This window comes from Kitasatospora sp. NPDC058162 (assembly GCF_042884005.1).
Taxonomy (GTDB): Bacteria; Actinomycetota; Actinomycetes; order Streptomycetales; family Streptomycetaceae; genus Kitasatospora.
Map to the genome: position 1 here is coordinate 1 of NZ_JBHVUS010000023.1, position 57671 is coordinate 57671.

The following is a 57671-nucleotide window of genomic DNA, read 5'->3' on the forward strand; positions in this document are numbered from 1 at the left end:
AGCTGAACCAACTCGGCTACCAAGTCACTCTCCAATCCGTCGAGGTCGCCTGATCTTCAAGAAGGGCCAGGGGAGGGGGATTTTCGTATCAGAGGTGGGCGAGGTGGGTCAGGTGCGCGGTGAGGGTGGGGTGGCGGGGTTTGAGGTAGGTGTGTTGGGGGCGGGGGGTGCAGCCGCGGGAGAGTTTTACGCGGTCGGAGCCGGTGGAGTAGTGGATGTGGGTGAGGCCCTCGGCGAGGGCGAGGCGGAGGAGTTCGTAGTAGACGAGGCCGAAGTAGACCGGGAGGCGGCCCTTGGCGTCGTAGTCGAAGCCGGCCTGGCGGGCGTACAGTTCGCCGCCGTGGGTGAAGGTGAGGGCGAAGCCGATGAGGGTTTCGTCGAGGTGGGCGGTGGTCACCCGGGCCGTGTGGCCGGTGTTGGCGGCGATGCTGTCGAAGACCGCGCGGAAGGCGGTCGGGTTGGCCGTGGTGCCGTGGCGGGCGTAGAGGGCCATCTCCAGCGGGGCGATCTGGTCGATGAGTTCCTCGGTCAGCGGCCGGGTGCGGTACGTGACCCCGGCTTCGGCGAGGGCGCGTAGTTCCCGCTTGAGTTTGACGCGGTGGCGCTGGTCGAACCGGGCCAGGTAGCTGTCGAAGGAGCCGTCCTCCGGGACGGTCAGGGAGTAGGCGGTCTGCCCGGGGAGGGAGATGTACTGGGCGTCGGCCAGGACGCCGCGCAGCAGGTCGTCGTCCTCGTCGACGTAGAGGAACGAGACGGATTGCAGCCCGGCTGCCCAGGCCTGCCGTTCCGCCTCCGCCACCATGGCCGCCAGCACTTCGCGCCGGCGCCGGGGGTCGAGCCCGGGGGCGACGCCCGCCTTGGTGTGGGACGGGTTGCGGCCGCCGCAGGCCAGGGCGGGCATCAGTTCCGCGGCCCAGGGGGCGGGCTCCCCGGTGGCCTGCCGGTGCAGGGTGTCGACGACCCGGCCGGGGCTGCAGAAGACGTAGGGGGTGTCCTGCTCCAGGGGGTAGGCGGGCAGGGCGCCGATCCACTCGGCGCCGTCGGTCACCGTGAAGTAGTACGGCGCGGTGGCGGCGGTGGCCTGGGCGTGGCCGAGCCAGGGGCTCGCGGCGTAGAAGCCGCGCGGCCCGAACAGCGTGTCCCAGTGCGCCGTTCCGGGGTGCGGGAGGTCGGCGAGGTCCCGGTGCACGGTGACCGTGGTGTTCACCGCTGCTCCGTCCCGGCCCCGGTGTCGATCCGCGGGGTGAGCTGGCCCAGGGCCGCTTCGGCCCGGCGCACGGCGTCTCCGGTGGTGTCGCCGGTCGCGACGACGTACCCCAGCAGGTCGAGGTTGCTCTCGGCGGGGCGGACCCGGTCCCCCGGGTGGGCCTCCAGGTCGACCTCGACGACGCCGGGGACCCGGCGGGCGAGGTCCGCCCCGTCGACGGCGGACAGGGTGCCGGCCTGGCGGGCCGCCAGGTAGCGGGAGGCGGCCGCGCGGTCGCGGCTGGGGGTGAGGTCGGCGGGCAGGCCGGCGTGCAGCTTGACCACCTCGCGCTGGAGGTACACCCCGGTCGCCTCGCGGATCAGCTGGGTGATCTCCGCGCCGGGCATCCGGCCGTTGACCTCCACGATCCGGGGCCCGTCCGCGGTCATCTTCACCTCGACGTGGGCGGCGCCGAAGTCGTGCCCGACGGCTTCCAGGGCGCGGCGGGCCAGCTCGGTGCACTCGGCCCGGACCGGCGCCGAGAGCATCGACGGGAAGGTGTCGCCCATCTCCACGAAGTACGGGTGGGGGCCGAGCGCCTTGTCCGTGACGCCCAGGAACCGCCGCTCGCCGTCCACCAGGACGGACTCGACGCTCACTTCGAAGCCCAGCAGGTACTCCTCCACGAGCGCGCCGGGGCGGCGGGGCTGGCCCCGGAAGTCGGTGCTGGAGGAGGTGATGTCCCGGTAGGCCGCGAGGACTTCGTCGGGGGTGCGGCACAGGGTGACGCCGATGCTCGCGGACTCGGTCATCGGCTTGACCACGCACGGGTAGCCGAAGCGGTCCGCCGCGGCGAGCGCGTCCTCCTCACCGATCGCCTGGTGGAAGCCGGGGACGGCGACTCCGGCCGCCTGGCAGGCCTGGCGCATCAGGAGCTTGTCGCGGCAGTTCCGCGCGGCCGCCGGGGACAGCCCCGGCAGGCCGAAGCGGGCGGCGACCTCGGCGACGAGGGGGATGTTGTAGTCGGTCACGGTCATCACACCGCTGAGCCGACCGGCCGCGTGGAACGGCTCCAGCGCGGCGACCACCGCGTCGACGGAGTTGGTGTCCGCCTGGATGATCTCGTCGATGTGCTTGGCGTAGACCTCCTCGGCGAGGCTGACGACCCGGTAGCGGTCGGGGTCGTTGCTCATCAGGACGGTGTGGAAGCCGAGTTCGTGGGCGGCCCGCAGGGGCGTCAGGCCGAAGTTCGACAGCTGGCTCTCGACGACGGCCAGGACGCCGGGTGATGTGGTCATGGGTGTTGCTCTCCGAGGTCGGGGGTGGAGTGGCGGGCGGGGGACGGGTTCGAGGGGGTCAACTCCGGGGCGGCGGTCGGCTCGGGGGCGAGGGCCGCCGCGATCGGCCCCCGGGCGGCGAGCGACACCAGGAGCGCGAGTGCCGTGAACACGGCCGGCAGGGACAGGGCGGCGGCCGGACCGAGATTGTCCGCGACCAGGCCGGCCAGTGCCGAGCCCGCCGCCGCGCCGATCGCGATGAAGCTGCCGACCCCGGCGAAGGCCTGGGTCATCTTCCGTTGGGCCGTCATCTCTCCGATGAGCTGGAACTCCTCGGCCCCGGCGGGGGCGATCGGCAGACCGCTGAGCAGCAGCAGGGCGCCCAGCAGGACCAGCGTCCAGGAGGCGGGCAGGCCCGCCCGGTGGGCCAGGTGGACCGTCGGCAGGACGGCCAGGGCGAGGGCCAGCACGACCAGCAGCCGGACGTACCGGCGGTAGGTGCTGCCCTTGGGGCTGCGGGCGCCGTAGACCAGCCCGCCGACCACGCTGCCCGCGGACTGCAGCGCGACCAGCGTCCCGGCCAGTTCCGCCGCCGAGCCCTGGTCGCGCAGCGCGGCCGTGACCGCGACGGCCAGGGCGCTGGACAGGGCGGCCGTCAGGGCGATGGCGGCGAGGACGGAGAGGGTGGCGGCGCCCGGACCGGAGCGGCGGGCAGCAGGCCTGCGGGCACCGGAGCCGTCGGGCGCCGACAACCGCGGCTGCGGCCGCCGGCGGCGCACGACCGCGGCCTGGCCGTAGCCGACCGCGCCGGCGCCCAGCAGGACCGCGGTGACCAGCAGGGCGTCCCGGGCGCCGACGAGCGAGCCCAGCACGGTGACGACCGTCGGCCCGAGGATGAAGAGCAGTTCGCTCAGCGTCGCCTCGAAGGAGTACGCCCGCTGCCGCAGCGCCGCGTCCTCGGTCAGGCCGCCCCACATGGCCCGGACGGAGGCCCCGACCGGCGCGGTGGCCAGTCCGGCGGCGGCCGCGGCCGCGAGGAGGACGGCCGTCGGCAGCCGGTCCGCCGCGAGGGCGGCGGCGGCCAGGACGAGTCCGGCCACCGGGCCGGTGATCCGCAGCACCGGGGCCGGGCCGAGCCGGTCCATGAGCCGCCCGATCGCCGGGCCCGCGACCGCGCCGCCCAGGGCGTAGGCCGCGCCCGCGCCGCCGCCCGCGGCGATGGAGTGCCCCGACTGCACCGAGGTCAGCAGCAGGGCGAGCGGCACCATCGTCCCGGCCAGGCGCGCGAGCGCGGCGGGCACCGCCGCCGCGCTCGCGCCCGGGAGCCGCAGCAGCTCCGCGTAGCTCCTGATCACTCTGCCGGTCCCGGGTTCCCGCCCGGCGGCAGGGGGTCAGGGTCCGGGTCGGCCAGGCGGAAGACGTCCTGACCGGTCTCGGCGCGCCAGACCAGCTGCTCCTGTTCCCCGTCGACGGCGACGACGGCGGCCCTGGTCCGGATGAAGTTGTTGCTCCGGCCCAGGGAGTAGGCGCCGGTGTCGTGCAGGCACACCAGGTCGCCGGTCCGCACGTCCTCGGGCAGGTCGACGGCCTGGCCGTGGATGTCGTTCTCGTAGCAGAGCGGCCCGGCCACCGACCAGGTGGACCGGTCCGGCGCGAAGGCGCGGCCGATCGGCACCAGCCGGTGCACCTCGCCGCTACCGGTCCACGGGGCCACGTTGTTGCCCGCGTCCACGATCAGCCAGCGGGCCTCCGGCAGTTCCTTGCTCGACATCACCCGGGTCACGATCGCCATGGCGTCGGAGACCAGCCAGCGGCCCGGCTCGCAGGCGAGGGCGACCCCGTCCAGGCCCAGGTCCTGCATCCGCTTGTCGACGTCCGCCAGCAGCTGCGCGGTGTCCAGGGACGGTTCCTCGTCGGCCGCCGGCGCGCTGCCGTGCAGGCCCCACAGCGCGGACAGCGGCCCGGTGCGGGGGCGCCGGATGCCCGGCACGCCGAACCCGCCGCCGATGTTGACCTCGCGCAGCCCGAACCGCCGGTGCAGCTCCGCGGCCTCGCCCAGCACCGGCTCCAGTGCGCGGAGCATCAGCTCCTGGTGCACGATCTGGCTGCTGAGGTGGGCGTGCACCGCGGTGAGCCTCAGGTGCGGGGACTCGGCGATGCCCCGGACCAGTCGGGCGAGCTGCGGCGAGCCGGCCGGCCAGCCGAACCGGTTGCGGCGGGCGGCGAGTTCGGCCTGGAGCCGGTACGAGGGGTCGGTGGAGGTGGAGACCGGCACTCCGGGGGAGATCCGGATCCCCACCTCCACGGTGCCCTGCCCGGCCTCGGCCGCGAGCCGGTCCAGGACCTCGATCTCGTGCTCGCCGTCGATGTTGACCCGCACTCCGTGCCGGAGCGCGAGGGCCAGCTCCTCCTCGGTCTTCACCGGGCCGTTGAAGACGATCCGCTCCGGCTCGAAGCCGGCCGCGAGCGCCGCCTCCAGCTCGTACCCCGACACCACGTCGGCGCCCATGCCGTGCCGCGCGAGCCGACGGGTCAGGTGGGGCAGGTAGTTGGTCTTCACCGAGTAGTAGGCCGTGGCGGGCCTGCTCAGTTCGCCCAGCGCTCCGAGCACGTCCCGTGCCGCCCGGTCGAGCCGGGCGGTGTCCAGGACGTGGAACGGGGTGGCGTGACGGCCCGCCAGCTCGGCCAGCCGGTCGTAGTCCCAGCCGGGTTCGGCGGCCGGGTCGGGCAGTGCGCCGCTCATCCGGCCGCCCCCTCCCCCGCCGTGGTCCGCCGGTCTCCGGTCGCGTACGGCGAGGTGCCGGTGATCAACCGGAAGCCGGCGTCGATGCGGTCGCGGGTGACGAGGTCGGCGTACCGGCGGTGCCAGGCGCCCGAGGCCAGGTCGGCGCGCAGCCGCTCGACCCCGCGCTCGACGGCCGCCTGGTCGGTCAGGGCGAAGGCCGAGCAGGCGCGCCGCATCATCGGGTCCAGGTAGGCCTCCGGCCGGCGCCAGAACGCGGTCATGAAGCCGTCGGTGAAGTCGTGCCAGACGGGCAGTTCGGTGACCTCGCAGGGGCCGAGCAGTTCGGTGATCCGGTGCAGCGAGGGGACCCGGGAGCGTTCGGCCTCGGCGATCTCCGGCACGTAGTCCCGGGTGAACCAGAAGCCGGCCTGGACGTCCATGTCGTAGGTGACGACGGCGAACCGGGAGGCGACCCGCAGGAGTTCGGCGACCCCGCCCTCCAGGTCCGTCCAGTGGTGGACGGTGAGGACGGCCTGGACGGCGTCGAAGGCCTGGTCGTCGAACGGCAGGCTCTCCGCCCGGCCGACGACGCAGGGGGCGGCGTCCGCCGGGCGCTGGGCGCGCATCTCGAGCGAGGGCTCGACGGCGACGACCCGCAGGTCGGTCGGCTCGTAAGCGCCGGAGCCGGCGCCGACGTTGAGGACGGAACGGGCGTCGCCCAGGGCGGCCCGGACGGCCTGGGCCCAGCGGGGGTCGGGGCGGCGCACGGCGGAGTAGCCGACGCCGATGCGGTCGTAGACCGGCGCGCTGCCGGGAGCCGACGCGGCGGGGGCGGTGGGGGCGGTGAGCGTGGTCTCGGTCATGGCGGTCACAGTCGTCGCAGTGGTCATGGCGGTCACGACGCGTTGCTCGCGAGGACCTCGGCCTCGTACTCCTCGCCGTACCGGCGGTGTTCCCAGGGGTTGACCGCCACCAGCCACACGTCCCGGTGGCCGCCCTCCTCCGTGAGGTGGTGGATGTCGGTCACGTGGTGGAACATCACCCGGTCGTCGAAGGCGATGGCCTGGCCGTCCTGGAGGGTGGTGGTGAAGAACGGCTCGCCGCCGTCGAGGGGCATCAAGTGGGTCTCGCCGCCGGAGATGTTGTGCCGGCGGGTGACGGCGACTATGCCGAAGTGGTGGCCGTCGCGGTGCGGGCCCTCGGGCGCGGCGACGCCCTTCACGTCCGGGGTGGACACCACCCGGCACTGGTGGATGTTGAGCTGCCACACGGTGCCCTCGTCCAGACCGAGGGCCTCGGCCCCGGCGGCGATGAGCGGCGTGGGGTCCGTGGTCAGCGGCTCGAGGGTGCGCAGCTGTCCGCCGACCAGGTCGTTGTACTGGCGGGGCTGGGCGAAGTGACGGTGCGGCAGGAGTTCGAGCTTCCACTGCCCGTCGTGGACGAGGCGGAACTGGGAGAAGCGGCGGTAGCGCTGGCTGGAGCCGGTGTACGGGTCCAGCGGCAGGTTCTCGAACTGCGAGAGGGTGTGTTCGTCGAGCGGCGGCGTATCGATGATCGTGAAGCCTTGTGCGTTCAACCCCATGGCGTCCTCCGGCGTTCGGGCACAGGGGTCCCCCTGGACCCTGGTGAACAGCTGATGTCGGCAAGGCTATGAACTGGCGAACCAGAAGATCAAGATCCGGCTTCCGGAATAGCTGCCAATATTTTCGACGGACTGTCAGCTGGCGTACGGCGGTGGGCATGTGATATGGCATGGCCACGTCGATCTGACTTCACGGGGCGAGGAACGAACACCGATGAACACCCACGACCACGACACCCACGACCACGACACCACCGGCGACGCGCTCGCCGCCGAACTGCGCCGCACCGGGGTCGAGGTGGACGTCTCCGCGCGCCGTCGCGCCGAGTACTCCACCGACGCGTCGCTGTACCGGGTGGTCCCGGCCGCCGTCGTGTTCCCCCGGGCCGTCGACGAGGTGCTGTCGACGGTCGAGGTCTGCCGGTCGCTCGGCGTCCCGCTGACCTCCCGGGGCGCCGGCACCTCGATCGCCGGCAACGCGGTCGGCCCCGGTGTCGTGCTGGACTTCTCCCGGCACCTGAACCGGGTGCACCGGATCGACCCGTCCGCCCGCACCGCCGTGGTCGACCCCGGGGTGGTCCTCGACGACCTGCAGCGGGCCGCCGCGCCGCACGGCCTGCGCTTCGGCCCCGACCCGTCGACCCACAGCCGCTGCACGATCGGCGGCATGATCGGGAACAACGCCTGCGGCTCCCGCGCGCTCGGCTACGGGCGGACCGCGGACAACGTCGTCGAACTGGACTTCCTGACCGGCACCGGAGAACGGATCACCGCGCGCAAGGGCGCCGATCCCGCGTCCTCGCCGACCCTGTCGGCCCTGCACGAGGTGGTGGCGCGACGGCTCGCGGTGATCCGCACCGAACTCGGGCGCTTCGGCCGGCAGGTGTCCGGCTACTCGCTGGAACACCTGCTGCCCGAGCGGGGGTTCGACCTCCCCGCTGCTCTGGTCGGCACCGAGGGGAGCCTGGGCGTCGTGCTGGGGGCCACCGTACGGCTGGTCCCGGCGCCCGCCGCCACCGCGCTCGCCGTCCTCGGGTACCCGGACATGGCCGCGGCCGCCGACGCGGTGCCCGCCCTGCTGCCCGGGGCACCGATCGCCGTCGAGGGCCTGGACGCCCGGATCGTGGACGTGGTCCGCGGCCTGCGCGGGGCCGCGGCCGTGCCCGAACTGCCCCGCGGCGGCGGCTGGCTGTTCGTCGAGGTCGGCGGCGCCGACCCGGCGGAGGCCCGGGCGCTGGCGGCCCGGGCCGTCGCGGCGTCCGGGGCGCTGGACGCCCGGGTGGTGGCCGATCCGGCCGAGGCCGCGGCCCTGTGGCGGATCCGGGAGGACGGCGCGGGGCTGGCCACCCGCGCCCACCACCCCGCCCACCCGGGCTGGGAGGACGCCGCCGTGCCGCCGGAGCGGCTCGGCGCCTACCTGCGCGAGTTCGAGGCGCTGCTGGCCGAGCACGGGCTGCGCGGGATCCCGTACGGCCACTTCGGCGACGGCTGCGTCCACATCCGGATCGACTTCCCGCTCGAACGGCCCGGCGGCCCGGCCGTGTTCCGCGGCTTCCTCGAGGCGGCGGCGAAGCTGGTCGCCCGGCACGGCGGGTCGATGTCGGGCGAGCACGGCGACGGACGGGCCCGCGGCGAGCTGCTCCCGCTGATGTACTCGCCGGCCGCGCTGGAGGCGTTCTCCGCCGTCAAGGACGTGTTCGACCCCGACGACCTGCTCAACCCCGGGGTGATCGTGCGGCCCCGCCCGGTCGACGCGGACCTGCGGCTGCCCGCCGCGCGGCCCGTGCGCACCGGGCTGGCCTTCGCCTACCAGGCCGACCAGGGCGACTTCAGCCGCGCGGTGCACCGCTGCACCGGGGTCGGCAAGTGCCGGGCCACCGCACCGACCGACGCCGTGATGTGCCCGTCCTACCGGGCCACCCGGGACGAGAAGGACTCCACCCGCGGCCGGGCCCGGGTGCTCCAGGAGATGGTCAACGGGTCGCTGGTGCACGGCTGGGACTCCCCGGAGGTGCACGACGCGCTGGACCTGTGCCTGGCCTGCAAGGGCTGCTCCTCCGACTGCCCCAGCGGGGTCGACATGGCGACCTACAAGGCCGAGGCGCTCCACCAGCGGTACCGGGGCCGGCTGCGCCCGGCCTCGCACTACTCGCTCGGCCGGCTGCCCCGGTGGGCGCGGCTGGCCTCGGCGGCGCCCGCCCTGGTGAACGGCGTGCTGGCCGGGCCGCTCGGGCGCGCGGCCAAGCGGCTGGCCGGGGTGGACCACCGGCGGGAGCTGCCCGCGTTCGCCCCGCGCACCTTCCGCCGGTGGTTCGCCGGGCACCGGCCCGCCCCGGGAACTCCCGTGCTGCTGTGGGTGGACACCTTCACCGACCACTTCACCCCGCAGGTCGGCATCGCGGCCGTCCGGGTCCTCGAGGACGCGGGATTCTCGGTACGGATCCCCGACCGCAAGCTGTGCTGCGGGCTGACCTGGATCTCCACCGGCCAGCTGGACGCCGCACGGCGCATCCTGCGGCGCAGCGTCGCCGCGCTGGCGCCGCACGCCGGGGCCGGGGTGCCCATCGTGGGCCTGGAACCGTCCTGCACCGCGGTGTTCCGCGGGGAGGCCGCCGAACTGCTGGGCCGGTCCCGCGCGGTGGACTCGGTGGCCGGGGCCACCCGGACCCTCGCCGAACTCCTGGACGGCGTCGCCGGCTGGCAGCCGCCGTCCCTCAGCGGCGTGCAGGTCGTCGCCCAACCGCACTGCCACCACCACGCCGTGATGGGCTGGTCGGCAGACCGCGCGCTGCTCGAACGCGCCGGTGCCGAGCTCCGTACGGTCGGCGGGTGCTGCGGTCTGGCGGGCAACTTCGGCGCCGAACGCGGCCACTACGACACCAGCGTGGCGGTCGCCGAGACCGCGCTGCTGCCCGCGGTGCGGGAGGCCGGGACGGAGGCCGTCCTGCTCACCGACGGCTTCTCCTGCCGCACCCAACTCGACCAGCTCGCCCACCGGGACGGCGTCCACCTCGCCGAACTGCTCGCCCGGGCGGCGGGGCGCCCCGAACGGTGACGGCGCCCCGGCATGCGTGAGCGGGCGGGGGACGCAGCAGCGTCCCCCGCCCGCACCGCTCGGCTCAGCCCAGCAGCAGCCCGGCGGCGTAGAGCGGCGACAGTTCGCAGCCCCGGCGCCGCTTGGCGTCCCAGGAGCCGGGACCGTAGCCGATGGTCCTGATGCCGTGGGCGGACGCCACCGCAGCCGGCTGGTAGTAGAGGTTCGCGAAGTAGGTGAACTCCGAGTCCTCGCGCCGGTAGTTGGTGCCGGCGATGGCGGCGGTCCACTCCTCGCCGTCCCGGACCATCAGCCCGAAGCCCAGCATCGTGCCGTCCTTGCTCGCGGTGAACACCGTGAGGTCCTCGGGGGCGACGTGCTCGCGCAGCCCGTTCAGGATCCGCCGCTCCCGCTCGATGTCCGAGACCCCGTCGTACTTCTCGGCGAGCTGGCAGCGCAGGTCGAGGATCTCCGGCTCCTCCGCGGCGAGCGGACGGGCGTCGAGTTCGATGCCCCGCTCCTCCAGCATCCGGAGCTCACGCCGGGCCTCGACCCGGCGCTTGCTGGGCAGACTGAGGAAGTAGCCGTCCAGGTCCGTCCAGGTGACCCGCAGGTCGCAGGTCTCGGTGAGCTTGAGGAGGTCGAAACCCGCCGAGCGCAGTTCCTCGATGAACGGATCCGCGCTCGCCCGCAGGAACAGCAGGCTCACCGAGCGGAGCCCCTGCGCCCGCGCCCAGTCGGTGATCCGGGCGACGAACTCCTTGAGCACGGCCCGGTCGCGGCTGGCCGGGCCGACCGGGAAGCTGGCGTAGTTCGGGTACATCAGCAGTAGCGACGGGAACACCTCGGCGTGCTCGGTGTCCGCCCACGGGTACGGCCCCTCGGCCGCCAGGCCCATCGCGGCGGTGCCGCCGGACAGCACCTGGTGCGCGTTCAGCCGCAGCCGCGCCCCCGGGTCCTCGACGACGGCGGCGCCTATCGCGGCCAGGCACTCGCCGTCGTCGTCCCGCAGCGCGAGGGTGTGCAGCCGCCCGGGCAGCCAGTCGTGGCCGAGTTGGATCCACCGCCTGGTCGCCGGAGCGGCGGCGTGCTGCGTGACGGACTCCCAGTCGCTCGGGAGTTCCTCGGTGACGGCGAGGCGGAGCGCCATCGGTCACAACCTTTCGTCAGGATCCCAGGTATGCGGCCAGCGGCTTCTGTGCCATTCCGAAACGCATCTTGAAATCGTCGTTGCGCCGCCCGCCCTCCAGGACCGGCAGACCCAGTTCGAGCGCGTAGCGTACCGCCGAGGCGTGCAGCAGGTAGTAAGGGCTGAACGGGAGTTCGCGCTCCCGGTCGTAGCCGGCCGCCCAGGTGTGCAGCTTGCGCTCCTCGGCGAAGAGGATGCCGATCGCCAGCAGTTCGCCGTCGAGGCGGATCTCGTTGACCCGCGCGGCCTTCTGCATCATGCCGAGGAAGTCGACGATCCGCTGCGCGTCGTAGTAGCCGGCCGACCCGAAGCGGGCGGCGCTGATCTCCAGCAGCCGGTAGCGCTCGACCTCCTCGTCCGCGGTGGCCGTCCGCATCGACATCTCGGCGCCCGCCTCGGCGGCCCGGCGCAGTTGGCGCCGGTACTCGTGGCGGGTGCTGCCGCTGAGCGTGGCGAGGTACTCGTCCTCGGTCGCGAAGGTGCTCAGGTCCAGGGCGTAGCGCTTGTCGATCGGTGTCCCGGTCAGACCGGCGGCCTCCAGCGCGGCCGCGCTGGGCGAGCCCAGCTCGACGTTGACGAACCCGTAGCGGGCCAGCCCGGCCTCCGCCGCGCAGCGGCCCATGGCCTCCAGCAGCGCGGCGGCGACCTCCGGGCGGCGCTCCACGGCGACCAGGTGGCTGTCCGGGCAGTGCCACAGGTTGGAGACCAGGGCCTTCTCTCCCTCGGCCAGCCCCAACGCGCCCAGCGGGTCCGCCTGGACGTGGCACGGGGCGAAGCCGAGCAGCTCCTCCCCGTCCCCGTACGCCTCCAGGTAGTACCGGTCCGCGACCGCCTGGACGGGGTAGCGCTCGTAGGCGGCGAGGAACTCCCGGCCGAAGTAGAACGGCGCCCCGGACGCCGAGACCAGGGCGTCCAGCCCCGGGTTGAGCTCCTCGGCCGAACGGACGACCCGGACCCGCAGCGCACCTGCCATTGCTTCTCTTCCCCTTGTTCCGTGCCGGCCTCGTCCCGCACCGACCTTGTCCCGCACCGACTCTGTGCCGCACCGACCTTGTGCCGCACCGGACTTCTCCGGTGCCGGCGTCGTTCCCCGCCCGGTCGCCCGGTCGGCCGGTCAGCCGGTCAGCGCGGTGCGCAGCCGGTCGACGCCCGTCAGCAGGTCCTCCTCGGGCAGGGCGAAGGACAGCCGGACGTGCCCGGGGGCTCCGAACGCCTTCCCGTCCACCACCGCGACCCGGTGCTCGTCCCGCAGCCAGCCGGTCAGGTCCGCGCGTGCCCCGGGCGGGGCGTGCTCGGCGAGCCAGCCGCGCAGGTCGGGGAAGACGAAGATGCCGCCCTCCGGCCGGGGGCAGGACACCCCGGGGATCCCGGACAGCCGCTCCAGCACCGCCTTGAGGTTGCCCTCCAGGGCCGAGCCCAGCCGCGCCCGCCGGTCGTCCCGGTCGGGCTCGGTGCCGGGCTGAGTGCCGGGCTCCCCGCCGGTGTCGCTGCCGGGCTCCCCGCCGAGGACGGCGAGGGCGATCCGCTGGGCGGCCGAGCCGGTGCCGCCGATGACGTGCGAGGCGTGCGCGGTCGCGGCGTCCAGGACGGGCCGGGCGGCGATCGCCCAGCCGATCCGCAGGCCGGCCAGCGCGTGGCTCTTGGTGAGCCCGTCCACCACGACGCAGTGCGCGGGCAGTTCGGGGCCGAGGCCGAGGACGGAGGGTGCCGGACCGTCCCCGATCGGGACGCCCCGGTACACCTGGTCGAAGAGCAGCAGCAGCCCGTGGGCCTCGGCCCAGTCGGAGAGTTCCCGCAGCCGCTCCGCCGGGATCACCGAACCGTCGGGATTGCGCGGCGAGTTGAGGACCAGCGCGCCGGTGCGCTCGGTCAGCGCGGCCTCCAGCGCCTCGATCGAGGGAGCGCCGACGCCGACCTGCCCGGGGACCAGCACCGCCGTGCCGCCCGCCGCCTTGATCAGCGTCGGGTAGCTCGCCCAGTACGGGCCGGGGACGAGCACCTCGCGCCGGTCGCCGAGCGCCCCGGCCAGCACCGACAGGATGGCAGCCCGGGCACCGGGCGCCACCAGGACCTGCTCGGGGCGGACGGTCGCGGTGCCGCTCGCCGTGGCGTACGCGGCGATGGCGGCGCGCAGCCCGTCCTGCCCCGCCGGGGGCGGGTACGGCTGGTCGCCCAGCGCGGGCAGGGCCGTCGCCGCCGGGTACACCGGGACGCGGACGTCCCCGGTGGACAGCACGGCGACGCCGGCTCCGATCCCGGCGGCGGAGGTGGGGGAAAGGGTGGTCATCAGGCACTTCCCTCCGGCAGCACCCGGCCGACCAGCCGGGTACGGCCGGCCAGCACGTCGCGGACCAGTTCGGCGACCCGGCGGCGGCTGCTGGCCTCCGCGTCGCTGGACAGGAAGGCCCGGTGGCTGCTGACCACGACGCCCGGGTGCTTCAGCACCGGCGCCCAGGCCGCGTCGTCGTGCGGGTTCTCCGGCGAGAACACGTCGAGCCCCGCGCCCCCGATCCAGCCGCCCTCCAGGGCCTCGGTCAGCGCGACCGGGTCGATCAGTCGGCCGCGGGCCGCGTTGATCAGGTAGGCGCCCTCGCGCATGCCGCGCAGCGCCGTCCGGTCGATGATCCGGTCGGTCTCCGGGTTCAGCGGGCAGTGCAGCGTCACCAGGTCGGACTCGGCGAGCAGTTCGGCGAGGGTGTCCACGGCGTGGGCGCCGTAGCCCTCGGCCAGGTCGCGGCCGATGTACGGGTCGAAGACCAGGGTCCGGCCGTAGTGGACGCCCAGCTTGCGGGCCACCGCGCGGCCGATCCGGCCGAAGCCGACGATGCCCAGGGTCCGGCTGCTGGTCCGGCGCGGCACGCCGCCCGCGTAGATGTCGAAGCGGCCCTCGGTCAGGGTCCGGTGCTGCGGGACGACGGCGCGCTCCAGCGCGAGGGCCAGCGCGGTGGTGTGCGAGGAGACCTCGTCCACGCAGTAGTCCGGCACGTTGAAGCCCAGCAGGCCGCGCTCCTGGAGCAGTTCGGCGTTGAGGTTGTCGACGCCGACGCCCTGCCGGACGACGGCCTTCAGGCCCGGGCCGGCGGCGTCCAGCAGCTCCGGGGTGACCTGGCAGCGGTAGACCACCAGGACCTCGGCACCGGCCGCGCGGGCCGCCAGCTCGGGGCTGTCCAGTTGGTAGCGGCCGTCGGCGAACGGGCCGAAGAGCAGCTCGGTGCTGCCGCCCAGGACCTCCGTCTCGACCGTGGCCAGCGCCGGGTCGATGGTGTCGCCCGTGCGCAGCCACGCGGGGTCGGTGTAGAGCACTCGGGGTGCGGTCATGGCTCGAACTCCTACTCTTCCAGTGCTTTGCGTACGTCGTCCGGCGTCACTGCGCGCGGGTTGTTGCCACCTCGGACGGTGCCGAGCGCCTGCTGCCAGTCCGCCGTCCAGTCCTCGGCGTCGAGCCCCAGCCCGGCCAGCCGGGACGGGCTGCCGCCGCGCTCCAGGAGCCGGCCGAGCAGCCCCTCCAGCGAGTCGCCGGTGCTCCGGGCGCACGTCGACTGGAGGTCGTCGATCAGGCCGCGCAGCACGGCCGGTCCGTCCGGGTGCAGGCAGTCGCCCTCGCCGGCGGCCGCGTTGTGGCCGATCAGCCAGCGCATGTGGAGGGCGACGGCCAGCCCGTGCGGGATCCCGGCACGGGCCGTCAGCCCGTACGAGAGCGCGTGGCCGGCGGTGGTCCGGGTGAGGTTGATCGCCGCGCCCGAGAGCGCCGCGCCCAGGGCCAGCCCCTCGTACACCTCACGGTCGTACGGCGGTGTGCCGCCGACCAGCCGGTCCAGCGCGGGCACCAGCGAGCCGACCGCCTGCCGGGCGTACCCGAGGGACTCGGGCGTGGCGCTGACCGCCCAGCAGGACTCGACCGCCTGGCAGAGCGCGTCCGCACCGGCCGCCGCGCCGACCCGCAGCGGGACGCTCTCGGTGAGGCCCGGATCGACCAGGACGGCGTCCGCCCGGGAGAGTTCCGAGTCCAGCGAGTGCTTGCGGCCGTCGACGTAGATGGTCGCGAACCTGGTCAGCTCGCTGCCGGAGCCGCTGGTGGTCGGCAGCAGGACCAGCCCGAGCCGGTCGGGCTCCAGCAGCTCCGGGTCGCGCAGGTAGTCCAGCGGGCGGCGGGGCTGGCGGGCGAGCACGGCGACCGCCTTGGCGAGGTCCATGCTGCTGCCGCCGCCCACGCCGACCACCACGTCGGGGGCGAACTCCCGGGCGACGGCCAGCCCTTCCTCGACCGTCCGCAGGGTCGGGTTCGGCCCGGAGCCGATGAAGCAGCGGATCCGGTGGTCCCGTTCCAGGCCCCGCACCAGCTCGGCGGCGCCGGACAGTTCGAAGGAGCCGCGGCCGCCGACCACCAGGACCCTGGAGGCCGCCAGGGCCTCCAGGACCTCCGGCAGCCGGCCGGCCGCGCCCTGGCCGAAGTGCGCGGACGGGTGGCCCGGCAGTCGTACCAGTTCAGACAGCATGGGTTTCCCCGGCGGTAGCCGTGTCCCCCACCGGACCCGCGCCCGCCACCAGCCCGTGGGCGAAGCGGTCGGCGATCTCGTCCGGGGAGACCTTCTCCGAGGCCCGTCCGCCCGCCGCCGCGCCGGGCACCCCGCGCACCGCCAGCAGCGCGGGACCGGGCTGGTCCAGCAGTCGGCGCAGCGCCGGGCGCAGCTCGGCCACCGAGTCGACCGTCACCGCCGTGCGGTAGCCGCAGGCCAGGGCGACGGCCGCGAAGTCGGTGCGGCCCGCCGCGGTCAGCTGGGTGCCGGTCGACTCGTAGCTGCCGTTGTCGAAGACGACGTGCCGCAGGTTCTCCGGCCGGTAGTGGCCCAGGGTGGCCATCGCGCCCATGTGCATCAGCGCCGCGCCGTCGCCGTCCAGGACCACGAACCGGCGCTCGGGCCGGGCCATCGCCGCGCCCAGCGCGACGCTGCCGACGTGGCCCATCGAGCCCTGCATGTAGAAGTTGCCCGGCCGGTCGCCCTGGTTGAACAGCTCGCGGGACAGGAAGCCGGTGGTGGCCAGCAGGTGCTCGTCCGTCACCTCGGCCAGCACCGCGGACACCAGGTCGGCGCGGTCCGGCCCGGCGGCGCGGCCGTGCTCGGTCACGCCGGGGACGCCGCCGATGGCGCCCTTGGGCACCAGGAGGAAGGCCGGGCGGCGCGCCTTGAGCGCGTCGCCCGCCTCGGACAGCACCTGGTCGAAGGGCACCTGCCCGTCCAGCGTCCAGTGCGGGATCTCCATCGAGCTCAGCCACGGGTGGGAGACCTGTCCCATCCAGTGGTGCTGCTGCTCGCCGGCCCCCGCGGCCGGCCAGCCGCGCAGGCTCATCATCACCAGCACCGGGAGCTTGTAGGGCAGCACCAGCGAGGTGAGCGGGTTGATCAGGTTGCCGAACCCGGAGTTCTGGGTGAGCACCACGGCCGGCTCGCCGCCGAGCTGGGACCCGGCGGCGATCGCCAGGGCCGAGCCCTCGTTCACCGCCGGGACGTAGCGCAGTCCCCCGGCCCGCCCCTCCTCCAGCAGCCGGATCGGGCCGCCGAAGAAGGAGCACGGGACGCCGGTGACCAGCTGGGTGCCGAGCGTCCTCAGCCCGTCGAGCAGCCCGGTGGCGGATACGTACCCGCTCATACGGTGCTCTCGAACTTGGCGGTCATGCCCTGGAGTTCGAAGACCTCGCTCATCGTCGAGATCTGCTCCTCGACGGCCTCGCCGCGCCCGCTGCTGGCGAGCTCGGACAGGGTGGCCTTGATCCCCCGGATGGCCCCGCGCAGGCCCTGGTTCGCGTAGATGACCACGCTGAAGCCGGCCGCGCGCAGCTCGGACTCGTGGATGCCGTTGTACGTGGTCGGCACGGCGACCAGCGGGGTGTCGAGGTCCCACTGGGAGGCGAACTCCAGGATCTCCCGGGGCTGGCGGCTCTTGCTGTGGATCAGGACGGCGTCGGCGCCGGCCTTGGCGTAGGTCCGGGCCCGGTCCAGCGCCTCCGCCACGTCCTGGCCCGCGACCAGCGCCTCGGTCCGCGCGATCAGCACGAAGTCCTCGGAGACCTGGGCGCTCTTCCCGGCCTCGATCTTCTCGGCGAAGTCCACGGCCGGGATGAGGTCCTGGGAGGCCGCCGCGAAGCTGTTGATCTTCGGGAAGATCTTGTCCTCGATACAGATGCCGGCGATCCCGCGCCGCTCGTAGTTGGCCACCGCGTGGGCCACGTTGAGCGGCCCGCCGAAGCCGGTGTCGCAGTCGGCGATGACCGGGACGGTGGTGGCCGCGTCCATCGCCTCGGCGGCGTCCAGGAACTGGGTCATGCTCAGCAGGCTCTGGTCCGGCAGCGCGTAGCTGGCGGAGATCTCCAGCCCGGAGGCCCAGATCGCCTCGAAGCCGGCCCGCTCGGCCAGCCGGGCGGTGAGGCCGTTGTGGGCGCCCATGGCCCGGACGATGGTGTCCCCCGCCAGCAGGGCCCGAAGCCGGCTGGACTTGCTCGATCGCTCAGTGCTCACGTGCGGACTCCTGATCCGTTGAGTCGTACTGCGGTGCGTCGGTCTGTGCTGCGGCGGGCCGTGCTGCGTCGGACGGCGCCGCGTCGGAGGTGAACCAGAGCCGGTCCTCGTCGAGGTACCGCTCGATGCCGTCACCCGGGATGGTGGCGAGGGCGAACCGCACGTCCGTGGTGGTGGCGCCGCCCACGCGGAGCAGCAGCACCTGGGCGGTGGGACCGCCCGGGGCCGCGTCCACGGCGGCGAAGGCCAGCCGCGTCCCCGGCAGGACGTAGGCGGAGTCGCCGGGCTCCAGCCGCTCGGTGCGGCGCTCGCCCCGGTGCTCCCAGTGGAGCTCCACCGGGGCCCCGTCGAGGACGTAGACGTACTGGTGCTGGTAGGTGGTCAGCCAGCCGTCCGAGGCGTCGGCGCCCGGGAGGACGTCGACCTCCAGCGCCGTGGTGTGCGGGTGCGCCGGGTCGCCGGCCAGCTGGCTCACCCGGTAGGCCGCCCGGCCCTGCTCCGGCAGCTCCCAGGACCGCGCCCCGGAGCGGTGCGCGAGGTGCACCCCCGCCTCGGTGTCGATCCGGGTCGGCAGGAGCTCGCGGACGGCCACCCCGAGCGCCTCGGCCAGGGCGGCGGTCTCGTCGGAGGAGGCGGAGGCCTCGCCCGAGAGCAGCTGCGCCACGTACGGTGCGGGCAGCTTCGCCCGGCGGGCGAGCTCCTCGCCGGAGAGCAGCCGCGCCTGGGCGAACGAGCGCAGCAGCGCGCCCTGTTCGGCGGGCAGGGCCAGGGCCCGGGCCGCCCCGGCGCCGAGCACCGACAGCTCCCGCTGGGCGTCGCCCAGCAGGTCGCCGCCGTAGGTGAGGGCGAGGATGTAGGCGGGCTCGGTGCTGGAGCGCGAGGTGAAGGAGTGCGGCGCGAAGGGCAGGCCCCACACCGAGTCGCCGGTGTTCATCTCGACGCAGTGGGAGACGCCCTCCCAGCGGTAGTAGTAGTTCACCGGGCCGACGAAGTAGGTGAACTGGTACAGCAGGTGGCCCCGGTTCCACTCCACCGCCGGGTTGTCCGGGTCGCTGTCCTCGACCACCCGGAGCATGCTGATCCACTCCGGCCGGTACGAGGCCACCCGGGACATCGCGGTGTCGCGGTACTCGTAGTACGGGCTGCCGCCCCGGTTGATGGTCCGTCCGCTGGCGACGGAGTCGGCCAGCCGGTGGATCCGCACGCCGTCCGGGCAGTCGTCGTGGATCGGCAGCAGATCGCGTTCGTTGAGCGGCCAGACGGCGGCCGCCTTGCCGACCAGGTCCCAGTCGACCGGCCGGCGTCCCGAGGTGAGCTCGGCGAAGGTGCCGGGCGGCAGGCCGAGGTCCTGCTCGGCCGAGGCGTCGTCCCGCTTCAGATCGTTGGCCGCGGACCGCAACAAGCGTGCGGACCGCAGCGAATAGTCACTCTCCGGTAGAGAGCCGTCCAAGACTTCCCCCTGATATCGATGGGTCTAGCGCGAGACCATGAACCGGCCCAGGCGCTGTGGGTGCAGGCCGTAGCGCCGCTTGAACTCGTCGTTGCGCCGGCCGAACTCCACGACCGGCTTCCCGCTGGCCATGCCGTACTCCAGCTCGGCGCCGAACAGCACGTACTGCGGGCTCCAGTTGAGCTCCTCCGGGTACAGGCAGCCGCCCGCCCAGAAGTGCGCCCGCTGCTCGTCCAGCAGGCAGATCGACACCGCCTGCAGCACGCCGTCCAGCTCGATCCGCAGGATCCGGCAGTCCGGGCCCAACGCCCGGATCAGGGCGGACAGTTCCTCCGGCGGGTAGTAGCCCGGGGCGTGCTTGTCGGCGGTCGCCGTGCAGAGCGCCAGCGCCGCGTCGTCGAGGACGGTGGCGCCCTCCTCGAAGGTGATCCGTGCGCCGGCCCGCTCGGCCCGGCGCATGTACTGCCGCAGCGAGCGGCGCGAGGCCCGGCCGATGGTGGCCAGGTGGTCGTCGAGGGTCAGGCCCTCCGGCGGGATGGGCAGGCGGTAGCGCGGCGTCGTCTCCTGGCCCGGCAGCCCGGCCCCGGCCAGCAGCCCGGCGAGGTCCCCCTGCCACGGGATGTTCACCAAACCGTAGGTGGCGACGTCGAGTTCCTCGGCTAGCGTTCCCATCGTCGCGCAGAGCGCGGCGACCGTCTCCGACCCGAGGGTGCCGGCCGAGGGCACCGTCGTGTCGTAGCAGTGCCAGATGTGGCCGACCAGCATCCGGGTGACACCGGCGTCGGGGTCGGTGGCGAAGGGGTCGACCGTCTCCTGGAGGGAGAGCACCAGTGCGGCGGACGGCGCACCCGACCGGTCCCGGGCCAGCAGGTAGTACGGGGTGGCCGGCCGGGTCAGCGGGTCGCGCTCGATCGAGCACAGGAAGTCGTAGCCGTAGAAGACGTTGTCCGCCACCGCCAGCCGCTCCCAGTCGGCCCGGCCGATGCTCTCGACGGAGCGGAGCACCTCGACGGCGGTGTTCGCCTTCGCCTGCAGCACGTCGCCGCCGGGCCGGCTCACTTGCCGCCCGCCAGCTCGGTGAACGACCCCGTGACGAAGGACGCCTGGTCCGAGAGCAGCCACAGGATCGCCTCGGCCACCTCCTCCGGCTCCCCGCCGCGCTGCATCGGCAGGTTGCCCTGCAGCCGGTCGACCCGGTCCGGATCGCCCGCGGTGGCGTGGAAGTCGGTGCGGATGAAGCCGGGGCGCACCGAGTTGACCCGGATCCCCTCGGCGGCGACCTCCAGCGACAGGCCGGTCGTCAGCGTGTCCATCGCGCCCTTGGAGGCCGCGTAGTCCACGTACTCGTTCGCCGAGCCGAGGCGGGCGGCAGCAGAGGAGACGTTGACGATCGCGCCGCCCTGGCCGCCGTACCGGGAGGACATCCGGCGGACCGCGTGCTTGGCGCAGAGGAAGGCGCTGACCACATTGGTGGTGAGGACGCGGTGCAGCCGCTCCTCGTCCAGGTCCTCGATCCGGGACTTCTTCCCGGCCACGCCCACGTTGTTCACCAGCCCGGTGAGCGGGCCGAGTTCGGCGTCCGCGGTGGCGAACAGCCGCTCCACCTCGGCCTCGCGGGAGACGTCCGCCCGGACCGCGAGGGCCGTCCCGCCGGCCTGGGTGATCTCCCGGACCACCGCCTCGGCGGCCGCCTCGTTGTGGAGGTAGTTCACGCAGACGCGGTAGCCGCGCTGCCCGGCCAGGCGCGCCGTCGCGGCGCCGATGCCCCGGGCCGCGCCGGTGACGATGAGGGTGCCGGGCATCAGTAGTCCCCGTTCGAGAGCTGGATCATCTTGCTGGACGCCTCGCGCTTGGTGCGCAGGAACCAGCGGTTCACGCTGTCGGCCAGCGGACCCAGCGGACGGCGGAAGTCGATGATGATGACGACCCGGGGCTCGTCGGCCTCGTTGCGCACCTCGTGCTCGAAGGTGTCGTCGAGGACGATGCTCTCGCCCGCCTTCCAGGTGTAGTACTCCTGGTCCACCCGGATCCGCGGCGGGTTCTTCTCCGGGGTGCTGATGCAGAGGTGGTAGCGGAGGATCCCGGCGTACGGTCCGGCGTGCGGGTCGAGGTTGACGCCCGGTTCGAGCACCGAGACCATCGCGCTCACCACGCCGGGGGTCTTCTCCGCGAACTCCAGGAGGGTCGGCGTGTCCTTCCGGGCGGCCTCGTTGGGCACGCCCAGCACGTAGGCGTAGTAGAGCCGCCAGTCCTTGGAGATCTGGGCGGCGCGCACGGGGTCGATGTCCTCGTACCGCCCCAGCTCGCGCTGCTTCATCAACTCCTCGATCTCGGCCTGAAGTTGGGGCAGCTTGGCCTCCAGCTCACGGACCGCCGGGAACAGCGGGTAGGGCGAGGTGAAGCGCGGGCGGCGGTCGCCGCCGTAGGACCGCAGGAAGTACTTGTTGGCGGCTTTTCTGACGAGAGCATGGTCAACACTGATCGACTTGGCCATTTTGCTGCCTCCAACAGCGCGTCGCTGTCTTCAGGAACGCGCGATAGGCGAAGAGTTGGGAATTCTGCGTGGACCGACCGGCCTCAGGAGCCGAGCCGGCGGTCTCAGGAGCCGACGGTCGCAGGAACCGGCGGTCTCAGGAACCGGCGGCGGTGTCTCAGGACCCGGCGGTCTTGGCGGGGGCGCGGCGGAGCCCGCCCGACAGCAGGGCCCCGGCCAACAGCGCGAGGACGGGGATCAGGTAGGTGGTCCTGACCGCAGCGGAGAAGTCGCCCCGGGCCAGCCCGACTTGGAAGAGCGCACCCGTCAGCGCGGTGCACAGCAGACTGCCGCACAGCCGGGTGGTGTTGAACACTCCGGACGCCACCCCGGCCAGCTCCGACGGGACGTCCTGCATCGCGACCGCGACCGAGGGGGCGAAGCACACCCCCATGCCGACGCCCATGACGACCAGACCGGGCAGCAGCAGGAGCCACGAGGAGTGCTCCGACAGAGCAGGCACCTGTCCGGCCACGCCCGCCGCGAACAGCAGCAGGCCGACGATCAGCACGGTCTTGCCGCCGACCGCGTCCACCAGCCGACCGGAACGCCGGGCCACCACCACCGAGATCAGCGGCGGCACCGCGAGCACCAGTCCGGCGCCGAACGGCGACCAGTGCCGCACCGTCTGGAGGTACAGCGGAACGAGCAGCAGCACGGCGGCCACCGCGCCGGGGATGGCGCCGATCACCAGCGACAGCAGCGCGAAGTTCCGGTTGCGGACCAACCCGAACGGGATCAGCGGGTCCCGCCCCTGCCGCCGGCGCTGCACCAGCACGAAGGCGCCGAGCACCACCAGCCCCGCCGCCAGGCAGCCGGGCACCGTGACCGGTCCCCACAGCGTGCCCCAGTGGTGCCGCTCCCCCTCGACCAGCGGGTAGACCAGCAGGAAGATCGCGACGGCCAGCACGACGGAGCCCAACAGGTCGAGCCGGGCCCGGCCTTCGCCCCGCAGCGGCGGAACGCTCAGCATCACCAGGACGAAGCCGACGACACCGACCGGGACGTTGATCACGAAGATGGCGCGCCAGCCGAGCGTGTCGGCCAGCAACCCGCCCACCGTCGGCCCGACGGCGGTCGCCAGGCCCGCGAAGGCGCCCCACGTCCCCATCGCCCGGCCCCGCTGCTCGGCCGGGAACACCCGGGTGATCACGGCCATCGCCTGCGCGGCGAGCAGCGCCGCGCCGATGCCCTGGAGGCCACGCCCCAGGATGAGTTGACCCGGCGTCTGGGCCAGTCCGCAGGCCGCCGAGGTGACGGTGAAGACGACCAGGCCGATCAGCAGCACCCGTCGCGTTCCGAACAGATCGCCCAGCCGCCCGCCGAGGACCAACAGGACGGCGTAGGTGAGCAGGTAACTGTTCGTCACCCAAAGGATCTGGTCGAGCGAGGCGTCCAGGCCCTGCTCGATGGTGTGGAAGGCGATGTTGACGACGGTGGTGTCCAGCAGGACGAGCGCCTGGGTGAAGCAGATCGCCAGCAGGGCGAAGCCCGGTGTGCTCATCCTCTCCCGCCATCCCGGCGGAGTGTCCGACGACGACGGGGCGGTGGCTCGGGTGGCCTCCATGAAGCGGGTTACTCCGCGCTTTCGGTCTCGCCGGCGCGGCGGGCCCGGCCGTAGAAGAAACCGGGGGCGGCCTCCTCGACCGTGCACTCCCAGCCGAGGGCGGTCAGACGGCGCTCCAGCTCGGCGGGCTCGAAGAAGATCTTCACGATGCGGAACTCACGGCCGTCGGCGAGCGAGCGGACGACCGCGTGCTCCGGGTCCTCCTGGTCCTCGGCCTCGCCGATGCGCTCCAGCGGGGTCACGTCCACGAACTCGACCACGCCGCCGGGCTTGAGCGCCTTGGCGACCCGCGCCCAGAAGTCGTCGAAGTACTCGAGCGGGACGTGTGCCAGCCAGTGCGCGAAGAAGACTCCGTCGAACTGGCGGTGGGGCTGCCACTCGAAGAGGTCGGACTGGATGAACTCGACGTCGCCGAGGCCCTTGGCGCGCGCGACCTCGATCATGCTCGCCGAGCCGTCGACCGCGGTGAGGCTGTCGACGCGCTTCACGAGGTGGCGCGTCCAGTAGCCGGTTCCGGGGGCGAGCTCCAGCACGTCTCCGCGCAACTCGCCGGTGGCGAGGCGCTCCAGGAGCGCGGGAGAGGCGGCTTCCTGGTAGGGCACGAACGTGTCGTCGTATTCGACGGCGCGCTCGTCGTAGTACTCCTGCTGCGTCGCGACCAACTTCTCAATACTCATACGCCGTCTCCCCGTTGATCTTGTCATGCAACGGAGAGAAAGCTAACTAACTACCGACCGGTAGCATAGAGTGATCCAGATCACACCCGACAACGGGGCTGACCTCGGAAAAGTTCATCGGGCCAATGGATATCACAGAACTTCCCAGAACCCTTGCGTACACCGGGAGTTGAGGTTCTGTTAGCTGATGGTCCATCAGTTGTTCAAGCATTCCGGGCGGCCGGGAGCCGCGGCGGGACAGTCTCAACACGCGGACCGGTGCTGTCAGTCCGGATGGTTCCGGATTCCGCGCCGGGTGGCGGGTGGCTACCGTCCGAACCGCTCGATACCCGGGCAGTCCGGACGGGCTGCCGTCCCGTCCCCAGGAGGTCAGGATGACCGCGCACCACCTCGCCCGCAGGGGGGTGTTGGACCCCCGCTCCCACCGCTCGCTCCCCCGCCGGGCCGCGCGCCTGGCCCTGGCCGCCGCCTCGCTGCTGCTGCCGGTCGCCCTGCCGGCGGCCCCCGCCGGAGCGGCCCCGGCGGCCGTCGCCGGGTTCGCGGCCTCCTGCCCCAACGGCGGCTACATCTCCCAGGGTTACACCCCGGAGCACAACGGCATCGACATCGCCAACGACTACGGCAGCCCGATCTACGCGGTCGGCGACGGCGAGGTGACGGCCTCCGGACCGGCCCAGGGCTACGGCCAGTGGATCCGCATCCTGCACCCGGACGGGACCATCACCGAGTACGGGCACATGCGCGAGCGGGACGTGGCCGTCGGCGATCATGTGACGGCCGGTCAGCAGATCGCGCTGATGGGCAGCGAGGGCGAGGCCAGCGGCCCCCACCTGCACCTTCGGGTCTGGGCCGACGCGAACGCGACCGTGCGCACCGACCCGATCCCCTACCTCGCGGACCGCGGCATCACCATGCCCTGCCGGCCGGGGACCGGCCCCCGCCCCGCCCCGCCGGTGTACCCGGCACACTCCGGCAAGGTGGTGTCCACCCGCGGGGCGGACGGCCGGCTGGAGGTGTTCGCGGCCGGGGCGAACGGCGTCTCGCACGCCTGGCAGACGGCCGTGAGCGGGGCCTGGTCGGACTGGGAGTCCCTGGGCGGCCCGGGCGGCGCCGAGTTGGCGATCGGACCGAACGCGGACGGCCGCCTGGAACTGTTCGCGCTCAACGGCTCCACCCTCCAGCACCGCTACCAGCTCCAGCCCTCCGGCGCCTGGTCCAGCTGGGAGACCTTCGGCGGCGGCGGACACGACCTCGCCGTCGGCGCCAACCAGGACGGCCGGCTGGAGGTCTTCGCCTCCGGCCCGGTCGGCATCTTCCACAAGTACCAGACCGCGCCCAACAGCGGCTGGTCCGACTGGGAGTCCGCCGGCGGCGGCCCCGCCGACAGCGAGCTCGGACTCGGCAAGGCCCCCGACGGCAGGCTCGAGGTCTTCGCCCTCAACGCCACCACCTTCCAGCACCAGTGGCAGACCGCCGTCAGCGGCGGCTGGTCCACCTGGGAGACCTTCGGCGGCGGCGGCCACGCCCTCACCGTCGACCACAACCAGGACGGGCGGCTGGAGGTCTTCGCCTCCGGGCCCGCCGGGGTGTTCCACAAGTACCAGAGCAACCCGACCACCTGGTCCGACTGGGAGCCCGCCGGCGGACCGGCCGACGCCCGGCTCACCAGCCAGCCGACGGCGGACGGCCGCGTCGAGGTGTTCGCCATCAACGGCAGCACCGCCCAACACACCTGGCAGACCGGCCTGAACGCCCCCTACACCCAGTGGGACGCCTTCGGCGGCGCCGGCACCGGGATCACCGCGACCGCCAACGCCGACGGCCGGATCGAGGTCTTCGGCAGCAGCAGCGCCGGCGTCTACCACAAGTGGCAGACCGGCTTCTCCACCTGGTCCGACTGGGCCTGGCTCAACACCACCGCCGGACCCGCCGTCAACTGAGGAAGGCCCACCCGTGACCAGCACACCACTGACCGGCACACCACGCGCCCGCCGGGCGCCCCACCGCGCCCTGCTGTCCGCCCTCGTCTCGCTCGGCGTGGCGGCGGCGGGCCTGACGGCCGGTGCCACCCCCGCGCCGGCCGCCACCGGCATCGACCTGTGCGCCGAGGTCGGCTACCACGCGGGCTTCCGGGGCGACGCCCTGGTGACCGCGATCGCCGTCGGCATGGCCGAGTCCAGCTGCAACCCGTCGGCGTCCAACGTCCAGAACAATACCCCGCCGTCCCGCGACCGCGGCCTGTGGGAGATCAACGACTACTGGCACCCCGAGGTCAGCGACGCCTGCGCCTTCGACGCCCAGTGCAACGCCGACGCGGCCTACCGCATCTCCAACGGCGGCACCAACTGGCAGCCCTGGTCGACCTACAACGAGCGCGCCCACCTGCGGTACCTGGACGCGGCGCAGGCCGCCGCGGACCGGCTCGGCCACCACGACCCGGGACCGGCGCCGCTGGTGTACCCGGCGAAGTCCGGCAAGGTGGTCTCCGCGCGCGGGGCGGACGGCCGGCTGGAGGTGTTCGCGGCCGGGGCGAACGGTGTCTCGCACGCCTGGCAGACCGCGGTGAACGGCGCCTGGTCGGACTGGGAAACCCTCGGCGGCCCCGGCGGCGCCGAGTTGGCGATCGGACCGAACGCGGACGGCCGCCTGGAGGTCTTCGCGCTCAACGGCTCCACCCTCCAGCACCGCTACCAGCTGCAGCCCTCCGGCGCCTGGTCGAACTGGGAGACCTTCGGCGGCGGCGGCCACGACCTCGCCGTCGGCGCCAACCAGGACGGGCGACTGGAGGTCTTCGCCTCCGGCCCGGTCGGCATCTTCCACAAGTACCAGACCGCGCCGAACAGCGGCTGGTCCGACTGGGAGTCCGCCGGCGGCGGCCCCGCCGACAGCGAGGTCCGGCTCGGCAAGGCCCCCGACGGGCGGCTCGAGGTCTTCGCCCTCAATGCCAGCACCTTCCAGCACCAGTGGCAGACCGCCGTCAGCGGCGGCTGGTCCACCTGGGAGACCTTCGGCGGCGGCGGCCACGCCCTCACCGTCGACCACAACGAGGACGGCCGCCTCGAAGTCCTCGCCTCCGGACCCACCGGCGTCTTCCACAAGTACCAGACCAACCCGACCACCTGGTCCGACTGGGAGGCCGCCGGCGGACCGGCCGGCTCCCGGATCACCAGTGAGCGCTCCCCCGACGGCCGGGTGGAGGCCTTCGCCATCAACGGCAGCACCGCCCAGCACATCTGGCAGACCGGCGTGAACGCCCCGTACGGCCAGTGGGACACCTTCGGCGGCGGCGGCACCGAGATCTTCGCCGCCGCCAACGCCGACGGCCGGATCGAGGTCTTCGGCGCCAGCAGTGCCGGTGTCTTCCACAAGTGGCAGACCGGCTTCTCCACCTGGTCCGACTGGGCCTGGCTCAACACCACCGCCGGACCCGCCGTCAACTGACGGCACCGGCAGTCCCCGGCGCACGGATCGGCAGGTAGGCCTGCCGGTCCGTGCGCCCGTCCACCCCCACCGCACACCCCGTCACGCACTCCGTTACGCGCCCCCGCCGCGCGCCCCCGTCACGTGGTCTGCACCACCATTCCGTTTATTGTCATGCTCAAAGAGGTAACGTTCGTCCGTCGGGGCAACGGTCGGCAGGCGACACGGAACATGCGACACGGAACAGCGGTGCGCGGGACGGGGGAACGGTGAGCGGGATTCTCGTCCACCTGCCGGAGGGGAACGGCGAGGACGCGGTGACCCTGCGGCTCGGTCCGGGGGAACGGGCGCGCTTCGGGCGCGGCTCGGTCGGCACACCGGTGGAACTCCGGCTCGGCGACGAGACGGTCTCCCGGCTGGCCGGCGAGATCCACGCGACCGACGACCACTGGCAGTTGAGCAACCTCAGCAACACCCACGCCTACCTGGTGGAGAATCCGGAGGGCGCCGGCGAGTACCTCCGGGTGCCGCCGCGCCGGCTCGGCGCGCCGATCCCCTTCGAGTTCTCCCGGGTGGTGCTGCCCTCGCGGCGCGAGACCCCGCTGTCCTTCCAGGTGTTCGCGCCCGACCACGTCTACCTCGACCCGCACGCCCGCCCCGGCTCCCGGGAGAGCCGCACCATGACGGCGTACTCGCTGGACGAGACCGCCACCTACTTCCTGGTGCTGGTCGCGCTCTGCGAACCGTGGCTGCGCGACCTCTCCCCCGCCGCCGTGCCCACCACCCCGCAGGTGGTCGCCCGGCTGCGCAACCACCCCGCCTGCGCGCGGCTGACCGCGCGCGCGGTCAGCTCGCACCTGGACTACCTCGCCGACGAGAAGCTCCGCATCGACCTGCCCGACGGCGCCGGCCGCACCGACCGCCGCAGCGGCAAGCGCGAGGCCGTCGTCGGACTCGCGCTGAAGTTCGGCATCGTCCGCGAGGAGCACCTCGCCCTCCTGCCGCGCCCCGAAGCCGCCGAGCCCGGACGGTAGGAGGGGCACCGACCATGCACGATCCGGCCTTCCCCGGGGACGGCGAGGACCTGCTGCCGCCCGGCCACCGGGTCGGCGGGTGGACCGTCACCGGGCTCATCGGCGAGGGCGGCTGGGCGACGGTCTACGCCGCCCGCCGGGACGGAACGGACGCTCCGGACGACACCGGGAACGACACCGGGGACGGACGTGACGGCCCGGACGGCACGGTCGCGCTCAAGGTGCTGCCGACCGCCGGGCTCGCCCCCCGCCAGGCCCGCAGCGTCGCCGAAGCCGCCCGCCGCGAGGTCGAGTTGGCCCGCACCGCCCCGCACCCCCGGCTGGTCCCGCTGCTCGACACCCTCGCCCTGGCCGCGCCCGACCACCCCGCGCTGGACGGTGCGATCGTCCTGGTCATGGAGCGCGCCCGGTGCACCCTGCGCGAGCTGCTCGCCACCGGCGTCGACGAGGACCGGGGCGGCCGGATCGTGGCCGGCATCTGCGAGGGCCTGGCCCATCTGCACCGTTCCGGCTGGGTCCACACCGACCTCAAGCCCGAGAACGTCCTGATCGGCCGGGACGGCGAGGTCCGCCTCTCCGACTTCGGCCTCGCCATCGAACTCACCGGCACCCACGGCCACTGCGCCCCGATGGGCACCCCCGACTACCTCCCACCGGAGCGGTGGAAGGAGCCGCTCGGCGAGCAGGGCGTCAAGATCCGCACCACGGCCGACATCTGGGCGCTCGGCATCGTGATCCACGAGGTGTTCGCCGCAGGCGTCCCGCCCTTCCCCGGTGCCACCCCCACCGCCCGCAGCGCCGCGGCCCAGCAGTACGCCGAGGGCCGCGCCGCGCTGCGGCTGGCCCCGGACGTCCCCCCGTTCTGGCGCGACCTGGCCGCCGACTGCCTCGCCCCCACCCACGCCGCCCGCGCCCCGCACACCGCCGAGAGCCTGCTCGCCCGCATCCGCGACCACCAGTGCGGCCGCCGCCCGCGCCGCCGGCGCCGCCCCCGGGCGCGCGCGGCCCTGCTCGCGCTGGTCGCCTGCGCCACGGCCGCTGGCTCCGCCGCAGCGCTCTGGCCGCGGTCCGAGCCGCCCGGGCACCCCGGGCGGATCCGGGTCTACAACGCCGAGCGCAGTTGCCAGGACCGCGCCGACCGCGACCGCGCGTGCAGCCTCGGCCTGGCCGTCGACCCGCGGCGCGCCTACACCGCGGACAACGTCGTCCCCACCCGGGTCTGGCACGGCGACACCCTGGACGCCGACTGCCAGCTCGCCACCGGCCTGCCGATCATCGACGAGGAGGACCGCACCTCCACCCTCTGGTACCGGGTGCGCCTCCCCGGCACCGGCACCGGCACCGGTACCGCCACCGGCACGGGCACCGCGACCAGCACCGGCACCGCCTGGCTCCCGGCCGTCCGCACCAAGGACCGCCCGACCCTCGCGGACTGCCCCTGAGCGGCACGGTGCACCCAGGGCTCGAGTGCCACTCCGGATCGTTCCGGATTCCGGGCCCGGCACGGCCGCCACTACCTTGACGTCGGCGCCGGCCGGACCGGTCGGCGCGGAGTGCAGGGAGCAGCCATGCCGACGACCGCCACCACCGCCCGGCCGGGCGCAGCCGAACTCGGGCAGCAGGAGCGCGCGGTGCTCCACGGGGTCGGCTGCGGACTGAGGGACGACGAGATCGCGGCCGCCCTCGCCGTCTCCGAGGACATCGTGGCCGGACACCTCGCGCGGATCCTCGGCAAGCTCGGGCTGCGCGACCGGGCCGCCGCCATCGTCCACGCCTTCGACTGCGGGCTGGTCGCCCCCGGCCACGGGCCCCGTACACCGGGGCCGGACCCGGCGCCCCGGGGCGCCCCCGGCCGGACGGCCGGTCCGCGGGTGCGGATCTCCGTGCTCGGACCGCTGCGGGCCTGGCACGACGGGCGGGCCCTGGACCTGGGGCACCTGCGCCAGCAGGCCGTGCTGGCGGCACTGGCGCTGCACCGGGGGCGGACCGTCAGCCAACAGGAGCTCCTGGACGGCGTCTGGGGGTCGGAGCCGCCGGTCACCAATGTGGTGCCGGTGCACGTCTACCGGCTGCGCAAGACCCTGCGCCTCGCGGACTGCCCGGTCCCGGTGATCGAGCACGACCGGTACGGCTACCGGCTGGCCGCCGGTGCGACCGAGGTGGACCTGGCGCGGATGGAGGACCTGGTCACCGCCGCCGGGGCGGCCCACCGGGCGGGCGACCTGCCCGAGGCGGTCCGGCTCTGTTCCCGGGCCCTGGACCTGTTCGGCGGGGAGCCGCTGGCCGGACTGCCGGGCCCGCTCGCCGAGTTGGAGCGGCTGCGGCTCGTCGAGCGCAGGATCACCGTCGCCCAGCGGCGGTCGGAGTGGCGGCTCCAGCTGGGCCAGTGCGCCCGGGCGGTCACGGAGCTGATCGCCCTGTCGGCGGAGCACCCGCTGAACGAGCCGGTGGCCGCGATGCTGATGGGCGCGCTGTACCGGGGCGGTCGCCAGGCCGACGCGCTGGCCGTGTTCGACCGCACCCGCCGCCGGCTCGCCGAGGACCTGGGGGTGCCCCCCGGGCCGGTGCTGCGGCGGACCCGCCAGCTGATCCTGCGCGGGGCCTGAGCGTCTCCGACAGTTCCAGCCCCGCGCGGCGACGGCCCCACCGGGCGTTCCCGGTGGGGCCGTCCGCGGCCGTACGGCCCGGCACGGTCAGGCATGGTCAGGAGGCGAAGGCCCGTTCCAGCCGCGGGATCAGGTCCAGCAGGTCCTGTTCCCAGCAACCGCCGTTGTGGGCGCCGTTGCAGTGGCTCCCCCAGGCCGCGCCGTCGCCGTAGTCGACGTAGTGGTAGGGCATGCCCAGGGCGTCCATCCGGTCCTTGACGTGCTTGGACGCGCCCTCCAGCCAGAACTCCGGCTCGGTGGCCACCCCGCGGCCGTTGCCGACGTAGATGGAGACGCCGATGCCGGCGAGCTTGTCCATGTGCTGGGACGGGTCGGCCGCGTTCCACCGCCAGTCCGCGTTGAACACCGGGTAGGGCGTGCCGAACAGGGCGTCGCTGTCCACGGCGGGCTTGTACGGGTCGTTGTTCGGGTCGCAGGCCCCGGACGACGAGCCGCAGACCACGCCCTGGGCGTCGATCAGGGAGGCGACGACGGCCAGCCGCAGGTCCATGGAATCGGCCGACAGGTCGATGTCCCCCGACAGCGAGGCGGTCTGGCTGAACAGGTCGGGGCGGTCCTGGGCGTAGTGGAAGGCCCCGAAGCCGCCCATGGAGACCCCGGCGACGGCCCGGGCCTTCTTGGTGGCGACCGTGCGCAGGTTCGCGTCGATGAACGGGATCACCTGGTTGAGGTGGAAGTTCTCCCAGTTCTGGGCGCCGGCCGGGGTGTTCTGGTTGAGCCAGTTCGCGTACCAGCCGCGGACGCCGCCGTCCGGGATGACCGTGATCATCGCGTTGGACATGGTCAGCGCCGGGTAGTTCTGCTGGATCGGGTCGTCGGGCGAACCGTGCAGGAAGTACAGCACCGGGTAGCGCCGGGTGGGGTCGTCGTAGTACCCGCTCGGCAGGATGATCTTGATGTGGTGCTTGCCCGCGACCTCGGGCGTGGTCACGGTGAGGTAGAAGTCGGTCGGGTCGCCCACGGCCTGGTCGGTCTGGGTCAGGCCGTACCCGTCCGTCATCTTCGGCGGCGCCCCGGTGCCGGCTGCGGCCTGGGCGGGAGCGGCCGTGGTGGCCGTCCCGACGATGCCGACCACGGCGGCCAGCAGGGCCACCAGCCTTCGCCAGCGGTGCGGTGTCCTCGTCATGCTGTTCCTCCTCGTGGGTGTCGTGGTGCGCGGCGGGGCCTCAGTCGAGGACCTTGACCTCCAGGGCCGGTGAGGCCGCGATCTGGTCCTCGGTGTAGCGCTCCGTCACCCACTGGCCGGCCGAGAACAGCTTGGTCTGGTCGGCGTAGTGCGGCGAGTTCGGATCGGCGGACTGGGAGTAGGCCAGCACCGAGGCGGACTGCGGCGGGCCGTCGGCGGTGAACCGCGTCTCCTGGACGAAGCTGGAGCCGAAGGTGATGTCGAACTTGCCGTCGACCGTGCCGGGCGTCACCACGTTCAGCACGCCCAGTTCGTGGATCGCGCCGGGGACCGGGATCTGCTCGCCGTTGCGGGTGACCTTCTGGACGTCCGACAGCCGCGCGTCCAGCGCGACACCGGAGTTGCGCACCGCGAGGACGGCCCGGGCGACCGCGTTGCGGACGGCGTCGTTGCCGGCGTCCAGCGAATTGGGCGTGTGCACCGGGTCCTTGTGGTCGAAGGGCACCCGCCAGGGCAGCTTCTCGATCGCCTGTCCGCTGCTCAGGGAGAACCAGACGTTCTCGAACAGCCAGGAACCCCGGCTGTCCGGCGTGAACTTGTGGTTCCAGGCGGCCAGGATCGGACACGCCTCACTGATGTTGACCAGGTTGCCGTCCACCAGCACGAGCCCGAACGGCGCGCCCTGGCAGGCGCGCACCGTGGCGTCGAGGGCCAGGTCGGCCGCCCGGCTGTTGCCGGCGAACAGCAGCTGCCGCATGTTCTCCGGGGTGAAGCCCCGGCCCGGCAGGCCGTCGGTGCCGTTGATCCGGTTCTGCGCGGTCAGGATCAGCTCCTGGGTGCGCAGCGACCGGGGCGCGGCGCTGTCGCCCATCACCCGGGGGAAGGACAGCGGCTGCTCGGGGTTGGCCAGCCAGGCGCTGTCGTTGGCGTTGCCCACGAAGTCGGAGCGGATCAGCCGCGGTTGCTGGTGCGGGTCCATCAGGCCCGGCGCGACGGCGTTCGGGTCGTTCGGCCAGTCACACTCGCTGCGCTTGCCGTCGAAGATGGAGACCGGCGGGACGTTGGGCAGCCGCAGCGACTGGTTGAAGAGCACCTGGCCGGTCAGGGTGAGGCAGGACTGCGCGTGGGCGTCGGTGATGTTCGGGGCGGCCTGGATGTCCGCGTAGAGGGCGTTGCCCTTGCGGTCCGAGGCGACGGTGTTGAAGAAGGGGACGCCCTCGGTGGTCTCCAGGGCGTTCACCACGTCGTTGACGTCCTTGGCCTGGTCGAGGTGGAACCAGGTGTTCAGCGCCCGCAGGTTGTCCATGTTGGCGTCCCGCACCGCATGGGCGCTCACGACCCAGGGCAGCGGGTTGCCCAGGACCGAGGTGGTGATCGGGCCGTACCGGGTGGCCCACAGCGTCCTGGTGACCCGGCCGACGGAGCCGTCCGGGTTCAGTACGTCGACCCCGACCTGTTGCGAGGTCATCGGCGTCCAGACGCCGTCCACCAGGTAGTTGGTGGGGTGCAGCGGGTCCACCTGGACGTCGAACAGTCCGAACGGGGCGACCGTGGCGACGGTGTGGCTCCAGGCGACGTCGTCGTTGTGCCCGATGTTCACGGCGGGCAGGCCGAGCAGGCTGGCCCCGGAGACGTTGAAGCGCCCCGGGATGGTCAGTTGGGCCTGCCACATCCGGTTCTTGCCCTGCCAGGGGAAGTGCGGGTTGGCCAGCAGCATGCTGGTGCCCCCGGACACCCCCTGGGAGCCCACCGCCAGGGCGTTGCTGCCCATGCTGCCCTGCTGCCGGGCGGCGGCCATCGCCTCGCGGATCCGGTTCCCGGTCTCCTCGGGCGAGAGCTGCGGCGCCGCGGCGGCCGGCTGGGCGGCACCGGGCTGGGCGGCGGCCGACGCGCCCGGGGGTGCGGCGTTCACCTCGCCGTCCACCAGCGGGTCGGCGCTGCCCATGATGATCTCGGCGTGGGCGTGCCGGTAGACGTCCAGCTCGGTGATCGGCCGCACCCAGGCCGCGCCGCGGCAGGCCGGGTCGGAGATGTTGCCGACGCCGGTCTCGGCCAGGTAGCGGTTGTAGCCCCGGACGTAGCCGCGGATGGCGTCCTTGACCTCCGGCTCCGGCCCCTTGGGCGCGGGCTGGTCGATCAGCCCCTCCACCACCCGGTTGTCGTTGATCCGCTGGAAGTAGAGGTCGCTGTTGAGGTTGGTGGTGCTGTTCTGGTTCTGGCCGGGGCTGGCCTTGCCGTTCGGGCCCAGGTAGCGGGACCGCTGGGCGTTGACCATCAGGTAGGTGTCGGCCAGGGTGCAGATGTTGTCCTTGGCCGCGGCGTAGCCGTACCCCTCCCCCAGCCCCGCCAGGTCGGCGGCGATGATGTGCGGGATGCCGTACTCGGTGTAGCGGATCGTCGGTTTGTCCGGCGCCCCCGCGGCGGCCGCCGAACCGCCGGCCGGTGATCCGGCCGCCACCGTCGTGCCCATCAGTGCCGCCGCGGCCAAGACCACCACCGGCAGCCTCGTTTTGAGTCCCCTCCGCGCCATCGGGCCGTCCCTTCCCTGTCATCCGAGGGTTTTTGTCCGTACGCGGGCCACGCTAGGGAGGGGCGATGACATCCCGATGACGGGGGCGGCACCCCCGCGACCGCCCCCCGTCCCACTACCAACGGAGCACCACCTGTCCGGTGACCGGAGGTTCCCCGGGCACGGACAGGTGGTGCGGAAGGGTCGGCTCCGGACCCGGCGGCCCGGGGCGACTACCAGCTCGCCGGGTACCAGGTGCCGTTGTACCACTGCTCGTTGGCGCTGTCGTTGTGGTGGTCCATGTTGAAGTCTTCGGGGTAGTCATGGGTGTGGTTGTACGGGTAGGTCCAGATCCCGGCGGACTCGTCGCAGACGTAGTCCCGGTTGCAGATCGTCTTGACGGGGATGTTGCCGAAGAACCGGTCGGCGCCGGCCAGCGGGGCGCCGATGATGCCGCCGAACGGCACGGCCCCGCCGTCGGTCCCGGGGTTGCCCTGGCGCTTCGGGTCGGCGACCAGGATGGCGTTGACGTTGCCGAAGGTCTGCCAGTTCTCGGTCACCCAGACGTGCACCACCCCGGCGCCCAGCGAGTACCCGCCGATCTTGACGTGCTGGTCCGGACAGGCCGCGCGCTGGTCGCGGACCAGCCGATTCAGCTCGTTGACGCCCGCCCGGGTGCTCGCGCCGTTGGGGATCGTGGTCGGGTACCCGACGTGCTGCTGGATGTTGCCGTAGAAGCCGTCGTTGTTCCAGGAGCTACCGGTGCCCCCGACGACGATCGTGTAGGTGCCCTCGCACGGGGCGGCCACGCGCGTGGTCGCCGCCTGTGCCGTGGCGCCTTGAGCCGCCGTCAGCCCCACCGTCATCAGGAGCCCGGCTGCCGCGGCCGCGATCTTTCGTGCTTGCATTGCGATTCCTCCCCACGAGGTCGGCCCACCCGCCCGCTCCGTCGCGGTGCGTGGTCGGCCCAGGTCACCGGACGACCATCGCAGCGGCCGATGACATCCCGATGAAGCACTCCGCGCGCCGGTCCGAGGGCCGTGCGCGCGAGCGAAGGAGTTCGGCCACGAACCGCCCCGGACCGGCCGGTTCGGGCCGCCGCCGGAACCGGAGGTGTGACACGCCGGGACCGCCGGGCACGCTGCGCGCGGGCCGACCCACAGGACCGGTCTCTCCGGCCGGCCCGCAGGAACGACAACAGGAGTGAGACATGTTCAGCACCGCCGGGACCGCCAGGACCGCCGCCGCCACTGCCACCACCGCCCTCGTCGTGAGCCTGGGGGTGGTGGCCGCCCCGTCCGCCGTCGCGGCCGACAACTGCTGGCCCGGGGAGGCCAATCGGTGGTACTGCCACAACGTGCCCGGCTCGCCGGTCTTCGGCACGGTCGGCGACAACCACGTCTACCCGGACCCGAACACCGTCGTCGGCTACCTGAACACCGACCCCAGCTGGTTCTCCTGCAAGGAGGACAACCAGGCCTGGGTCGGCGGCCCGCACCCGACCCGCTGGCTGCTGACCACCGCCGACAACGGCGCGGTCGGCTTCGTGCGGGACACCGACATCACCAGCGAGACCGATCCCGTGCCGGACTGCTGACGGCGGGGCCGAGCGGCCGGCGGTCGGGGGCGGGGGCTCTTCGTGTCCGATGTCTGGGCGATCCGTGCCGGACGTGGTTTCATGCCAGCTCGTGCGGATTTCTCGGGACGATGACGTACTGGCCGGGCGCGACCACGAACTGCGCCGCCTGGCGGGCTTGCTGGAGGCCGACGACCGGCGGCCGGCGGTCGGGGTGGTGGAGGGGCCGCCGGGGATCGGCAAGAGCCGACTGCTGGCCGAACTGCGGCGCTCGGCGGCCGGGTCCGGGCGACCGGTGGGGCAGGCACGGGCCACCCGGGGCGGCCGCTCGGAGCCGTACGGGCTGCTGCTGGACGCGCTCTGGGGCACCGGGGCCCGGGGCCTGCTCGAAGGCTTCGCCGACGCTGCGGGCGGCACGGCGAGCGGCGGGGCGGACGGCGACTGGGCCCGGCACGGGCACCGGCGGCACCGGCGGCTGCGCGAGGCTCTCGCCGGAGCCTCGCCCGTCCTCCTGCTGGACGACCTCCAGTGGGCCGACCGGGAGTCGCTGCTGCTGCTCGACCGGCTGGTCGCGAGCCCGCCGGCCGGGCGGTTCACCGTCGTGCTGGCCTGTCGCAGCGGCGGCTGTCCGCCCTGGCTGACCCGGACGCTGGTCGACGCCGACGCGGAGTGGCTCGAGCTCGCTCCCCTGGGCCCGGGCGCGCTCGCCCGGCTGCTGCCGGACGCGGCACCGGAGCGTCGGCGATTACTGGCCGGGGCGAGCGGCGGCAACCCCCGGTACCTGCGCGCCCTCGCCGAGCTGCCCGCCGAGCTGTCCGCCGAGCTGCTGTCCGGGCTGGCCGCAGGCGATCCGCGCGGCGTCGGGCGACCCACAGCCGAGCGGCCTCCGGACGGCTGGCAGCCCGGGCCGGAGCTGCGCGGGGAGCTGGCCACGCTGTCGGAGCGGGCCCGCGAGGTGCTCCGGGCCGCGGCCGTGGCCGGACCGGGGTTCGACCCGGCACTGGTGGCGGCCGTGGCCGGCCTTCCGGTCGAGGCGGTGGACGAGGCGCTCGACGAGCTGGCCGGGCACGGCTGCGTCACCCCGACCGGTGGCCGCTACCGCTTCGCCCAACCGCTGCCCGCCGCCGCCCTCTACCGGCTGGCCGGCCCGGTCTGGCGCGCCGGGGCCCACCGGCGCGCCGCCGATCACCTCGACCGGTGCGGGGCGCCGCCCGCGGTGTGGGCCGGGCAGGCCGAGCACGCGGCGCCGGCCGCCGACCGGGACTGCCTGACCAGGCTCACCGCCGCGGCCCGTTCCGTCCTCGAGACCGATCCCGCGACCGGTGCGCGCTGGCTGCGCGCCGTCCTGGACGCGCTCCCCGAGCGGGCGGATCCCACCGGGCCGCGCGCCGAGGCCACCGTGCTGCTGGGCCGCGCGCTCACCCTGACCGGCCGACTGGACGACGCCGCCGAGGTGCTGTGCCCGCTGCTGTCCGACACGGACCCCAACCGCACGCGCGCCGTCGGGCCGGTCGCCCTCGTGGAACGGTTGCGCGGCCGGACGGACCGGGTCTACGGCCTGCTGGACCGGGACGGGGTCCGGGCGACCGACGAACTCCAGCTTGCCAGACTGGATCTGATGAACGGTCAGACCCGAAGGAGCCTGCGCCGGATCGAGACCGCCGTCCACCGTGACGACTCGGACGGCACCCGGCTGGCCGCGCACAGCCTGACCAGCCTCGCCGCGATCGGCCAGGGGGCGGTGCCCGCCGCCCGCCGGGCCCTGGACGCGGCGGAGCGGCTCGCCGACTCGCTGGACGCGCGCGGACGGCTCCGGGCGCTCGCCACCCTGCCCGAACGCGGCTGGGCCGGCGTGCTGTTGGAACGGCGGCAGCGGACGGCCGACCGCATCGAGCGCGGCATCGCCCTGGCCGAGCGCCATCAGCACCACTACGTTCTCCCCCAACTGCACGCGGTGCGGGCGGCGTTGCTCCTGATGTCGGGGCCGATGGACGCGGCGCGGCTCGCCGCCGACCGGGCGCTGGAGCTGGCCCGGGAGCTCGGTGCCGCCGAGACGCTGGCGATCGCGGCGGCGCTCCGGCTGCGGGCCGCGGCCTGGCAGGGCGGAGCGGAAGCCGTGGGGCCGGCACGGGAGTTGCTGCTCGGCCAGCCGGAGCCGCCGACCGCGGTGTGGCGCGCGGTGGTGCGGCACGCCGTCGTGGAGACCGCGGTGATCTGCGGGCAGCCCCCGACGGCGGCCGAGGCCGCCCGGCTGCTCAGCCTGGGCGACGACCGGTGGCGCGACCCGATGCCGGCCCACGGCCACGACCTGATGGCCGCGGTGCACGCGGCGGAGGGGAACACCGCCCTGGTCGCCCGGCACGTCGAGCTGGCGGGGCGGGCGGCCCGCAGTGCCGGGCTGCCCGCGGCCGGGGCCGTGGTGTCGCTGGCCTCGGCCCGCCTGCTGCGGGCCCGCGGGGAGCAGGACCGGGCGACGGCGCTGGCCCGCCGGGCCGCGGACGGACTGGCCGCCTCCGGCTTCGTGGTCCGCGCCGGGATGGCCCAGCTGGTGGCCGCCGACATCGCCGCCGACCGCGGTGACCGCTCCGGCTACGAGAGCGCGACCGACGCGGCACGGCGACTGTTCGGCCAGGTCGGGGCACACGCCCTGCTCGCTCGGTCGGAGCTGCCCTGGCGGGCCGCCCGCGGCGGCGGTACGAGGGGGGCCGCGATGACCGTAGACCCGGTTCCACCACACGCGCACGACGGCGGCCCGAACCGGCCCCGGCTGTCACCCAAGGAGCTGCAGGTCCTGCTCGACTACGCCTCGGGGCTGACCCTCAAGTCCGCGGCGCGCCGGGCCGGCATCACCCCGAACACGGCGAAGGACTACCTCGACCGCGTCAAGGCCAAGTACCGGCGGGCGGGGCGGCCCGCGTACACCAAGATCGACCTGGCGACCCGGGTGCGGGAGGACGGGTTCGCCGCGCCCTGACCGCCACCGGTGGGCAGGGGCAGGGCCAGTGGACACCCTCCGGCCCGCCGCCCTCAAGCCCCCCATATGGAGGGCTACAGCAGCGAACTGGCGGACCGTTAGGTTCTCGGTCGGCGCCGCACCGGACCCCGTGACCCGCAACTCGGCCCCGGCACGCGCCCCCTGGGCCGGCCACCCGCGCCGGCCAGCACCGGATCCAACGACGAAAGGCCACACCATGAGGGCAATCCCCCGCGCACTGGGCATCGCCGCAGCCGCCGGCACCATGCTGCTGGTCGCCGCGATCCCCGCCTCGGCGACCCCGACCCAGGCCAACTACACGGGCGACGGCTTCGGTTCGACGTCGGCCCAGGCCAAGCAGAGCGCGCTCAACAACGCCCTCTCCCAGGCCCAGGCGGCCGGTTTCAGCAGCTCCCAGTGCCTCCAGGTGGGCACCGCGCAGGCCTGGCCGAACAACAACAACCTCCTCGCGGCCCGGGGCGCGAAGGCCGCCGTGTCCGCCTCCATCGGGCCGGTCACGAGCTGGGAGGGCAGCGCCCAGCTCCAGTGCGCCACCCAGCCGGCCCCCGGCACCGTCAACCTCAACCGGTACAACGGCCCCGAGCACCTGAGCACCACCGGGTCGGCGCCCGCCGGCTACTACCTGGAGGGCAGCCTCGGCTGGCTCTACGGCAGCCAGGTCGCCGGTACCGCCCCGCTCTACTCGTGCAAGGTCTGGAACAGCGTGGACACCTTCACCTCGCCGGCCGCCAACTGCGAGGGCCAGCAGTTCCTCAGCACGCTCGGCTACGCCTACACCGCGCCGCCGGCCGGCGTGGCGAGCCGGGTCCTGCGCCGCTGCACGGTCAACGGTGAGCACTTCGACTCCAACGACATCAACTGCGAGGGCCAGGTGGCCGAAGGGGTCCTCGGCTACACCCTCGACTGACCGACCTGAACCGGGAGGCGGGCTCGCCGGTGTCGTCCACGACGGCACCGGCGGGCCCGCCTCCGTGCTCGGCCGGATGCTCGTCCGGCTGCTGGAACCGACGGCCGGCCGGCTGCACTACCGCGGCCGGGACATCGGGGCCCTCAGGGAGCGCGAACTACGCCCGCTCCGCCGGGAGTTGCAGATGGTCTTCCAGGACCCGGTCTCCTCGCTCAACCCGCGCCGCACCATCGGGGAGTCCGTCGCCGACCCGCTGCGGGTGGCCGGGGAGAGCGACGAGCGCCGGATCCGCGCCCGGGTCGGCGAGCTGCTCGAACGGGTCGGACTCGACGCCGGCTGGTACCACCGCTACCCGCACGAGTTCTCCGGCGGCCAGCGCCAGCGGGTCGGCATCGCCCGGGCCCTGGCGCCCGAGCCGCGGCTGATCGTCTGCGACGAGCCGGTCTCCGCGCTGGACGTCACCACCCAGGCCCAAGTGGTCGCCCTGCTGGGCGAGTTGCAGCGCGACCTCGGGCTCGCCCTGGTCTTCATCGCGCACGACCTCGCCGTGGTCCGCCAGGTGAGCGACCGGGTCGCAGTGATGCGGGCCGGCCGGATCGTGGAGCAGGGCGACGCCGACGCGGTCTACGACTCCCCGCAACACCCCTACACCAAGGGGCTGTTGGCCGCCGTCCCGGTCCTCGACCCGACCGAGGCGACCGCCCGCCGGCACGCCCGCCTGGCCGCCGTCTGACGCTCCCGTCCAGGGCCCGTCCCCCGCACCCGAGCGGGTGCAGGGGACGCACCGCGCTCAGAACGCGTCGTCGGGGATCTCGACGGCGGTGCGGTCCAGGCTCTCCAGGAGGCGGAACTGCGCTTCGGTCCTGGGCAGTTCGTGGCGGAAGAAGAACCGGCAGGCGTGCCGCTTGCCCTCGTGGAAGGGCTCGGTGCCGCCTGCGGCGGCGAGGTACTGCTCCAGCCACAGCCAGGCGACGACGGTGTGGCCGACCGCCTCCAGGTAGACGGTCGCGTTGGCCAGGGCCGTCTCCGGGTCGCCGGTCGCCCACAGCCGCCGGGTGACCGCGGCGATCCGCCGGACGGACTCGTCCAGCTGCGCCGCATACCCGGCGGCGTCACCGCCGAGTCCCTCGGCGCGGGCAGTCGTCGCCGAGATCGTCTCGACGAGCAGGCGCAGCCCGGCGCCGTCGTCCATGACGACCTTGCGGCCGAGCAGGTCGAGGCCGTGGATGCCGTGGGTGCCCTCGTGGATCGGGTTGAGCCGGTTGTCGCGGTAGAACTGCTCGACGTCGTACTCGCGGGTGTAGCCGTAGCCGCCGTGCACCTGGATGGCCAGGCTGTTGGCCTCCAGGCACCACTGGGAGGGCCAGCTCTTGACCACGGGCGTCAGGACGTCCAGCAGCAGGTGGGCGCGGGCCCGAATGTCGGGGGTCGCACCGGTGCGCTCCTCGTCGAGGAGCCGGCCGGCGTACAGCACCAGGGCCAACGCGCCCTCCGCGTAGGCCTTCTGGGCCAGCAGCATGCGGCGCACATCGGCGTGGGCGATGATCGGCACCTGCGGGGAGGCCGGGTCCTTGGCCCCGGCCGGGCGCCCCTGGGGGCGGGTGCGGGCGTAGTCCAGGGCGTGCAGGTAGCCGGTGTAGCCGAGCGCGGCGGCGCCGAGTCCGACGCCGATCCGGGCCTCGTTCATCATGTGGAACATGTACGCGAGGCCGCGGTGCGGCTCGCCGACCAGGTGCCCGACGGCGCCGGGCTCGCCGCCCGGCCGGTGCACGCCCTCGCCGAAGTTGAGCAGGGTGTTGGTCGTCCCCCGGAAGCCCATCTTGTGGTTGAGCCCGGCCAGCACGACGTCGTTGCGCTCGCCGAGCGAGCCGTCGGCGCCGACCAGCACCTTGGGCACGATGAACAGGGACAGGCCCTTCACCCCGGACGGTCCGCCGGGGATCCTGGCCAGCACCAGGTGGACGATGTTCTCGGACAGCTCGTGCTCGCCGCCGGAGATCCACATCTTGTTGCCGAACAGCCGGTACGTGCCGTCCGCGCGCGGCTCCGCCCGGGTGCGGACGTCGGCCAGCGAGGAGCCGGCCTGCGGCTCGGAGAGGCACATGGTGCCGAAGAACCGACCCTCCACCATGGGCCGGACGTAGGTGTCGATCTGGTCGCGACTGCCGTGCGCCAGCAGCAGGTTGGCGTTGCCCGCGGTGAGGAACGGGTACCCGGACGTCCCCGGGTTGGCGGCCTGGAACCAGGCGAAGCAGGCGCTGGCCACCACCGAGGGCAGCTGCCCGCCGCCGACCTCGTAGTCCATGGCGCTGCCGAGCAGCCCGGTGCCGGCGAAGACGGCCAGCGCCTCCTTGACCTCCGGGATGATGTGCACCCGCTCGCCGTCGAACCGCGGCTCCTCGGCATCGTTCCGCTTGTTGTGCGGCGCGAAGTGCCGGGTGGCGACCTGCTCACTGAGGCCCAGGGCCGCGTCGAAGGTCTCCCGCGAGTGGTCCGCGTACCGCGCCCGCCCGGTGAGCGCGGCGACGTCCAGCCATTCGTACAGCAGGAAGTCGAGATCACGGCGGGAGAGCAGCAGGGACGGCACGGGGTGGCGCCTTTCGCGAGTGACTAAGCGCTTGCTTGGCTTCGTCAGCAGCATGCTCCACCGGGCCGGAGCCGTCAACCGGTCCCCGGCCCGGCCCGCGGGCCGGGCCGGGGACCGGGCCCGAGCTCAGGCGCGCCGCCCCGCGGCGATGGCCGCGGCGCCGAGCAGGCAGGCGGCGGCGGCGGTGATGTAGGCGAGGTGGTAGCCGTCGAGCTGGTCCGTGCTGGTCCCGGCGACCAGGACCATCAGTGCCACGCCGACGCTCGCGCCGATCTGCTGGGTCACGACGTTGACCGCCCCGGCGACGCCCTGCCGTTCGGCCGGGACGCCGGCCAGCCCGGCGGTGGTCATCGAGGGGAAGTTCAGCCCCTGGCCGATGCCGCTGAGCACCAGGCCGGGCAGCACGTACACCACGTAGGAGCCGTCGTGCGGGGTGGCCAGCCACAGTCCGGTGCCGACGCCGATCAGGACCAGGCCGACGGCCATCAGGGTGCGCGGGCTGTACCGGGCCAACAGCCGGCCGGTGGCGAAGTTGGCGGTGAGGAACACCGCGGCGGACATCGGCACCAGCGCCAGGCCCGACTCGAACGGGGAGTAGCCCAGCATCCCCTGGAGGTACAGCGGCGCGAAGAACAGCATCCCGACCGAGCCCATGTACTGGAGGAACGCCGCCAGGCTGGCCGCCCGGACGGAGCCGAGCCGGAACAGGTTCAGCGGGAGGACCGGGTCGGCGGTGCGGTGCTCCCGCACGACGAACAGCACCAGGCAGAGCGCCGCCGCGGCCAGTACCGTCCAGGCCGTCGCGCCGGAGCTGCTCACCCCGACCACGAGCAGGGTGAGGCCGAGGGTGCCGGCCACCGCGCCGGGCAGGTCCAGCCGGCCGCTGTGCCCGGTGCCGTCGGGCAGGCCGATCCGGGTCACGGCGAGCACGGCGACGCCCAGCAGCACCGAGAACCACAGCACCGAACGCCAGCCGAGGAGTTGGGTCAGCACGCCGCCCAGCATCACCCCGCCGCTGAAGCTCGCGGCGCCGACCGCCGCGTAGACGCTGAACGCCCGGTTGCGGGCCGGACCGGCCGGGAACGCCTCCGACAGCAGGGCCAGCGCGGCCGGGCCCGACAGCGCGGCGCCGATGCCCTGGACGGCGCGCGCCCCGAGCAGCACCCCGATGTTCGGCGCCACCGCCCCGACCAGCGCGGACACGGTGAAGACGGCGACGCCGACCTCGAACACCCGCCGCCGGCCGAGCACGTCGGCCAGGCGGCCGCCGACCAGCAGGAAGCCGGCGAAGGTGACGGCGTAGGCGGTCATCACCCACTGGAGGGTGGTGTCGGCCAGGTCGAAGCGGCTGCCGACCGAGGGCAGGGCGGCGTTGAGCACCCCGAGGCCGCTGACGTCCAGGGCGAGCGCCCCGGCCAGCACGCCGAGCGCCAGTCCCGGCCGGGCCAGCGGCTGCACCGCGATGTCGGTCATGCCGACCCGCCGGTGGATTCGGCGCAGACCCCGCCGGTGCGGTCGACGGGCCGCGGTGCACCGAGGGGTGCAACAGCGGAGCACTGTCCGGCCGAGGGTCGGGCTAAGGAGCGGTCGACACCGACTGACGCTGTCTCAAGACTCGCAACTGGCATGGAGGTCAGCTTGCCCGGGTCGATCCTCCGCTGTCCACCCCGCCCCGACCGCGCGGCGATTCCGGCCACACTCAACTTCCTTGTGCGCTGGGCTGATTGACTATATCGTACGCGAACGCATGCCCGCTGTGCACCGGTTCATCCGCCGTTGTTTCATTCGACCGGAGACGTTCGATCGAGCAGGTCGAATCGGACACTTTGCCGATCGGTTCCCGCCACTGCCCCGACCGGCCCGCCGACGACGCTTGTCTCACCAATCGCCAGGTGGCACTCTCATACCCGCTGGTCGGTAAATACCTGGTGATCCGCTGCACATCGATTCGCATTATTCGCATACTCGTTGCGCCACCCGATTCGACCTCCGCGCCCAGGGCGGACCGAGACAGCAGCACCGCGGTACCCCCACCTCGGACGTGCCGACACGCCGGTCGGCGGGCGCCGCACGCTGCGGCGAGAACTTCACAGTGGGCCGCTGTGCCGCGATCAACGAGCCGATTCGAGCCGCTGGTCCGCACCTTCGCACGTCCGCACGCGGCTGATTAAGCCTGTCATGCCCAGGCCATACCGGTGGCCGTCCGCACTCTCCGACCGGGCAGCCGGGCGGTTCCACCCACCCCTTCCACCCACTCGATCCTTCCGCCCTGCCCAGGGAGTCGCCATGCCCCAAGAACGAGCGGTGCCGGACTTGTCCGCCGTCACGGATTTCCTGCTTTCCCGCGTATCCGAACTGTTGGACGTGTCCGCGAACACCCTGGATCCCCGGGCCCCGTTGCACCGCTACGGACTGGACTCCGCGAAGTCGGTGGCGCTCGCTGCGGCGCTGTCCGAATTCCTCGGCCGGGCCGTCCCGGCCACCTGGATCTGGCAGTACCCGACCGTCGGCGAACTGGCCCGGGCCCTGGTCGAGGGGCCGCGCGAGACGGAGCCCGCCCGGGGCGCGGAGCGCCGCCCGTCCGCGCAGGAGCCGGTGGCGGTCGTCGGCATCGGCTGCCGCTTCCCCGGCGGGCCGGACCCGTCCTCGTTCTGGCGGCTGCTGGTCGAGGGCCGCGACGCCGTCGGGCCGGTGCCGGCCGCGCGCCGCGAGCTGATGAACGACGCGGTCCGCTGGGGCGGGTTCATCGACGGCATCGACCGCTTCGACCCGCTGTTCTTCGGCATCTCGCCCCGCGAGGCCGTCCAGATGGACCCCCAGCAGCGGCTGGTCCTGGAACTGTGCTGGGAGGCGCTGGAGGACGCGGGCATCGCCCCGCACACCCTGCTCGGCAGCGACACCGGCGTGTTCATGGCCTCCTGTTGGGGCGACTACGCCGCCCTGGCGCACTACCGCGGCCCCGACAGCCAGATCACCCCGCACACCGCGACCGGCATGCACGACGGCATCATCGCCAACCGGGTCTCCTACCTGCTCGGCCTCCAGGGCCCGAGCATGGCCATCGACGCCGCCTGCGCCGGCTCCCTGGTCTCGGTGCACGTCGGCTGCCAGTCGATCCAACTCGGCGAGAGCGACCTGGTGCTGGCCGGCGGCGTCAACCTGAGCTTCGTCTCCGACTACTACACCGCCATGGACGCGATGGGCGCGCTCGCCCCGGACGGCCGCTGCAAGTCCTTCGACGCCCGGGCGAACGGCTACGTCCGCGGCGAGGGCGCCGGCGTGGTCGTGCTGGCCCCGCTCAGCGTCGCCCTGGAGCGCGACCTGCCGGTGTACTGCCTGATCAAGGGCAGCTCCTCCAACAACGACGGCCTGAGCAACGGCATGACGGCGCCCAACCCGCAGGCCCAGGAGAAGATGCTGCGCACCGCGTACCGGCGGGCCGGCATCGCCCCGGACCTGGTGGACTACATCGAGTGCCACGGCTCCGCGACGCCGCTCGGCGACCCGATCGAGGCCAACGCGATCGGCGCGGTCCTCGGCGGCGACCGCACCGAGCCGCTGCGGCTCGGCTCCGTCAAGTCCAACGTCGGCCACCTGGAGGCCGCCGCCGGCATCGTCGGCCTGGTCAAGCTCGCGATGTCGATGCGCAACGGCGTGCTCCCGCCGAGCCTGCACTACAGCACGCCGAACCCGCAGATCCTCTTCGACGAGTACCAGCTCACCGTCCAGGACCGGCTGACGCCCTGGCCGCGGCGCTCCGACGCCCGCCGGGGCGGGGTCAGCTCCTTCGGCTTCGGCGGCGCGATCTGCCACGTCGCCGTCGAGGAACTGCCGCGCCCCGAAAGCTCCTTGCTGCTGCTGGCCGCGGACTCCCGGGAGGCGCTGGCCGACCGGGCCCGGGCGCTGCGCGACGCCACCGACCTGCGCGAGCTGTGCGGCCGCGCACCCGGCGGGGGCGCCTTCCGGCTCGCGGCCGCCGCCCGCGACATGGCCGAACTCCGCACCCAGCTGGACGCCTTCGGCAACGGCGAGCCGGCCCCCGGGCTGAGCGTCGGGAAGGCGACCGGCCTGAGCGTCGGGGAGGCGACCGGGCGCCGCCCGCGGGTGGCCTTCCTGTTCTCCGGCAACGGCTCCCAGTGGGTCGGCATGGGCCGCCAACTGCTCGCCGGGCTGCCGGTGTTCCGCCGCTCGATGATGCGCTCCGACCGGCGGATGCGGGAGCTGCTCGGCTTCTCCCTGGTCGACCAGCTGCTCTCCCCGGACGGCCGGCTCGACGACATGGACGTCTTCCAGCCACTGCTGTTCTCGCTCCAGGTCGCGCTGGCCGAGGCCTGGCGCTCGCTGGGGGTGGAGCCGGACGTCGTGGTCGGGCAGAGCGTCGGTGAGTTCGCCGCCGCCCACGTGGCCGGTGCGCTCGACTTCGACGACGCCTCCCGGCTGGCCGCCCACCACGGCCGGCTGCTCCAGCAGCTGGCCGTCGGGCGCGGCGAGGGCATCGTGGTGATGACCGCCGCGGACGAGGTCGAGCCGTACCTGACCGGCGGACTCACCCTGTCCGGCCGCAACGGCCTGCGCTCCACCCTGGTCACCGGCACGCCGCAGGAGATCGACGACCTGGTCCAGCGGCTCACCGACGCGGGCGTCACCAACCACCGGGTGCGGATGGGCCACGCCCCGCACTCCCCGCTGGTCGACCACGTGCTCGCCCCGCTGAAGGCCGAGCTGGCGGGCATCCGGCCCCGCACCGCGCGGATCCCGATGATCTCCACGGTCACCGGCGCGGCCGTCGACGGCGCCGAACTCGGGCCGGACTACTGGGCGGAGAACCTGCGCCGGGAGATCCGGGTGGTCGACGCCCTGACCGGGCTGCGCGACCACGACGTCGACGCGGTGATCGAGCTCAGCCCGCACCCGCTGCTGCTCAAGTCCGTGTCCGAGCTCCTCCCCGCCGCCACCCTGCCCTCGCTGCGGCGCGGCGAGGACGAGGCGGCCACCCTGCTCGGCTCGCTCGGCGCGCTGTACACCGCCGGACTGGCCGTCCCGGCCCACCCGTTCCTGGCCGGGGACCGGGGCCGGCACACCACCCCCGCCCCCGCCGACCCCGCCGCCGACGGGCCGCTGCACCTGGTGCCCGTCACCGCCCGCACGGCGGGCGCGCTGGCCGACACCTGCCGCGAGCTGTCCAACCACGTCGAACGCGACCCGGGCCTGCGGGTCTCCGACCTCGCCTACACCCTGGCCACCCGGCGCACCCACCACAACCACCGGGTCGCGCTGTTCGCCCGCAACCGGCAGGACGTGCTGGACGGGCTAGCCCGGGTCGCGGCCGGCCGGCCGCACCCCGAGGTGGTCACCGGCACCTTCTCCGGCACCGTCGACCGCCGGGTGGCCCTGGTGTTCTCCGGCGGCGGCACCCAGTGGGTCGGCATGGGCCGTGAACTGCTGCGCTCCCACGCCGGGTTCCGCACCTGGATGACCGCCTGCGACGCCGCCGTGCGGGCGGCCGGCGGCTGCTCGGTGCTGGAGCAGCTGGCCGCCCCGGCCGAGCGGGCCCGGTACGAGGAGATGGACTTCCAGCAGCCCGTGCTGTTCGCCCTCCAGGTGTCGCTGGCGAAGGTCTGGCTCGGCCTCGGCGTCGAGCCGACCGCCGTGGTCGGGCACAGCCTGGGCGAGGTCGCGGCCGCCTGCGTGGCCGGGGCGCTGTCGCTGGAGGACGCCGCCCGGGTCGTGGTCACCCGCTCCCACCTGCTGGAGCGCAAGGCCGCCGCGGGCGCGATGATCTCGGTCGACCTGCCGGAGGCGGAACTGCTGCCCCGGCTCGGCCCGTACGCCGCCCACGCGGCCGTCGCCGTGGTCAACAGCCCCACCAGCGCGGCGGTCTCCGGCTCGCCCGAGGCCGTCGACGCCCTGGAGGCGGACCTCCTCCGGGAGGGGATCTCGGTCCGCCGGATCCGGGTCGAACGGCCGGTGCACAGCCCCGGCATGGACCCGCTGCTCCAGCCGCTGCGCGAGGGCATCGACGGCATCACCGCACTGCCGCCCACCCTCGACTTCCACTCCACCGCGCTGGCCGACACCGTGAACCCGGCCACCGACGTCGACTACTGGGTGCACAACCTGCGCAACCAGGTCCGCTTCGCCGAGACCATCGGGGCGCTGGTCGACCGGGGCGTCGGCACCTTCATCGAGATCGGCCCGCACGAGACGCTGCGCGGCGCGGTCGAGGAGATCGCCCTGACCCGCGGGGCACGGGTGCACGCGATCAACTCGCTGCGGCGCGAGGAGGGCGACCTGCGCTGCCTGCTGGGCGCGGCCGCCTCGCTGTACGTCCGGGGCCTGCCGCTGACCTTCGACCCGCTGTTCGACGACGACGTCGAGCTGGTGGAGACCCCGCTGGTGCAGTGGCAGAAGGAGCGCTACTGGATCGACACCGAGCCGCAGCCCGCCCGTGCCTCGGCCCCGGCGGCCCCGGCGGCTACGGCCGTTGCCGCTGCGCCCCCGGTTGTCGTCCAGGCCGAGGTCCAGGCCGAGCCCGCGGACCGGCCGGTGGCGGAGGTCGTCCTCGCCGAACTCGCCGACGCGCTGGGCGTGCCGGTGAGCGGCTTCGACACCGACGCCTGCCTGCGGGACTTCGGCCTCGACTCGATGGTGGGCATCCGGCTGGTCAACCGGATGCAGGCGCTGTTCGGGCACCGGGTGTCGCCGGTGGTGTTCCTGGACGGCCGCCCGATCTCCGCGGTGGTCGGCCACTTCGTCGAGCTCACCGCCGGCGGCGCCCCCGCGGCCGCTCCGGCAGCCGCCCCCGCCCCCGCCCCCACGCCCGCTCCCGCGCCGAAGGCCGGTCCCGACCACGCCTTCCTCGACGAGCTGTCCGAACTGGACGCCGAGGAACTGCTGGACGAACTGGACGCCCGCGGACTGCTGGACGCCACCGACGCCCCTGCCCCGGAGCAGCTGCGCGCCGACGGCCTCGGCCTCGCACTGGCCCCGGCCTCGCACGGCCAGGCCTCGCTCTGGTTCATGCAGATGGTCTCGCCCGACGCCGTGCCCTACAACTTCATGGTCACCGCCCGGATCCGCACCGCCGTCGACGCGAAGGCCCTGGAGCGCGCCGTCCGGGCCGTGGTGACCCGCCACCCGGCGCTGCGCACCCTGTTCGTGGAGGCGGGCGGGCGGCCGTACCAGGTCGTCCTGGACGAGCCGGTGTACGAGTTCCTGGTGGTGGACAGCACCGGGCTGGACGACGAGCAGGCCCGCGAGGAGCTGGCCCGGCACGGGCACCGGCCGCTCGACCTGGACAACGGGCCGCTGGTGCGGGTCGTGCTGATGGACCGCGGTCCGGCCGACCACTACCTGCTGGTGCTGGTCCACCACATCGCCTCGGACGCGGCCTCCGCCGATGTGATGATCCGCGAACTCCAGGCGTACTACGAGGGAGCCGACCCCGCCGCCGACTCGCCGGTGGCCCCGTACACCGAGTTCGTCGCCTGGGAGCGGCAGTGGCTGGCCGGGCCGGCCGCCGACGCGGCCCTGGACTGGTGGTCGGCCAAGCTGGCCGACCCGCCCGCCCACCTCGACCTGTCCGGCAAGGAGCGGCCGCCGGGCGTCACCTACGAGGGCCGCGACCTGGCGTTCCGCTGGAGCGCCGAGGAGACCCGGCTGCTGCGGGAGTTCGCGGTGCGCGAGGGCGTGTCGATCAGCACCGTGGTGCTCGCCGGGTTCTTCGCCACGCTCAACCGCGCGGTCGGCACCGAGGACGCCGTACTGGCCACCGCGATCGCCCAACGGGCCGAGGCGGGCTGGGAGTCCGCCATCGGCTACTACCTCAACACCGTGCTGGTCCGGGCGAACCCCGCCGCCGACCGCAGCTTCCGCGACCTGCTCCGCGAGGTCCACGACTTCTCGCTCGGCCTCCTGGAGCACATGAACTACCCCCTCGACCAGCTGGCCTCCCAGCTCAAGCCGCCGCGGGTCGAGGGCCGCTCCCCGTGGTTCGACGTGGTGGTGAACTGGCTGTCCTCGGACGCCTTCCCCCGCTCCGTCAAGCTCTTCCACGGCGTCGGCGACACCCTCACCCCGGACGGGGCCCTGCCGCTCGAACCGCTCCAGGTGCGCCGACACCTCGCCAAGTTCGACCTGGAGGTCTCGATGGCGGACATCGACGGCGAAGTGGCCGGCCACGTCCAGTTCAAACCGAGCTACCTGGAAAGGCACACCGTGACCGCACTGCTCGCGCTGTACCGCACCGTGCTCTTCGACTCGATCGCCCGGCCCGACCTCGCCCTCGGCGCCGTCGCACCGGCCGGCCTGCCCGAGGGGACCGACCGGTGACCGAGACCCTGCACTCCGCGTTCGTCGAACTGGCCGCCAAGAGCCCCGACGCGACCGCCGTCCACTCCGAGGCCGGCCTGCTCAGCTACGGCGAACTCGACCGGCGCTCCCGGGAGTTGGCCGAGGAGCTGACCGCCGCCGGGGCCGGCCCGGGCGTCCCGGTCGGGATCTGCGTCGAACGCACCCCCGACCTGCTGGTCGGCATCCTGGCCGCCCTGCGCAGCGGCGCCTGCTACCTGCCGCTGGACCCCAACTACCCGGCCGACCGGCTGACCTTCATGGTCGAGGACAGCGGCACCCGGCTGCTGCTCACCACCCCCGCCTCCCGGGCCGGTTGCCCGCCCGGCCCGACCGTCCTGGTGCTGGACGGCGAAGCGGTGAGCACCGAGCCCGGCGCGAAGCCCGTCCCGGTCGTGCCCGAGGACACCGCGTACGTCATCTACACCTCCGGCTCCACCGGCCGGCCCAAGGGCGTGGCGGTGCGGCACAGCGGCTGCGTGGCGATGCTCGCCGCGATGGACCGCGTCCTGGAGGGCTGCGACCTGAGCGGGGTCGCGGCGGCCGCCTCGGTCTGCTTCGACATGTCCGTGATGGAGATCTTCAACGCGCTGTGCCGCGGCGGCGCCGTCGTGCTGGTCGAGAGCGCCGTGCACCTGCCGGAGAGCCGCTACGCCGACCGGATCACCCACCTCAACGTCGTCCCCTCGGTGATGAACGGCCTGCTGGACGCCGGGGCGCTGCCGCCCAATCTGCGCACCGTGGTGTTCGGCGGCGAGGCGCTGCGCCGCAAGCTGGTCGACCGGACGTACCGGGAGACCGGCGTCACCCGGGTGTTCAACGCCTACGGCCCCACCGAGGGCACCGTGTTCTGCTCCTTCGGGCTCGTCCCCGAGGACTCGGCCGAGGAGCCGACGATCGGCCCGCCGACCGAGGGCGCCCTGGTGTACGTCCTGGACGAGCAGCGGCGGCCGGTCCCGACCGGCACCCCCGGGGAGCTGTACCTCGGCGGCGCCGGTGTCGCGCACGGCTACCTCAACCGGCCGGAGACCACCGCCGAGCGCTTCCTCGCCGACCCGTTCCAGCCGGGCGGGCGGATGTACCGCACCGGCGACGTGGTCGAGTTCACCGAGGGCGGCGAACTGCGCTTCCTCGGCCGCACCGACCACCAGGTCAAGCTGCGCGGCTACCGGATCGAGCTGGAGGAGGTCGAGGCCCGGCTGACCGGCTGCCCCGAGGTCCGGGAGGCCGCCGCCGCCGTCCGGGGCAACCGGCTGGTCGGCTACGTGGTGCCGGCCGGCGACGGCCCCGCCCCGGACGGCCCCCGGCTGGACGCGGCGCTGCAGGGTGCCGTCACCGCCCGGCTCGCCGCCGAACTGCCCGACTACCTGGTGCCCGCCACCCTGGTGGTGCTGCCCGCCCTGCCGCTGGGGCCGGGCGGCAAGCTCGACCGCAACGCGCTCCCCGAGCCGCCCGCCGCCGAGGCCGGCGGGCCGCTGACCGCCCCCGGCACGCCCACCGAGATCGCCCTGTCCGAGATCTGGGGCCAGCTGCTGGACCTCGAGCCGTCGGGCATCGACGTGCAGGCCGCCTTCTACGACCTCGGCGGCGACTCGCTGCTGCTGATCCGGCTGGCCCGGCTGATGACCCGGCGCTTCGACCGGCGGGTCCGGGTCCCCGACCTGTTCAGCTTCCGCGACATCGCCTCGCTCGCCCGGTGGCTCGACGAGGACGAGGGCGCCACCCCCGAGGTGGTCCAGTCGGCCCGCCGCCGAGCCGGCGCCCGGCGCGCCGCACTGCGCGCCCGCCCGGCCGGCGACCGCCCGGCAACCGACAGCTGAGCCACTCCCCCACCCGACACGAGGCAGGAGCCCCCCATGACCGACCGCCCCGAGCAGGACTACGACCCGGGCGACGTGGCCGTCATCGGCATGTCGTTACGGGCCCCCGGTGCCCGCACCAAGGAGCAGTTCTGGGACAACCTCGTCCACGGCCGGGAGTCCATCAGCTTCCTGGCCAAGGACGACATCCACGTCGACGAGACCCTGATCCACAGCCCGTTCTACGTCCGGGCCTGCGGCGTGCTGGACACCTACGACAAGTTCGACCCCTCGGTGTTCGGCATCAGCGACCGGATGGCCGCCGCGATGACCCCGGAGAACCGGCTGTTCCTGGAGAGCGCCTGGGAGTCGCTGGAGGACGGCGGCTACGACCCGGACCGGCTCGACGCCGAGATCGGGATGTACGGCGCCAACAACCCGCAGACCGCCGCGCTCTACAGCTCCCCGCCGGACCGGGTGTCGGTCGGCCCGGAGGCGATCGAGGCCAGCCTGGCCTGGTCGCCGGACACCATGACCTCCAACGCCCTGTACTACATGGGGCTCACCGGCGAGGCCGTCACCGTCGCCGCGGTCTGCGCGGGCTTCCACTACTCGGTGCACCTGGCCTGTCAGTCGCTGCTGCTCGGCCAGACCGACCTGGCGATCGCCGGCGGCGCGATGGTGCGGCTTCCGCACCCGCGCGGCCACCTGTGGGAGGAGAACCGCATCCTGTCCAGGGACGGCCACTGCCGCCCGTTCGACGCGAACGGCACCGGCACCGCGCTCTCCAGCGGCGTCGTCACCGTGCTGCTGAAGCCGCTGGGCCACGCCGTCGCCGACCGCGACCACATCTACGCCGTGGTCAAGGGCTCGGCCGTGAACAACAACGGCGTCAGCGCGATGGCCTACGGCCTGGCCCAGCCCGAGCGGCTGAGCGCCTGCATCGCGAGCGCCATGGAGGTCGGCGGGGTCTCCCCCGACACGGTGGGCATGTACGAGGCCAACGGGCTCGGGCTGCCGATGACCGACGAGCTCGAGGTGCACGCGGCGAGCATGGCGTTCGGGAAGCAGACCGCGACCACCTCGATCGGCGGGGTCAAGGGCAACGTGGGCCACGGCGGCGTGGTCTCCGGCGGCTTCGGGGCGATCAAGGCCGCGCTGTCGCTGTACCACAAGCAGCTTCCGGCGACGATCAACCTGACCGAGGTCAACCCGGACCTCGACTTCCCCGGCACGCCCTTCGTCCCCCAGCTCGAAGGGGCGGACTGGGAGCCGGAGTCCGGCATCCGCCGGGCCGGCATCACCTCGATCGGCGGCGGCGGCTACAACGCCCACCTGCTGCTGGAGGAGGCGCCCGCCCCCGCCCGGCGCGAGCCCGAGGAGGCGGGCCGGCCGCGGCTGGCCACCCTGTCCGCCCTGGACGACGAGGCCCTGGCCCGTCAGCGCGCCCGGCTCCGGGAGTGGCTGGCCGCCGACCCGGGGCTGCGGCTGGACGACGTCTGCTACAGCCTCAACCTCGGCCGCAAGGTGCTGCCCCGGCGCTGGGCGGCCGTGGTGCGCAGCCGCGAGGAGCTGATCGCGGCGCTCGCCGAGGAGGCCGCGGGCGGCGCCGCCACCTCGACCGCCGCCACCTCGACCGCCACCGCCGCGGCGTCCGACCCCGACGCCTTCGCCCGCACCGACGACGGCATCGTGCCGGCCGGCCGGGACGCCCGGGCGCTGGCCGAGCTGGCCGCCGCCTGGGTGGGCGGCCGGCAGGCGGACTTCGCCGCCCTGCACCGCGGCGAGGCCAGCCACCGGGTGCCGCTGCCCACCTATCCGTTCCAGCCGCGCCGGTTCTGGCGCACGGACTGGTGACCGTGCGCACGCCGGCCCCGGCCACCGTGGACCTGGGCGACCCGGCCACCTTCGCCGGCCACGACCTCGACGGGTACTGGCGCACCCTGCGGGACGAGGCCCCGCTGCACTGGAACCCCCCGGTCGACGGCCGCCGCGGGTTCTGGGTGCTCTCCCGGCACGAGGACATCCTGGCCACCTACCGGGACGACACCCACTTCACCTCCGAGCGCGGCAACGTCCTGGTCACCCTCCTGGAGGGCGGCGACGCCGGGGCCGGCCGGATGCTGGCCGTCACCGACGGGCACCGCCACCACGAGCTGCGCAAGATCCTGCAACGGGTGCTCTCCCCGCGGGTGCTCGACCAGGTCGCCACCACCGTACGGGCCAACACCCGGCAGTGGATCCGCGAGGCGGTCGACTCCGGCGGCTGCGACTTCGCCGAGCAGATCGCCGCCCGGATCCCGATGACCACCATCGCCAACCTGCTGGGCGTGCCCGAGCAGGACCAGGACTACCTGCTCAGCCTCACCAAGACGGCGCTGTCGGCGGACGACGAGGACGTCGACGAGGTCGATTCCGAGATGGCCCGCAACGAGATCCTGATGTACTTCATGGACGTCGTCGAGGAGCGCCGCGAGGCGCCCGGCGAGGACGTGATCAGCATGCTGATCGCCAGCTCCATCGACGGCGTGCCGCTGACCGACGAGGACGTGGTGCTCAACTGCTACAGCCTGATCATCGGCGGCGACGAGACCAGCCGGCTGACGATGATCGACTGCGTCCGCACCCTGGCGGCCCGGCCCGACCAGTGGCAGCGGCTCAAACGGCGCGAGGTCGCGGTCGACACCGCCGTGGACGAGGTGCTGCGCTGGGCCTCGCCCACCATGCACTTCGGGCGCAGCGTCGTCCGGGAGACCGAACTGCACGGCGTACGGCTGCGGCCCGGCGAGATCGTCACGCTCTGGCACGCCTCCGGCAACCGGGACGAGCGGGTCTTCGACCGGCCCGGGGACTTCGACCTCGGCCGCACCCCCAACCGGCACCTGGCCTTCGGCTACGGCCCGCACTTCTGCGTGGGGTCCTACCTGGCCAAGGTGGAGATCGCCGAACTGCTCACGGCGCTGCGGGACTTCACCACCGGCTTCGAGCAGACCGAGGAGCCGCGGCCGATCCGCTCCAACTTCCTGACCGGGTTCGCCACCATGCCGGTGCGCTTCGCCCCCGACCGCGCCGGACTGGAAGGGGCCGAGTGAGGCACTGACCCCGACCGAGAACCGACCAGTAGCGCAGGAGGACGGATGAACATCTACCTATCGGGACAAGGGGCGTTCGCGGTGCAGGTCGCGGAGGCCCTGCTGGACAGCGGACACAAGATCGTCGGTGCGGCCGCGCCCCGGCTGCGCAAGGGGAAGTCCGACGAGGCCGACGCGATGTGCTGGGACCGCGTGCGGTCCTGGGCGTACCCCAGGGACATCCCCTGGACGGACTCGGCCGAGCTGCGCGCGCGGCACGTCCCCGACGGGGTGGACGTCATCCTCGCCGCGCACTCGCACGCCTTCCTCGGCCGGGAGACCCGCTCCCGGGCCACCGTCGCCACCATCGGCTACCACCCCAGCCTGCTGCCGCTGCACCGCGGCCGGGACGCCGTCCGGTGGACGATCCGCGACGGCGACAAGGTGACCGGCGGGAGCGTCTACCACCTGACCGAGCGCACCGACGGCGGCCCGATCGCCGCCCAGGAGCACCTGTTCGTGCCCCCGGGCTCGACCGCCCAGAGCCTGTGGCGCGACCACCTGGCGCCGCTCGGGGTGCGGCTGCTGCTCAAGGTGGTCGCCGACCTGGCCGCCGACCGGCGGATCGAGGTCCCCCAGGACGAGTCCCTGGCGACCTGGGAGCCCGCGATGGGCGCGCCGCCGCTGTTCAAGCCCGAGCTGATCGCGCTGCCCGGCACGGCGCGGGTCGACAGCAGCAAGTGGGCGCTGCACGAGCACTGAGCCCGCCCGGGGACGCCGCGGCCCCGCACCCCTCCCTTGAGTTCTGAGGAGGGGTGCGGGGCCGCGGTCGGCGCAGCAGTGTTACGGCCGCAGTTCGAGGGTGCAGCACTTGACCGCGCCGCCGGCCTTGAGGAGTTCGGTGGTGTCCACGCCGATCGGGTTGAAGCCCCGCTCCCGCAGCTGCTCGATCAGGCCCGCCGCGGCCTGCGGAAGGACCACGTTGTAGCCGTCCGAGAAGGCGTTGAGGCCGAACACCGCGGCGTCCTGGGCGGAGGCGCGGATCGCGTCCGGGAAGAGCTCTTCCAGCACGGAGCGGCTGCCCGGGGTGAAGGCCTCCGGGAAGTACATCACCTCGGTGTCGGAGAGCACCCCGAGCGCGGTGTCCAGGTGGTAGTGCTCGGGGTTGACCAGGGTCAGCGAGGTGACCGGCAGGCCGAAGAACTCCTGCGCCTCGTAGTGCGAGCGCTGGTCGGTGCGGAAGCCGGTACCCGCCAGGATGCGGCGCCCGACCGCGAGGTAGTCGCCCTCGCCCTCGTTGATGAACTCGGGCCAGAGCACGTCCCGGAAGCCCTGCCGGACGAACCAGGCGAGGTAGGCCGGCCCCTCGGCGGTGCGCTCGACGTGCCGGAACCGGGCCCCGAGGACCTTGCCGTCCACCACCGTCGCGCCGTTGGCGGCGAACACCATGTCGGGCAGGCCGGGCACCGGGTCGATCACCTCGACGGTGTGGCCGAGCGAGAGGTACACCTCGCGCAGCCGCTCCCACTGCAGCAGCGCCAGCTCGCGGTCGACCGGCTTCTCCGGATGCATCCACGGGTTGATGGAATACGTCACGTCGAAATGCTGCGGCCGGCACATCAGGAGCCGGCGCGGAGCGGCCGTTCGGGCCGTCGGCCGTATCGGTTCGGGCTGAGTACCGCCAATGGACACAGGGGTCTCCTCTGCGTTGGTGGATTTCGGGGAGGACGGGGGTCACCCGCCCGGCAGTCAACTAGGCTCTGATGAATGCGTCCACTTGCCGAGAACGAAATTCGTGAATCCTTCGTCAACTGTTCGAAGGGAGAGGCGCGCAGGCTCAGCATTCCCCGCAACCTGGCCGAACTCCCCTGGGAGGACCTGGACTTCCTCGGCTGGC

The 57671-nt window shown here is 73.6% G+C and carries 40 protein-coding genes and 1 pseudogene (1 of these 41 running past the window's edge); 16 read left to right on the top strand and 25 right to left on the bottom strand.

The features are described 5' to 3' along the window. Positions 1-88: 88 nt before the first annotated feature. The 6 genes from ACFVXG_RS31115 to ACFVXG_RS31140 are packed head-to-tail and all read right to left on the bottom strand — an operon-like array spanning position 89 to position 6770. Positions 89-1207 (bottom strand): GNAT family N-acetyltransferase, encoded by a 1119-nt coding sequence (locus tag ACFVXG_RS31115; RefSeq protein ID WP_387932176.1) that lies wholly within the window; start codon positions 1205-1207, stop codon positions 89-91. Next, on the bottom strand, positions 1204-2484 hold the full coding sequence (locus ACFVXG_RS31120) for an ATP-grasp domain-containing protein (RefSeq protein WP_387932178.1): 1281 nt from the start codon (positions 2482-2484) through the stop codon (positions 1204-1206). The genes ACFVXG_RS31115 and ACFVXG_RS31120 overlap by 4 nt, the downstream gene beginning before the upstream one ends. Then, entirely contained in the window at positions 2481-3818 is a 1338-nt protein-coding gene (locus ACFVXG_RS31125; protein WP_387932180.1) for an MFS transporter, read from the bottom strand. Before ACFVXG_RS31125 ends, ACFVXG_RS31120 begins: the two co-directional genes overlap by 4 nt. Beyond that, on the bottom strand, positions 3815-5206 hold the full coding sequence (locus ACFVXG_RS31130; RefSeq protein ID WP_387932182.1) for a diaminopimelate decarboxylase family protein: 1392 nt from the start codon (positions 5204-5206) through the stop codon (positions 3815-3817). The genes ACFVXG_RS31125 and ACFVXG_RS31130 overlap by 4 nt, the downstream gene beginning before the upstream one ends. Then, positions 5203-6051, bottom strand: a complete 849-nt coding sequence (locus tag ACFVXG_RS31135) for a class I SAM-dependent methyltransferase (protein ID WP_387932184.1) — start codon at positions 6049-6051, stop codon at positions 5203-5205. Before ACFVXG_RS31135 ends, ACFVXG_RS31130 begins: the two co-directional genes overlap by 4 nt. A gap of 32 nt (positions 6052-6083) precedes the next feature. Further along, positions 6084-6770, bottom strand: a complete 687-nt coding sequence (locus ACFVXG_RS31140; RefSeq protein WP_387932186.1) for a 2OG-Fe dioxygenase family protein — start codon at positions 6768-6770, stop codon at positions 6084-6086. Positions 6771-6984: 214 nt separating this feature from the next. Between ACFVXG_RS31140 and ACFVXG_RS31145 the strand changes: the two genes are divergently transcribed. After that, on the top strand, positions 6985-9825 hold the full coding sequence (locus ACFVXG_RS31145; protein WP_387932188.1) for an FAD-binding and (Fe-S)-binding domain-containing protein: 2841 nt from the start codon (positions 6985-6987) through the stop codon (positions 9823-9825). Between the two features lie 64 nt (positions 9826-9889). Here ACFVXG_RS31145 and ACFVXG_RS31150 read toward each other — a convergent pair whose 3' ends face one another. From ACFVXG_RS31150 to ACFVXG_RS31210, 13 genes are all read right to left on the bottom strand, one after another. Next, complete coding sequence (locus ACFVXG_RS31150; protein ID WP_387932190.1) at positions 9890-10954, bottom strand: GNAT family N-acetyltransferase; 1065 nt, start codon at positions 10952-10954, stop codon at positions 9890-9892. 16 nt (positions 10955-10970) lie between these two features. Next, a complete protein-coding gene (locus ACFVXG_RS31155) occupies positions 10971-11966 on the bottom strand; it encodes a GNAT family N-acetyltransferase (RefSeq protein ID WP_387932192.1) in 996 nt (331 codons plus the stop codon). Between the two features lie 141 nt (positions 11967-12107). Continuing rightward, entirely contained in the window at positions 12108-13280 is a 1173-nt protein-coding gene (locus ACFVXG_RS31160; protein WP_387932194.1) for an aminotransferase class I/II-fold pyridoxal phosphate-dependent enzyme, read from the bottom strand. Continuing rightward, on the bottom strand, positions 13280-14311 hold the full coding sequence (locus ACFVXG_RS31165) for a C-terminal binding protein (RefSeq protein WP_387932196.1): 1032 nt from the start codon (positions 14309-14311) through the stop codon (positions 13280-13282). The genes ACFVXG_RS31160 and ACFVXG_RS31165 overlap by 1 nt, the downstream gene beginning before the upstream one ends. Before the next feature lie 11 nt (positions 14312-14322). Further along, a complete protein-coding gene (locus ACFVXG_RS31170) occupies positions 14323-15489 on the bottom strand; it encodes an iron-containing alcohol dehydrogenase (RefSeq protein WP_387932198.1) in 1167 nt (388 codons plus the stop codon). Beyond that, positions 15479-16642 (bottom strand): phosphonopyruvate decarboxylase, encoded by a 1164-nt coding sequence (aepY, locus tag ACFVXG_RS31175; protein ID WP_387932200.1) that lies wholly within the window; start codon positions 16640-16642, stop codon positions 15479-15481. Before aepY ends, ACFVXG_RS31170 begins: the two co-directional genes overlap by 11 nt. Next, complete coding sequence (locus ACFVXG_RS31180; RefSeq protein WP_387932202.1) at positions 16639-17508, bottom strand: isocitrate lyase/phosphoenolpyruvate mutase family protein; 870 nt, start codon at positions 17506-17508, stop codon at positions 16639-16641. Before ACFVXG_RS31180 ends, aepY begins: the two co-directional genes overlap by 4 nt. Further along, positions 17498-18910 carry a helix-turn-helix domain-containing protein gene (locus tag ACFVXG_RS31185; RefSeq protein WP_387932204.1) on the bottom strand — a complete coding sequence of 471 codons (1413 nt, stop codon included), beginning with the start codon at positions 18908-18910 and terminating at the stop codon, positions 17498-17500. Before ACFVXG_RS31185 ends, ACFVXG_RS31180 begins: the two co-directional genes overlap by 11 nt. Positions 18911-18982: 72 nt before the next feature. After that, complete coding sequence (locus ACFVXG_RS31190; protein WP_387932206.1) at positions 18983-20017, bottom strand: GNAT family N-acetyltransferase; 1035 nt, start codon at positions 20015-20017, stop codon at positions 18983-18985. Further along, positions 20014-20760 carry an SDR family oxidoreductase gene (locus tag ACFVXG_RS31195; protein WP_387932208.1) on the bottom strand — a complete coding sequence of 249 codons (747 nt, stop codon included), beginning with the start codon at positions 20758-20760 and terminating at the stop codon, positions 20014-20016. The genes ACFVXG_RS31190 and ACFVXG_RS31195 overlap by 4 nt, the downstream gene beginning before the upstream one ends. After that, a complete protein-coding gene (locus ACFVXG_RS31200; RefSeq protein WP_387932210.1) occupies positions 20760-21452 on the bottom strand; it encodes an aspartyl/asparaginyl beta-hydroxylase domain-containing protein in 693 nt (230 codons plus the stop codon). Before ACFVXG_RS31200 ends, ACFVXG_RS31195 begins: the two co-directional genes overlap by 1 nt. 157 nt (positions 21453-21609) lie before the next feature. Continuing rightward, on the bottom strand, positions 21610-22995 hold the full coding sequence (locus ACFVXG_RS31205; RefSeq protein WP_387932212.1) for an MFS transporter: 1386 nt from the start codon (positions 22993-22995) through the stop codon (positions 21610-21612). A 71-nt stretch (positions 22996-23066) separates the two neighbouring features. Beyond that, positions 23067-23735 (bottom strand): class I SAM-dependent methyltransferase, encoded by a 669-nt coding sequence (locus ACFVXG_RS31210; RefSeq protein WP_387932214.1) that lies wholly within the window; start codon positions 23733-23735, stop codon positions 23067-23069. A gap of 374 nt (positions 23736-24109) precedes the next feature. On the opposite strand from ACFVXG_RS31210, the gene ACFVXG_RS31215 reads away from it, so the two are divergent. The 5 genes from ACFVXG_RS31215 (at position 24110) to ACFVXG_RS31235 (ending at position 30795) form a co-directional block, all read left to right on the top strand. Next, positions 24110-25675 (top strand): peptidoglycan DD-metalloendopeptidase family protein, encoded by a 1566-nt coding sequence (locus ACFVXG_RS31215; protein WP_387932216.1) that lies wholly within the window; start codon positions 24110-24112, stop codon positions 25673-25675. 13 nt (positions 25676-25688) lie between these two features. Then, positions 25689-27176, top strand: coding sequence for a hypothetical protein (locus ACFVXG_RS31220; RefSeq protein ID WP_387932218.1), 1488 nt, complete (start codon positions 25689-25691; stop codon positions 27174-27176). Positions 27177-27424: 248 nt separating this feature from the next. After that, positions 27425-28189: a serine/threonine protein kinase gene (locus ACFVXG_RS31225; RefSeq protein ID WP_350503197.1), complete on the top strand. Its 765-nt coding sequence runs from the start codon at positions 27425-27427 to the stop codon at positions 28187-28189. A gap of 14 nt (positions 28190-28203) precedes the next feature. Further along, positions 28204-29631 carry a serine/threonine-protein kinase gene (locus ACFVXG_RS31230; protein WP_387932220.1) on the top strand — a complete coding sequence of 476 codons (1428 nt, stop codon included), beginning with the start codon at positions 28204-28206 and terminating at the stop codon, positions 29629-29631. A 126-nt stretch (positions 29632-29757) separates the two neighbouring features. Next, entirely contained in the window at positions 29758-30795 is a 1038-nt protein-coding gene (locus ACFVXG_RS31235; protein ID WP_387932222.1) for a BTAD domain-containing putative transcriptional regulator, read from the top strand. A 97-nt stretch (positions 30796-30892) separates the two neighbouring features. On the opposite strand, the gene ACFVXG_RS31240 is transcribed toward ACFVXG_RS31235, so the two are convergent. From ACFVXG_RS31240 to ACFVXG_RS31250, 3 genes are all read right to left on the bottom strand, one after another. Then, positions 30893-31981, bottom strand: a complete 1089-nt coding sequence (locus ACFVXG_RS31240) for an alpha/beta hydrolase (RefSeq protein WP_387932223.1) — start codon at positions 31979-31981, stop codon at positions 30893-30895. A 40-nt stretch (positions 31982-32021) separates the two neighbouring features. Further along, positions 32022-34511, bottom strand: a complete 2490-nt coding sequence (locus ACFVXG_RS31245; RefSeq protein WP_387932225.1) for a penicillin acylase family protein — start codon at positions 34509-34511, stop codon at positions 32022-32024. A 212-nt stretch (positions 34512-34723) separates the two neighbouring features. Next, a complete protein-coding gene (locus tag ACFVXG_RS31250) occupies positions 34724-35398 on the bottom strand; it encodes a cutinase family protein (RefSeq protein WP_387932227.1) in 675 nt (224 codons plus the stop codon). 302 nt (positions 35399-35700) lie between these two features. On the opposite strand from ACFVXG_RS31250, the gene ACFVXG_RS31255 reads away from it, so the two are divergent. The 4 genes and pseudogenes from ACFVXG_RS31255 to ACFVXG_RS31270 all read left to right on the top strand — a co-directional run. Further along, positions 35701-36087: a hypothetical protein gene (locus tag ACFVXG_RS31255; protein WP_387932229.1), complete on the top strand. Its 387-nt coding sequence runs from the start codon at positions 35701-35703 to the stop codon at positions 36085-36087. A gap of 91 nt (positions 36088-36178) precedes the next feature. Continuing rightward, positions 36179-39040, top strand: a complete 2862-nt coding sequence (locus tag ACFVXG_RS31260; protein WP_387932231.1) for an AAA family ATPase — start codon at positions 36179-36181, stop codon at positions 39038-39040. 217 nt (positions 39041-39257) lie between these two features. Continuing rightward, positions 39258-39968, top strand: a complete 711-nt coding sequence (locus ACFVXG_RS31265) for a hypothetical protein (RefSeq protein WP_387932232.1) — start codon at positions 39258-39260, stop codon at positions 39966-39968. Positions 39969-39990: 22 nt separating this feature from the next. Next, positions 39991-40701 (top strand): annotated as a pseudogene (locus ACFVXG_RS31270) (ATP-binding cassette domain-containing protein); the annotation flags it as partial. 57 nt (positions 40702-40758) lie between these two features. Here ACFVXG_RS31270 and ACFVXG_RS31275 read toward each other — a convergent pair. Together ACFVXG_RS31275 and ACFVXG_RS31280 are read right to left on the bottom strand one after the other, a co-directional pair. Then, positions 40759-42609, bottom strand: a complete 1851-nt coding sequence (locus tag ACFVXG_RS31275; protein ID WP_387932234.1) for an acyl-CoA dehydrogenase — start codon at positions 42607-42609, stop codon at positions 40759-40761. Between the two features lie 72 nt (positions 42610-42681). Next, positions 42682-44028, bottom strand: a complete 1347-nt coding sequence (locus tag ACFVXG_RS31280; protein WP_387932236.1) for an MFS transporter — start codon at positions 44026-44028, stop codon at positions 42682-42684. An 813-nt stretch (positions 44029-44841) separates the two neighbouring features. On the opposite strand from ACFVXG_RS31280, the gene ACFVXG_RS31285 reads away from it, so the two are divergent. From ACFVXG_RS31285 to ACFVXG_RS31305, 5 genes are read left to right on the top strand one after another with little or no spacing between them, the layout of a single operon-like run. Then, complete coding sequence (locus ACFVXG_RS31285) at positions 44842-50886, top strand: acyltransferase domain-containing protein (RefSeq protein ID WP_387932238.1); 6045 nt, start codon at positions 44842-44844, stop codon at positions 50884-50886. Then, entirely contained in the window at positions 50883-52724 is a 1842-nt protein-coding gene (locus tag ACFVXG_RS31290) for an amino acid adenylation domain-containing protein (protein WP_387932240.1), read from the top strand. Before ACFVXG_RS31285 ends, ACFVXG_RS31290 begins: the two co-directional genes overlap by 4 nt. 36 nt (positions 52725-52760) lie before the next feature. After that, a complete protein-coding gene (locus ACFVXG_RS31295) occupies positions 52761-54560 on the top strand; it encodes a beta-ketoacyl synthase N-terminal-like domain-containing protein (RefSeq protein WP_387932242.1) in 1800 nt (599 codons plus the stop codon). Further along, positions 54557-55795, top strand: a complete 1239-nt coding sequence (locus ACFVXG_RS31300; protein WP_387932244.1) for a cytochrome P450 — start codon at positions 54557-54559, stop codon at positions 55793-55795. Before ACFVXG_RS31295 ends, ACFVXG_RS31300 begins: the two co-directional genes overlap by 4 nt. Positions 55796-55840: 45 nt before the next feature. Next, positions 55841-56536 (top strand): formyltransferase family protein, encoded by a 696-nt coding sequence (locus tag ACFVXG_RS31305; RefSeq protein WP_387932246.1) that lies wholly within the window; start codon positions 55841-55843, stop codon positions 56534-56536. 81 nt (positions 56537-56617) lie between these two features. Here ACFVXG_RS31305 and ddaH read toward each other — a convergent pair whose 3' ends face one another. Then, positions 56618-57466, bottom strand: a complete 849-nt coding sequence (gene ddaH, locus ACFVXG_RS31310; RefSeq protein ID WP_387932248.1) for a dimethylargininase — start codon at positions 57464-57466, stop codon at positions 56618-56620. A 75-nt stretch (positions 57467-57541) separates the two neighbouring features. Here ddaH and ACFVXG_RS31315 point away from each other — a divergent pair, with 75 nt between their 5' ends. Further along, positions 57542-57671 carry the 5' portion of an FBP domain-containing protein gene (locus ACFVXG_RS31315; protein ID WP_387932249.1) on the top strand. The gene runs 371 nt beyond the window's last position, so 130 of the gene's 501 nt are visible here — the first part of the coding sequence; the start codon lies at positions 57542-57544; the stop codon falls past the right edge of the window.

Coding starts and splice junctions, on each gene's coding strand:
- ACFVXG_RS31120 (WP_387932178.1), bottom strand. CDS start 2,484: ATGACCACATCACCCGGCGTCCTGGCCGTCGTCGAGAGCCAGCTGTCG.
- ACFVXG_RS31135 (WP_387932184.1), bottom strand. CDS start 6,051: ATGACCGAGACCACGCTCACCGCCCCCACCGCCCCCGCCGCGTCGGCT.
- ACFVXG_RS31150 (WP_387932190.1), bottom strand. CDS start 10,954: ATGGCGCTCCGCCTCGCCGTCACCGAGGAACTCCCGAGCGACTGGGAG.
- ACFVXG_RS31200 (WP_387932210.1), bottom strand. CDS start 21,452: ATGGCCAAGTCGATCAGTGTTGACCATGCTCTCGTCAGAAAAGCCGCC.
- ACFVXG_RS31160 (WP_387932194.1), bottom strand. CDS start 13,280: ATGACCACCCTTTCCCCCACCTCCGCCGCCGGGATCGGAGCCGGCGTC.
- ACFVXG_RS31280 (WP_387932236.1), bottom strand. CDS start 44,028: ATGACCGACATCGCGGTGCAGCCGCTGGCCCGGCCGGGACTGGCGCTC.
- ACFVXG_RS31140 (WP_387932186.1), bottom strand. CDS start 6,770: ATGGGGTTGAACGCACAAGGCTTCACGATCATCGATACGCCGCCGCTC.
- ACFVXG_RS31305 (WP_387932246.1), top strand. CDS start 55,841: ATGAACATCTACCTATCGGGACAAGGGGCGTTCGCGGTGCAGGTCGCG.
- ACFVXG_RS31230 (WP_387932220.1), top strand. CDS start 28,204: ATGCACGATCCGGCCTTCCCCGGGGACGGCGAGGACCTGCTGCCGCCC.
- ACFVXG_RS31195 (WP_387932208.1), bottom strand. CDS start 20,760: ATGCCCGGCACCCTCATCGTCACCGGCGCGGCCCGGGGCATCGGCGCC.
- ACFVXG_RS31245 (WP_387932225.1), bottom strand. CDS start 34,511: ATGGCGCGGAGGGGACTCAAAACGAGGCTGCCGGTGGTGGTCTTGGCC.
- ACFVXG_RS31295 (WP_387932242.1), top strand. CDS start 52,761: ATGACCGACCGCCCCGAGCAGGACTACGACCCGGGCGACGTGGCCGTC.
- ACFVXG_RS31240 (WP_387932223.1), bottom strand. CDS start 31,981: ATGACGAGGACACCGCACCGCTGGCGAAGGCTGGTGGCCCTGCTGGCC.
- ACFVXG_RS31285 (WP_387932238.1), top strand. CDS start 44,842: ATGCCCCAAGAACGAGCGGTGCCGGACTTGTCCGCCGTCACGGATTTC.
- ACFVXG_RS31170 (WP_387932198.1), bottom strand. CDS start 15,489: ATGCTGTCTGAACTGGTACGACTGCCGGGCCACCCGTCCGCGCACTTC.
- ACFVXG_RS31275 (WP_387932234.1), bottom strand. CDS start 42,609: ATGCTGCTGACGAAGCCAAGCAAGCGCTTAGTCACTCGCGAAAGGCGC.
- ACFVXG_RS31130 (WP_387932182.1), bottom strand. CDS start 5,206: ATGAGCGGCGCACTGCCCGACCCGGCCGCCGAACCCGGCTGGGACTAC.
- ACFVXG_RS31235 (WP_387932222.1), top strand. CDS start 29,758: ATGCCGACGACCGCCACCACCGCCCGGCCGGGCGCAGCCGAACTCGGG.
- ACFVXG_RS31205 (WP_387932212.1), bottom strand. CDS start 22,995: ATGAGCACACCGGGCTTCGCCCTGCTGGCGATCTGCTTCACCCAGGCG.
- ACFVXG_RS31250 (WP_387932227.1), bottom strand. CDS start 35,398: ATGCAAGCACGAAAGATCGCGGCCGCGGCAGCCGGGCTCCTGATGACG.
- aepY (WP_387932200.1), bottom strand. CDS start 16,642: ATGAGCGGGTACGTATCCGCCACCGGGCTGCTCGACGGGCTGAGGACG.
- ACFVXG_RS31145 (WP_387932188.1), top strand. CDS start 6,985: ATGAACACCCACGACCACGACACCCACGACCACGACACCACCGGCGAC.
- ACFVXG_RS31265 (WP_387932232.1), top strand. CDS start 39,258: ATGAGGGCAATCCCCCGCGCACTGGGCATCGCCGCAGCCGCCGGCACC.
- ACFVXG_RS31255 (WP_387932229.1), top strand. CDS start 35,701: ATGTTCAGCACCGCCGGGACCGCCAGGACCGCCGCCGCCACTGCCACC.
- ACFVXG_RS31210 (WP_387932214.1), bottom strand. CDS start 23,735: ATGAGTATTGAGAAGTTGGTCGCGACGCAGCAGGAGTACTACGACGAG.
- ACFVXG_RS31215 (WP_387932216.1), top strand. CDS start 24,110: ATGACCGCGCACCACCTCGCCCGCAGGGGGGTGTTGGACCCCCGCTCC.
- ACFVXG_RS31155 (WP_387932192.1), bottom strand. CDS start 11,966: ATGGCAGGTGCGCTGCGGGTCCGGGTCGTCCGTTCGGCCGAGGAGCTC.
- ACFVXG_RS31165 (WP_387932196.1), bottom strand. CDS start 14,311: ATGACCGCACCCCGAGTGCTCTACACCGACCCCGCGTGGCTGCGCACG.